This window comes from Simplicispira sedimenti, from assembly GCF_022760965.1.
Taxonomy (GTDB): Bacteria; Pseudomonadota; Gammaproteobacteria; order Burkholderiales; family Burkholderiaceae_C; genus Simplicispira; species Simplicispira sedimenti.
Genome location: NZ_JAKVIJ010000009.1, coordinates 1 through 56,951, shown reverse-complemented (window position 1 = coordinate 56,951; position 56,951 = coordinate 1). Strand labels below are relative to the sequence as shown.

48 protein-coding genes are annotated in these 56,951 nt (G+C 66.8%); 9 read left to right on the top strand and 39 right to left on the bottom strand.

The features are described 5' to 3' along the window. Window positions 1-63: 63 nt before the first annotated feature. Window positions 64-996, top strand: a complete 933-nt coding sequence (gene ctlX, locus MJ602_RS11075; protein WP_243020877.1) for a citrulline utilization hydrolase CtlX — start codon at window positions 64-66, stop codon at window positions 994-996. A 67-nt stretch (window positions 997-1,063) separates the two neighbouring features. On the opposite strand, the gene MJ602_RS11070 is transcribed toward ctlX, so the two are convergent. The 7 genes from MJ602_RS11070 to uvrA form a co-directional block, all read right to left on the bottom strand. After that, complete coding sequence (locus MJ602_RS11070; protein ID WP_243020876.1) at window positions 1,064-1,672, bottom strand: hypothetical protein; 609 nt, start codon at window positions 1,670-1,672, stop codon at window positions 1,064-1,066. Beyond that, on the bottom strand, window positions 1,669-2,304 hold the full coding sequence (locus tag MJ602_RS11065; RefSeq protein WP_243020875.1) for an SCO family protein: 636 nt from the start codon (window positions 2,302-2,304) through the stop codon (window positions 1,669-1,671). The genes MJ602_RS11070 and MJ602_RS11065 overlap by 4 nt, the downstream gene beginning before the upstream one ends. A gap of 4 nt (window positions 2,305-2,308) precedes the next feature. Continuing rightward, complete coding sequence (locus MJ602_RS11060; protein ID WP_243020874.1) at window positions 2,309-2,905, bottom strand: c-type cytochrome; 597 nt, start codon at window positions 2,903-2,905, stop codon at window positions 2,309-2,311. Window positions 2,906-2,913: 8 nt separating this feature from the next. After that, window positions 2,914-3,534 (bottom strand): cbb3-type cytochrome c oxidase subunit II, encoded by a 621-nt coding sequence (locus MJ602_RS11055; RefSeq protein WP_243020873.1) that lies wholly within the window; start codon window positions 3,532-3,534, stop codon window positions 2,914-2,916. Beyond that, on the bottom strand, window positions 3,524-5,182 hold the full coding sequence (locus MJ602_RS11050) for a cbb3-type cytochrome c oxidase subunit I (RefSeq protein ID WP_243020872.1): 1,659 nt from the start codon (window positions 5,180-5,182) through the stop codon (window positions 3,524-3,526). Before MJ602_RS11050 ends, MJ602_RS11055 begins: the two co-directional genes overlap by 11 nt. A gap of 257 nt (window positions 5,183-5,439) precedes the next feature. After that, entirely contained in the window at window positions 5,440-5,799 is a 360-nt protein-coding gene (locus tag MJ602_RS11045; protein WP_243020871.1) for a hypothetical protein, read from the bottom strand. Then, window positions 5,796-11,648 carry an excinuclease ABC subunit UvrA gene (uvrA, locus tag MJ602_RS11040; protein WP_243020870.1) on the bottom strand — a complete coding sequence of 1,951 codons (5,853 nt, stop codon included), beginning with the start codon at window positions 11,646-11,648 and terminating at the stop codon, window positions 5,796-5,798. Before uvrA ends, MJ602_RS11045 begins: the two co-directional genes overlap by 4 nt. Window positions 11,649-11,853: 205 nt before the next feature. Here uvrA and MJ602_RS11035 point away from each other — a divergent pair, with 205 nt between their 5' ends. Continuing rightward, window positions 11,854-13,719 (top strand): putative nucleotidyltransferase substrate binding domain-containing protein, encoded by a 1,866-nt coding sequence (locus MJ602_RS11035; protein ID WP_243020869.1) that lies wholly within the window; start codon window positions 11,854-11,856, stop codon window positions 13,717-13,719. Between the two features lie 187 nt (window positions 13,720-13,906). On the opposite strand, the gene MJ602_RS11030 is transcribed toward MJ602_RS11035, so the two are convergent. The 7 genes from MJ602_RS11030 to MJ602_RS11000 all read right to left on the bottom strand — a co-directional run bounded on the left by MJ602_RS11030 (window position 13,907) and on the right by MJ602_RS11000 (window position 22,169). After that, the gene (locus MJ602_RS11030) at window positions 13,907-16,093 is read right to left on the bottom strand and encodes a 3'-5' exonuclease (RefSeq protein WP_243020868.1); all 2,187 of its coding nucleotides are present in this window, start codon (window positions 16,091-16,093) and stop codon (window positions 13,907-13,909) included. Further along, window positions 16,090-16,467 carry a response regulator transcription factor gene (locus MJ602_RS11025; RefSeq protein ID WP_162015262.1) on the bottom strand — a complete coding sequence of 126 codons (378 nt, stop codon included), beginning with the start codon at window positions 16,465-16,467 and terminating at the stop codon, window positions 16,090-16,092. Before MJ602_RS11025 ends, MJ602_RS11030 begins: the two co-directional genes overlap by 4 nt. Then, a complete protein-coding gene (locus tag MJ602_RS11020) occupies window positions 16,464-19,202 on the bottom strand; it encodes a sensor histidine kinase (RefSeq protein WP_243020867.1) in 2,739 nt (912 codons plus the stop codon). Before MJ602_RS11020 ends, MJ602_RS11025 begins: the two co-directional genes overlap by 4 nt. Before the next feature lie 2 nt (window positions 19,203-19,204). Continuing rightward, entirely contained in the window at window positions 19,205-19,480 is a 276-nt protein-coding gene (locus MJ602_RS11015) for a hypothetical protein (RefSeq protein ID WP_243020866.1), read from the bottom strand. Window positions 19,481-19,569: 89 nt separating this feature from the next. After that, window positions 19,570-19,935, bottom strand: coding sequence for a hypothetical protein (locus MJ602_RS11010; protein WP_243020865.1), 366 nt, complete (start codon window positions 19,933-19,935; stop codon window positions 19,570-19,572). A gap of 156 nt (window positions 19,936-20,091) precedes the next feature. After that, on the bottom strand, window positions 20,092-21,897 hold the full coding sequence (locus MJ602_RS11005) for a sodium:solute symporter family protein (RefSeq protein ID WP_243020864.1): 1,806 nt from the start codon (window positions 21,895-21,897) through the stop codon (window positions 20,092-20,094). A gap of 11 nt (window positions 21,898-21,908) precedes the next feature. Beyond that, the gene (locus MJ602_RS11000) at window positions 21,909-22,169 is read right to left on the bottom strand and encodes a DUF4212 domain-containing protein (protein WP_162015258.1); all 261 of its coding nucleotides are present in this window, start codon (window positions 22,167-22,169) and stop codon (window positions 21,909-21,911) included. Between the two features lie 276 nt (window positions 22,170-22,445). Between MJ602_RS11000 and MJ602_RS10995 the strand changes: the two genes are divergently transcribed. Continuing rightward, a complete protein-coding gene (locus MJ602_RS10995; protein ID WP_162015257.1) occupies window positions 22,446-22,994 on the top strand; it encodes a hypothetical protein in 549 nt (182 codons plus the stop codon). Window positions 22,995-23,078: 84 nt separating this feature from the next. Here the strand turns inward: MJ602_RS10995 and MJ602_RS10990 are convergent, their stop codons facing one another. Continuing rightward, on the bottom strand, window positions 23,079-24,740 hold the full coding sequence (locus MJ602_RS10990) for an MFS transporter (RefSeq protein ID WP_243020863.1): 1,662 nt from the start codon (window positions 24,738-24,740) through the stop codon (window positions 23,079-23,081). Window positions 24,741-25,009: 269 nt separating this feature from the next. On the opposite strand from MJ602_RS10990, the gene MJ602_RS10985 reads away from it, so the two are divergent. Beyond that, the gene (locus tag MJ602_RS10985) at window positions 25,010-25,318 is read left to right on the top strand and encodes a DUF485 domain-containing protein (protein ID WP_162015256.1); all 309 of its coding nucleotides are present in this window, start codon (window positions 25,010-25,012) and stop codon (window positions 25,316-25,318) included. Then, a complete protein-coding gene (locus MJ602_RS10980; RefSeq protein WP_243020862.1) occupies window positions 25,315-27,051 on the top strand; it encodes a cation acetate symporter in 1,737 nt (578 codons plus the stop codon). Before MJ602_RS10985 ends, MJ602_RS10980 begins: the two co-directional genes overlap by 4 nt. A gap of 90 nt (window positions 27,052-27,141) precedes the next feature. Here MJ602_RS10980 and MJ602_RS10975 read toward each other — a convergent pair whose 3' ends face one another. The 12 genes from MJ602_RS10975 to MJ602_RS10920 are packed head-to-tail and all read right to left on the bottom strand — an operon-like array spanning window position 27,142 to window position 38,693. Continuing rightward, on the bottom strand, window positions 27,142-27,759 hold the full coding sequence (locus MJ602_RS10975; RefSeq protein ID WP_162018001.1) for a 3'-5' exonuclease: 618 nt from the start codon (window positions 27,757-27,759) through the stop codon (window positions 27,142-27,144). Between the two features lie 14 nt (window positions 27,760-27,773). Then, window positions 27,774-29,594 (bottom strand): putative nucleotidyltransferase substrate binding domain-containing protein, encoded by a 1,821-nt coding sequence (locus MJ602_RS10970; RefSeq protein ID WP_243020958.1) that lies wholly within the window; start codon window positions 29,592-29,594, stop codon window positions 27,774-27,776. Between the two features lie 36 nt (window positions 29,595-29,630). Next, window positions 29,631-30,272, bottom strand: coding sequence for a 2-hydroxychromene-2-carboxylate isomerase (locus MJ602_RS10965; protein ID WP_243020861.1), 642 nt, complete (start codon window positions 30,270-30,272; stop codon window positions 29,631-29,633). A 35-nt stretch (window positions 30,273-30,307) separates the two neighbouring features. Next, on the bottom strand, window positions 30,308-30,559 hold the full coding sequence (locus MJ602_RS10960) for a DUF1289 domain-containing protein (RefSeq protein WP_243020860.1): 252 nt from the start codon (window positions 30,557-30,559) through the stop codon (window positions 30,308-30,310). Then, complete coding sequence (locus MJ602_RS10955; protein ID WP_243020859.1) at window positions 30,556-31,068, bottom strand: YbaK/EbsC family protein; 513 nt, start codon at window positions 31,066-31,068, stop codon at window positions 30,556-30,558. Before MJ602_RS10955 ends, MJ602_RS10960 begins: the two co-directional genes overlap by 4 nt. A gap of 50 nt (window positions 31,069-31,118) precedes the next feature. Then, window positions 31,119-32,024: a hydroxymethylglutaryl-CoA lyase gene (locus MJ602_RS10950; RefSeq protein ID WP_243020858.1), complete on the bottom strand. Its 906-nt coding sequence runs from the start codon at window positions 32,022-32,024 to the stop codon at window positions 31,119-31,121. 27 nt (window positions 32,025-32,051) lie between these two features. Further along, window positions 32,052-32,972 carry a 2-hydroxyacid dehydrogenase gene (locus tag MJ602_RS10945; protein WP_243020857.1) on the bottom strand — a complete coding sequence of 307 codons (921 nt, stop codon included), beginning with the start codon at window positions 32,970-32,972 and terminating at the stop codon, window positions 32,052-32,054. Window positions 32,973-33,009: 37 nt separating this feature from the next. Next, a complete protein-coding gene (locus MJ602_RS10940) occupies window positions 33,010-35,016 on the bottom strand; it encodes an acetyl/propionyl/methylcrotonyl-CoA carboxylase subunit alpha (RefSeq protein ID WP_243020856.1) in 2,007 nt (668 codons plus the stop codon). Next, window positions 35,017-35,736, bottom strand: coding sequence for a DUF4126 domain-containing protein (locus MJ602_RS10935; protein WP_243020855.1), 720 nt, complete (start codon window positions 35,734-35,736; stop codon window positions 35,017-35,019). A 26-nt stretch (window positions 35,737-35,762) separates the two neighbouring features. Next, window positions 35,763-36,548: an enoyl-CoA hydratase/isomerase family protein gene (locus tag MJ602_RS10930; protein ID WP_243020854.1), complete on the bottom strand. Its 786-nt coding sequence runs from the start codon at window positions 36,546-36,548 to the stop codon at window positions 35,763-35,765. Beyond that, entirely contained in the window at window positions 36,545-37,054 is a 510-nt protein-coding gene (locus tag MJ602_RS10925; RefSeq protein ID WP_243020853.1) for a DinB family protein, read from the bottom strand. The genes MJ602_RS10930 and MJ602_RS10925 overlap by 4 nt, the downstream gene beginning before the upstream one ends. Before the next feature lie 31 nt (window positions 37,055-37,085). Continuing rightward, complete coding sequence (locus MJ602_RS10920; RefSeq protein ID WP_243020852.1) at window positions 37,086-38,693, bottom strand: carboxyl transferase domain-containing protein; 1,608 nt, start codon at window positions 38,691-38,693, stop codon at window positions 37,086-37,088. Window positions 38,694-39,081: 388 nt separating this feature from the next. On the opposite strand from MJ602_RS10920, the gene MJ602_RS10915 reads away from it, so the two are divergent. After that, a complete protein-coding gene (locus MJ602_RS10915; RefSeq protein ID WP_162017999.1) occupies window positions 39,082-40,077 on the top strand; it encodes an AraC family transcriptional regulator in 996 nt (331 codons plus the stop codon). 47 nt (window positions 40,078-40,124) lie between these two features. Here MJ602_RS10915 and MJ602_RS10910 read toward each other — a convergent pair whose 3' ends face one another. Further along, window positions 40,125-40,535 carry a YchJ family protein gene (locus MJ602_RS10910; protein ID WP_243020851.1) on the bottom strand — a complete coding sequence of 137 codons (411 nt, stop codon included), beginning with the start codon at window positions 40,533-40,535 and terminating at the stop codon, window positions 40,125-40,127. A 160-nt stretch (window positions 40,536-40,695) separates the two neighbouring features. Between MJ602_RS10910 and MJ602_RS10905 the strand changes: the two genes are divergently transcribed. Continuing rightward, window positions 40,696-43,887: an EAL domain-containing protein gene (locus MJ602_RS10905; protein ID WP_243020850.1), complete on the top strand. Its 3,192-nt coding sequence runs from the start codon at window positions 40,696-40,698 to the stop codon at window positions 43,885-43,887. A 174-nt stretch (window positions 43,888-44,061) separates the two neighbouring features. Further along, window positions 44,062-45,840, top strand: coding sequence for a methyl-accepting chemotaxis protein (locus MJ602_RS16750; protein WP_341474755.1), 1,779 nt, complete (start codon window positions 44,062-44,064; stop codon window positions 45,838-45,840). Window positions 45,841-45,876: 36 nt separating this feature from the next. Here the strand turns inward: MJ602_RS16750 and MJ602_RS10890 are convergent, their stop codons facing one another. Together MJ602_RS10890 and MJ602_RS10885 are read right to left on the bottom strand one after the other, a co-directional pair. Further along, window positions 45,877-46,539 carry an HAD family hydrolase gene (locus tag MJ602_RS10890; RefSeq protein WP_243020849.1) on the bottom strand — a complete coding sequence of 221 codons (663 nt, stop codon included), beginning with the start codon at window positions 46,537-46,539 and terminating at the stop codon, window positions 45,877-45,879. A 53-nt stretch (window positions 46,540-46,592) separates the two neighbouring features. Continuing rightward, window positions 46,593-47,015 carry a YchJ family protein gene (locus MJ602_RS10885; RefSeq protein ID WP_162015240.1) on the bottom strand — a complete coding sequence of 141 codons (423 nt, stop codon included), beginning with the start codon at window positions 47,013-47,015 and terminating at the stop codon, window positions 46,593-46,595. 63 nt (window positions 47,016-47,078) lie between these two features. Between MJ602_RS10885 and MJ602_RS10880 the strand changes: the two genes are divergently transcribed. After that, on the top strand, window positions 47,079-47,549 hold the full coding sequence (locus MJ602_RS10880) for a DUF421 domain-containing protein (protein WP_162015239.1): 471 nt from the start codon (window positions 47,079-47,081) through the stop codon (window positions 47,547-47,549). 21 nt (window positions 47,550-47,570) lie between these two features. Here MJ602_RS10880 and ppk2 read toward each other — a convergent pair whose 3' ends face one another. The 9 genes from ppk2 to MJ602_RS10835 form a co-directional block, all read right to left on the bottom strand. Continuing rightward, a complete protein-coding gene (ppk2, locus tag MJ602_RS10875) occupies window positions 47,571-48,776 on the bottom strand; it encodes a polyphosphate kinase 2 (protein WP_243020848.1) in 1,206 nt (401 codons plus the stop codon). 227 nt (window positions 48,777-49,003) lie between these two features. After that, window positions 49,004-50,134 (bottom strand): acyl-CoA dehydrogenase family protein, encoded by a 1,131-nt coding sequence (locus tag MJ602_RS10870; protein WP_243020847.1) that lies wholly within the window; start codon window positions 50,132-50,134, stop codon window positions 49,004-49,006. 28 nt (window positions 50,135-50,162) lie between these two features. Then, the gene (locus MJ602_RS10865) at window positions 50,163-50,831 is read right to left on the bottom strand and encodes an SDR family oxidoreductase (RefSeq protein WP_243020846.1); all 669 of its coding nucleotides are present in this window, start codon (window positions 50,829-50,831) and stop codon (window positions 50,163-50,165) included. A 67-nt stretch (window positions 50,832-50,898) separates the two neighbouring features. Next, window positions 50,899-52,089, bottom strand: coding sequence for an acetyl-CoA C-acyltransferase (locus MJ602_RS10860; RefSeq protein WP_243020845.1), 1,191 nt, complete (start codon window positions 52,087-52,089; stop codon window positions 50,899-50,901). A 36-nt stretch (window positions 52,090-52,125) separates the two neighbouring features. Then, window positions 52,126-53,937, bottom strand: coding sequence for a bifunctional isocitrate dehydrogenase kinase/phosphatase (gene aceK, locus MJ602_RS10855; RefSeq protein ID WP_243020844.1), 1,812 nt, complete (start codon window positions 53,935-53,937; stop codon window positions 52,126-52,128). Window positions 53,938-53,981: 44 nt separating this feature from the next. Then, window positions 53,982-54,641 (bottom strand): carbonate dehydratase, encoded by a 660-nt coding sequence (gene can, locus MJ602_RS10850; RefSeq protein ID WP_243020843.1) that lies wholly within the window; start codon window positions 54,639-54,641, stop codon window positions 53,982-53,984. Window positions 54,642-54,685: 44 nt separating this feature from the next. Further along, window positions 54,686-55,876, bottom strand: a complete 1,191-nt coding sequence (locus MJ602_RS10845) for an isovaleryl-CoA dehydrogenase (protein ID WP_243020842.1) — start codon at window positions 55,874-55,876, stop codon at window positions 54,686-54,688. Window positions 55,877-55,913: 37 nt separating this feature from the next. Beyond that, window positions 55,914-56,375, bottom strand: coding sequence for a PaaI family thioesterase (locus tag MJ602_RS10840; RefSeq protein ID WP_243020841.1), 462 nt, complete (start codon window positions 56,373-56,375; stop codon window positions 55,914-55,916). A 35-nt stretch (window positions 56,376-56,410) separates the two neighbouring features. Beyond that, window positions 56,411-56,809: a MerR family transcriptional regulator gene (locus tag MJ602_RS10835; protein WP_162015230.1), complete on the bottom strand. Its 399-nt coding sequence runs from the start codon at window positions 56,807-56,809 to the stop codon at window positions 56,411-56,413. Window positions 56,810-56,951 lie beyond the last annotated feature (142 nt).

The following is a 56,951-nucleotide window of genomic DNA, read 5'->3' as shown; positions in this document are numbered from 1 at the left end:
TGGCTGTTCGCACAATGCCTGCACCGCCCTCCGTGGGCACCCCTCCCCCACCACCGCAAGACCATGCCCCCGCCCTCTCTCCAAGCCCCCGCCGCCGTCGCCATGGTGCGCCCGCACCACTTCCACCCCAACCCCGAGACCGCCGCCGACAACGCCTTCCAGCGCCCAGCCACGGCCGCCAGCGTGGCCGCGCAGGCCCATGCCGAGGTGACCGAGGCCGCCGCCCGGCTCGAAGCCGCCGGGGTGCGCGTGCACCTGTTCGACAGCCATGACCCCGAAACGCCCGACGCCGTGTTCCCGAACAACTGGTTCTCCACCCACGCGGGCGGCCATGTGGCGCTCTACCCCATGTACGCCGCCAACCGGCGGCGCGAGCGGCGCAGCGACATCATCGAGATGCTCAAGGCCCGCTACCGCGTGCAGGACGTGATCGACTACTCGGGCCTGGAACACGACGGCATGGCCCTCGAAGGCACGGGCGCCATGGTGCTGGACCACATCGGCCGCATCGCCTACACCGCGCAATCGCACCGCGCCGACCCGGTGGCGCTGGAGCGCTTCTGCACGCATTTCAACTTCGAGCCCATGGCCTTCGCCACCGCCGACGCGCAGGGCCGGCCCTGCTACCACACCAACGTGATGCTCTGCGTGGGCACCGACTTCGCGCTCGGGGGCTTTGACCTCATCGCCGACCCGCAGCGCCGCGAGGCCGTGCGCGCGCGGCTGCGCGAGAGCGGGCGCGACGTCATCGAACTCGACGCGCACCAGATCGGCGAATTCGCTGGCAACGCGCTGGAGCTCACGGGGCATGGCGGCCGGCGGCTGCTGGCGCTGTCCGAGCGGGCCGCTGCCTGCCTCACGGCCGCGCAGAAGGCCGTGATCGAACGCAGCGCCACGCTGCTGCCGCTGCGCGTGCCCACCATCGAACTGGCGGGCGGCTCGGTGCGCTGCATGCTGGCGGGCATCCACCTGGCGCCGCGCCCGGACAGCGCATGACAATTTGAATGAAATCGGCCTCCAGCGCCCATCCAGCAAGCGCAGGCAGCTCCTGAAAACAGAGCAATCAGGCATTGTCCGGCGCCAGCAGCGTGCCTTCGCGCCGCGCCATCACCCACCCCACCTGCGCCAGCCAGCCCAGCGCCAGCAGCACGGCCAGGGCAATGAGCCACTGGCCCAGGCGGGCCTGGTCATCGAGCAGGTAGGCGTTGCACAGGCGCAGCGGCGCATCGATGTAGAGCTGGCCCACCACGGCGGTCATGGGCAGCATGTTGCCGAGGAAGAAGCCCTGCACCACCAGCCCCGCCGCGCGCCACGACAGGCGCAGCGCCGCGCCCGCCAGCACCAGCGCGGCACCCTTGGCGGCCTCGATGGTGCCGTCGCGCAGCGCGAGGTCGAGCACGCGCGGCACCATCAGCACGGCCAGCACACAGGCCACGAGCACCAGCCCGGCGATGCCGTGGGCGTTCCAGCGCGCCACGGCGCCACGCGCACGCGGCGGCAGCGCGGCCGCCAGCAGCGCGCCCGCCGCCATCAGCAGCGGGAACTGCAGCACCATGTGGCGCCACATGCTGGCCTCCAGCGCATGGCGGAGCGCGGGCCAGGCCAGCAGCGCGCACAGGGCCAGCCCCAGGATGGCCTGGGTGCGCGGGTTGCAGTGGGGCCCGCGCGTCATGGCGCGCTCCGCGCGAGGTGGCGCGCGTAGTCCAGCGCGAGTTGCTGCTCGGCGACGTCGAACACGCGCACCATGCGGCCGCGCGCGTCGAACACCAGCAGCGCGGCGTTATGCTCGTAGTCGCCCCGGCCGTCGGGCACCACCACCACGCCCAGGCGGCGCAGCAGGGCCTGCTCCTGCGCCGCGTCGGGCACGCGCACGAAGCGCCACAGGGCCGGGTCGGCCCGCAGGCCCTGGGCGTAGGCGCGCAGCGCGGCCGGGCGGTCGTGCGCGCCATCGAAGCTGATCGACAGCAGGCGCACGTTCGCGGAATGGCCAGCCTCGGCATCGGCCCGCAGCGCGGCCTGCAACTGCTGGAAGCTGCTGCCCAGCGACAGGCAGACGCTCTGGCAGCGCGTGTAGATGAAGTCGGCGATGGTCACGCCGCCGCCCTGCGCCAGCAGCGCAGGCAGGTCGGGCGCGGCCACTCCGGGGCCATCGACTGCCACGCGCGGCGCGTCCACGGGCTGCAGCGCCACTTCCAGGCGGCGCGCGCCCTCGTCGGTCCAGACCTGAAAGCCGTGCGTGAGCCAGCTTGCCGCTGCGTAGCCGCACAGCGCCAGCAGCAGGCTCAGAACGGCGGTGCGCAGCATGGCCTTAGCGCGCCAGGGCTTGGAGCGCAGCGCCGCCCTCGAACGGCGTGCTGCGGTCGTTGGCCTTGCGCTCCTGTGCGATCAGGTCGGGCGCCACGGCGGCGGCCTGGTTGCCCCATGCGCTGCGGATGTAGCTGGCCACGGCGGCCAGCTCGGCATCGCCCAGTTGGCGGAAGCTGGGCATGGCGCCCTCATAGCTTTTCCCGGCCACCGTGATCGGGCCGGTCACGCCATGCAGCAGGATGTTGGCCAGCACGCGCGGCTCGCCCGTGACCCATTCCGAGCCCGCCAGCGGCGGAAACACGCCCGGCAGGCCCTGGCCCGTGGCCTGGTGGCAGGCCGCGCACTGCGCGGCGAACAGCGCCTTGCCATCCACGGCCGCGCCCGCGGCGGCCGGTGCGGGGCCGGACAGGTCGGCCACGGTGCGGCGGTCGCCCAGGCTGGAGTTTCCGAACGGATCGGACAGGAAGATGTAGCCCACGCCGAACAGCACCATGGCCAGCGTGATGGCGGCAGCCATCAGCGGCACGGGGCGGATGCGTTCCTCGGGGTCGGCGTTCTCGCGCTCCTGCGCGCGGTGCGAATTGTCTTGGTCGAGCATGGGCGTCCTCAGGAAGCAGAACCGGCGGCCGGGCCGGCGGCGCTGCGCGGCGGGGGCGGCAGCACGGGGTAGGTGTGGTCCAGGCCCTGCAGGTACTTCACCAGGTCCAGCGCCTCGGGCCGCGCCACCACCACGCCCTGTGAAGGGCCGTGGCCCGGCGGCAGCTTGACGACCTCGTCGCCCGGTTCGGCGGCGGTCTTGGTCTCGAACAGGTAGGGGTAGGCCGGCATGATGGACCCCGGCACATAGGCGCGCGGCTGGTACAGGTGGCCCAGGTGCCAGTCCTTGCTGGGCTGGCGCGCGCCGATGTTGAACAGGTCGGGCCCGGTGCGCATGCTGCCCAGCAGGTGCGGCTTGTCGTACACGTAGTCGCCCGGCACCGAGGCGCGGCCCCAGCCGCGCTCATGGTCGGGGCCGAGGTTGCGGTCGCGCGGCTGCTGCGTGTGGCAGTACACGCAGCCGTTGGCGATGTAGACCTCGCGCCCGCGCAGTTGCGCGCTGGTGTACGGCTTGAGGCCTTCGGGCGGCGCGATGTCGCGCACCTCCATGTAGGGCAGCACCACCAGCGCGGCCGTGGCCACGGCCAGTGACACCATGGCGCCTGCGGCCAGTTTGACTTCATTTTCCATGAGCGATCTCCAGTGCCTGGGGGGATGCCGGGGCGAACAGGGCCGCGCCCGTGCGCTGCGGGCCAAAGCGCAGCGCCATGGCCAGGAAGTGGCCGGCGAAGACGAGGTGGCTGGCCACCATGAGCGCGCCGCCCACGCTGCGCCACTGCAGGTAGGGGATGGTGAGCGTGACCGACTCCATGAAGGGCCGCGAGGCATCGAGCATGGCCAGGCCCTGCAGCCAGCCGCCGATGGAGAGGCCCACGAAATAGATCAGGATGCCGACGGCCGCGAGCCAGAACTGCAGCGAGATGAGGCGCGGGTACGGCCACTCCCAGTGCAGCACGCGCGGCAGCATGAAGTAGATGGCGCCGAACAGCACCATGGTGACGAAAGCATAGGCCCCCAGGTGCGCATGTGCCACCGTGAAGTGCGTGAAGTGCGCCACCTGGTTGACGCTGCGCAGCGCCTCCAGCGAGCCCTGCACCGACGAGAGCATGTACATCAGCCCGCCGAACATCATGAAGCGCAGCGTGGGCGAGTGCAGCGCCAGGTGCATGCGCCCTTGCATGGTGCCCGCCATGTTGATGGTGAAGGCCGCCACGGGGATGATCATCATCATGCTCTGCACGATGGACAGCGTGCTCAGCCAGCCCGGAATCGGCCCGCCGATCAGATGGTGCCCGCCCACCTGGCCGTAGAAGAAGGCCAGCGTCCAGAAGCCCAGGATGGACAGGTTGTACGAGCGCACCGGCCGGCCGATGATCTTGGGCAGGAAGTAGTAGATCGCCCCCACGCTGATGGGCGTGAACCACAGGCCCAGCACGTTGTGGCCGTACCACCAGTTGGTGGTGGCCTGCTGTACGCCGGTGTGCACGCCGGGCAGCTTGGCCACGAGGAACAGCAGCGTGATCCACAAGAGCGCCGCCACGAGGTACCAGACGCTGACGTACAACGACTCCACCTGGCGGTTGACCAGCGTGTACAGCACCGGCCCGATGATGCAGACGAAGCCCACGACGATGAACAGGCCGATCTGCCACGGTATCTCCAGGTACTCCATGCCGTCGTTCCAGCCCGCGCCGATGGCGCCGATAGCGCTGGCGATGGCGATGTTGATGAACGCGCCGCCCAGCATCACCCAGGGCGCGCCGAACAGCCGCGTGCGCAGCAGGCGCGGCAGCAGCCAGACGATGAGACCCAGCGCGGCGTTGGTGATCCAGCCGTAGAGCACCGCCGTGAGGTGCATGGTGCGCACGCGGCCGAAGGTCTGCCAAGCCTCGCCCACCAGCCAGTCGGGCATGTGCAGCTTGAGCGAGGCCGTGAGCCCCGCCACCGAGCCCAGCACCAGCCAGAGGATGGCGAAGGCGATGAACATGAACACGGGGAAGGCGCTGGAGCGGTCGGCCTCGATGCGCTGCGCCAGCTCGCGCGGGTCGGCGGCGTGGGCAGCATCGCCCGGCTCGGCGGCCGCCGCCTGCAGGTGCGCGCGGCCGGCCTCGTGCAGCGCGGGGTCGTCGGCCTGGCCGATCTCGCCGCGCGCGAAGATGACCGACGCCGCCCGGGGGTTCTCGACCAGCAGCCCCTTGCGCATCGACCAGATGAAGACAAACAGCCCCATGATCGACAGCAGGAAGGCGCCCAGCAGGCTCAGGATGGCACTGTCCATCGGTGGGTTTCCTTTCTTGTTTTCCGGCACGCGCGAGACGCGCCATCTTTTTTGATGCAGTGCAAATGACCGCACAGCGATCCGTGCTAAGCACGGCTGCGGCGGATTCTAAAATTCATCGCAAATGTATGTTTTTTTTCTCTGCGCAAGCCCCTGCCAGGGGTGGTGTTACCAAGGGTATTTGAAGCCAAAATGGGCTCTGGCGCCCGTCCGCAAAGCGCAGTCAGCTATATTTTCGATAGCGAACAAAGACTGGTTCAGGCCGGCGGCAGCGCCTGCAGGCGCGCATCGCAGCCCACGCCCGCGGCAATCCAGCGCCGCGCCAGCGCCTTCTGCCAGCGCACGACCCAGGGCCGCGTCCAGCCTGTCACCGCGCCCGGGTCGGCCACCATGCCGCAGAGGTAGCGCCCGTCCGCCGCGCTCCAGCGCAGCGCCACGCAGGCGCCCGTGCGGCGGCGCGAGACCAGCATGCCCAGCGGGCACGGCTCGGCCAGGCAGCACAAGCCGCAGCCGTTGCAGGGCGCGCCCTCAAGGGGCTTGGGCGGGGCCTCCGGGTGCCAGTGCACCACCTGCCAGCCGGGAGGCAGGGGTGCCTTCGGCGCGCCGGGCTCTGTCATCGCGCCAGCACCGGCGCCAGCGCCACCCCGGTGTGCGTGCCCAGGCGCACCACCTCCTCGGGCGGGGCGGCGGCGACGATGCGGCCGCCGCCCGCGCCGCCCTCCGGGCCGAGGTCGATGATCCAGTCGGCCTCGGCGATGACGTCGAGGTCGTGCTCGATGACGACCACGCTGTGCCCGCCGTCCACCAGGCGGTGCAGCACGCGGATGAGCTTGTGCACGTCGGACATGTGCAGGCCCACGGTGGGCTCGTCGAGCACGTAGAGCGTGTGCGGCGCCCTCTGGCCGCGCCGGCCCACCTCGTCGCGCACCTTGGTCAGCTCGGTCACGAGCTTGATGCGCTGCGCCTCGCCGCCGCTCAGCGTGGGGCTGGGCTGGCCCAGCGTGAGGTAGCCCAGGCCCACGTCCTTGAGCAGTTGCAGCGGGTGGGCGATGCTGGGCATGCTGGCGAAGAAGTCAACGGCCTCGTCCACCTCCATCTGCAGCACGTCGCCAATGCTCTTGCCGCGCCAGGTGACGGCCAGCGTCTCGGGGTTGAAGCGCGCGCCGTGGCAGGCCTCGCAGGGCACCTTCACATCGGGCAGGAAGGCCATGCCGATGGTGCGCACGCCCTGCCCTTCGCACACGGGGCAGCGGCCCTCGCCGGTGTTGAAGCTGAAACGCCCGGCCGCGTAGCCGCGCGCCTTGGCCTCCAGCGTTTCGGCGAACAGCTTGCGCACGGTGTCCCAGAAGCCGATGTAGGTGGCCGGGCAAGAGCGCGGCGTCTTGCCGATGGGCGTCTGGTCCACTTCGAGCACGCGGTCGATGGTTTCGAAGTCCTGCAGGCCGGTGCAGCCGATGAGCGCGGGCGCGTTGCCCGCGTCCATGGCGTCGCGCCCTGCCTTGGTACTGCGCTGCTGCACCCAGGCGGCCACGTTGGTGAGCAGCACGTCGCGCGCCAGCGTGGACTTGCCCGAGCCGCTCACGCCCGTGACCGCCACCAGCCGCTGCAGCGGCACGCGCGCGGTGACGTTTTGCAGGTTGTGCAGCTGCGCGCCGTGCACGGTGAGCCAGCGCAGGGGTTCATCTTTTGAAGAATTTTGGCCTGTAGCGCTCGTGGATACAGCGCCATCAGCTACCGTTTCCATAGCATCCTGCGCCATGGCACGGCGCGCCTGCAGCGGGTGGCGCATGGCGTGCAGCAGGTAGCGGCCGGTCTGCGAATCCTCGGCCCCGGTCAGATCGGCCACGCCGCCCTGCGCCACCAGGCGCCCGCCGCGCTTGCCCGCGCTGGGGCCGATGTCGATGAGGTGGTCGGCCGCGCGGATGGTGTCCTCGTCGTGCTCCACCACCACCAGGGTGTTGCCCTTGCCGCTGAGCTGGCGCAGCGCGCGCAGCAAAATTTGGTTGTCGCGCGCGTGCAGGCCGATGGTGGGCTCGTCGAGCACGTAGCACACGCCCTGCAGGTTGCTGCCGAGCTGCGCCGCCAGGCGGATGCGCTGCGCCTCGCCGCCCGACAGCGTGGGCGCGCCCCGGTCGAGCGTGAGGTAGCCCAGGCCCACTTCTTCGAGGAATTCGAGCCGGCTGCGGATCTCGGGGATCAGGTCGCGCGCGATCTCGGCCTCACGCCCGTGCAGCGCCACGGTGTCCACCCACGCGCGGATGTCGCTGACCGACAGGCGCGCGATGTCGGTGATGGACCAGCCCGCGTGGCCCGTGGCCGCGTTGGCGCCAAAGCGCACGGCGCGCGCCGTAGCGTTGAGGCGCGTTCCCTGGCAGCTGGGGCAGGCGGTGTCCTGCAGGTCTTCCACCTCGGGCTCGGCGAAGGTCTGTTCGCGGCCCTTCTGGTCGTCGGCGAGCACCGAGTCGTCGAACACCTTGCGCTGCTCCTTGGTCAGCTTCACGCCCGTGCCCACGCAGTCGGGGCACCAGCCGTGCTTGCTGTTGTAGGAGAACAGGCGCGGGTCCAGCTCGGCATAACTGGTGCTGCACACCGGGCAGGCGCGCTTGGCCGAGAACACCTGCAGCCGCCCGATGCCCGCCGTGGACTGGCCCGCCGCCAGCGCCTCGCGCAGGCCATCGAGGTGGCTCAGCACATGCACCACGCCCTTGCCATGTGTGAGCGCCTGGGCCAGGCCCTCGCGCAGTGCCGCTTCGTTCTCGGGCGCCACATCCAGGCTCAGCACGGGCAGCTCAATGGTGTGCTCCTTGAAGCGGTCGATGCGCGGGAAGCCCGAGGTGGGCAGGAAGTCGCCGTCCACGCGCAGGTGCGTGAAGCCGCGCGGACGCGCCCAGTCGGCCAGCTCGGTATAGACGCCCTTGCGCGCCACCACCAGCGGCGCCAGCAGGCCGATGTGCTGGCCCCGGAACTCGGTGAGCAGCTGCGCAGCGATGCGCTCGGGTGTCTGCGGCTGCACGGCGGCGCCGTCTTTCGTGCAGTGCTGCACGCCGAGCTTGACGTAGAGCAGCCGCAAAAAGTGCCAGACCTCGGTGGTGGTGCCCACCGTGCTCTTGCGCCCGCCGCGCGAAAGGCGCTGCTCGATCGCCACCGTGGGCGGAATGCCGTACACGGCGTCCACCTCGGGCCGCCCGGCGGGCTGCACGATGCTGCGCGCGTAGGCGTTGAGCGATTCGAGGTAGCGGCGCTGGCCTTCGTTGAACAAAATGTCGAACGCCAGCGTGGACTTGCCCGAGCCGCTGACGCCGGTGATGACGTTGAACTGGCCGCGCGGAATGTCCACGCTCAGGCCCTTGAGGTTGTGCTCGCGGGCGTTGACGATTTCTATGGTGTTTTTGGCCTCTGGCGCCCGTTCAGATTGCGCGAGGCGCTCCTGATTCAATAGCACCGGCAGCGCTTCGCTGGCACCGATGGCGCCGTCGTAGGCGCGCAGCGCGGCGCCGGTGTGCGACTGCGGGTGGGCGCGTAAGTCCTGCGGCGAGCCCTCGGCCACCAGCTGCCCGCCCGCGTTGCCGCCTTCGGGGCCCAGGTCGATGATCCAGTCGGCGGCGCCGATCACGTCGAGGTTGTGCTCGATGACGATGAGCGAGTGCCCCGCCTCAAGCAGGCGCACGAAGGCGCGCATGAGCTTGGCAATGTCGTCAAAGTGCAGGCCGGTGGTCGGCTCGTCGAACAGGAACAGCGTGCCCTTACGCGCCAGCGGCTGGCGCGACTTGCTTTGCGTGCGCGCCGCCTCGGCCAGAAAGCCCGCCAGCTTGAGGCGCTGGGCCTCGCCGCCGCTGAGCGTGGGCACGGGCTGGCCGAGCTTGACGTAGTCCAGCCCCACCTCGGCAATGGGCCGCAGCGCGCGCAGCACGTCGCGGTCCTGGGCGAAGCAGGCCATGGCTTCGCTCACGGTCAGCTCCAGCACGTCGGCCACGCTGAGCGCTCGCCCGCCGCGCTCCAGGGTGATTTCCAGGATCTCGGGGCGGTAGCGCTTGCCGTCGCAGTCGGGGCAGCGCAGGTACACGTCGCTGAGGAACTGCATCTCCACATGCTCGAAGCCCGAGCCGCCGCAGGTGGGGCAGCGCCCGTCGCCGCTGTTGAAGCTGAACTTGGCCTGCGTGTAGCCGCGCTGCGCGGCCTGGGGCATGGCGGCAAAGAGTTCACGCAGGCTGTCCCACGCGCCCACGTAGCTCACGGGGTTGGAACGCGCGGTCTTGCCGATGGGGGTCTGGTCCACAAACACCACGTCGGAAAGGTGGTCGGCGCCCAGCAGCCGGTCGTGGCGGCCGGGGGTTTCGGTGGCCTTGCCAAAGTGGCGCAAGAGCGCGGGGGCCAGCACGTCCTGCACCAGCGTGGACTTGCCCGAGCCGCTGACGCCGGTGACGCAGACCAGGCGCTGCAGGGGGAATTCAATGTTCAGGTTCTGTAGGTTGTGCTCGCTCGCCCCTTCGAGGATGAGGCGCGGCGTGGCGTCGCCCACGGCGCGCGGCACGCCCAGGGCAATGCGCTTGCGCCCGCCGAGGTACTGGCCGGTCAGGGTGTCGGCGCTGCGCAGCGCGTCGGGCGTGCCGTCGAACACGATGTGGCCGCCACGCTCGCCCGGGCCGGGGCCGAAGTCGAGCACGCGGTCCGCCGCCAGCATGACCGCCGGGTCGTGCTCCACCACCACCAGGGTGTTGCCCGCATCGCGCAGGCGCAGCATGGCCTGGGTGATGCGGTCCATGTCGCGCGGGTGCAGGCCGATGCTGGGCTCATCGAGCACGAACAGCGTGTTGACCAGGGAGGTGCCCAGCGCCGTGGTGAGGTTGATGCGCTGCACCTCACCGCCGCTCAGGGTGCGGCTTTGCCGGTCCAGCGTGAGGTAGCCAATGCCCACGTCGCAGAGGTACTGCAATCGGGTGCAGATTTCGTCCAGCAGCAGGCGCAGGGCCTGGGCTTCGGCGGACGGGGCGCCGGGTTTTTCTATGCCAAATGGGCCTCCAGCGCCCGTATCTGTTGCGCTAGCAGCTATCAATTCAGTAGCATCTGACGCGCGCTGCGCCTCGGCCATGCGGTCGAAGAAGCGGCGCAGGCGCGCAATGGGCAGCAGCATCAGGTCGTGCAGGCACAGGCCGGGCAAGGCTTCGAGCTGGGCGCGGCTCCAGGGCAGGCCCTGGGGCAGGAAGCGCTGGGCCGGGTCGAGCACGGCGTCAGCGTCCTGCTTGCTGCCGATGCGCCAGAGCAGGCTGTCGGTCTTGAGGCGCGCGCCCGCGCACACCGGGCAGGGCGTGTAGCTGCGGTACTTGGACAGCAGCACGCGGATGTGCATCTTGTAGGCCTTGGTCTCCAGGTACTCGAAGAAGCGCTTGATGCCGTACCACTGCTGGTTCCACTTGCCGTTCCAATGCGGGGAGCCGCCAATGACCCACTCCTTCTGCTCGGGCGTGAGGCGGTACCAGGGTGTGTCGCGCGGAATGCCGGCGGCCTCGGCGTGGCGCATGAGGTCGTCCTGGCATTCCTGCCAGGCGGGCGTCTGGATGGCCTTGATGGCGCCGGTGCGCAGGGTCTTCTTCTCGTCGGGGATGACCAGGCCGTAGTCCACGCCGATCACGCGGCCAAAGCCGCGGCAGGTGTCGCAGGCCCCGGCAGCGGAGTTGAACGAGAACATGGAGGGCAGCGGCTCGCTGTAGCGCAGGTCGCTTTCGGGGCAGTGCAGGCCGGTGGAGAACTTCCACACCTCGGGCTCGCCCTGCTCCACCAGCCGGTACACGTTCATGCGCCCGCCGCCGCGCTTGAGCGCCAGCTCGATGGCCTCGACCACGCGCGTTTTTTCCGCATTGCCCAGGCGAAAACGGTCGGCCACCACGTCCAGCAGCTTGACCCCCGAAGCCTCGCGCTCGGCCTGCACCTTGGTGAAGCCGCTGGCCGACAGCCACTGCTCCAGTTGCTCGGCGCTGGTGTTGGCGGGCAGTTCGACCGGGAAGGTCACCACCAGGCGGGGGTCGTCGGCTTGCGCCCGTGCGCGCAGCTCGGCGTAGATGGTCTCGGGCGTGTCGTGGCGCACGGGCAGCGCGGTGGCGCGGTCGTACAACACGGCCAGGCGCGCGAACAGGAGCTTGAGGTGGTCGTTCAGCTCCGTCATCGTGCCCACGGTGGAGCGCGAGCTGCGCACCGGGTTGGTCTGGTCGATGGCAATCGCCGGGGGCACGCCCTCCACCTTGTCCACGGCGGGCTTGTCCATGCGGTCGAGGAACTGGCGCGCGTAGGCGCTGAAGGTCTCGACGTAGCGGCGCTGGCCCTCGGCGTAGAGCGTGTCGAACACCAGGCTGGACTTGCCCGAGCCGCTGGGGCCGGTGACCACCGTGAGTTCGCCGGTGCGCAAATCCACATCCAGGTTTTGAAGGTTGTGCTGGCGTGCGCCGCGGATGCGGATGGTTCCCTGGGTCATGGTGGGCTTTGTGGTCGGTGAGGCGAAACATTCTAGAAACAGCGCGTGGCGAACGCCTGCCATGGCGCCCATTGACCCTATGGCGCGTCGGTCCGGCAGGAGCACCCCAGCATGGCACACACCGCTCCATCTGGTATCAACCCTGCCCCCGCCGAGCACACGAGGCTGCAAAATGGGCGTTTTCTCCCCTTGGTTCCACCCCGCCATGAACCCCGAGACCCAAGCCACCACCTCCGTGCTGCCTGCGCTGACAAACCACCGCGTCTGGAATCAACTCGACCCAGCCGCCCTGGCCCAAATGGCACCGCAGTGGCAGTTGGAAACCGCAGAGGTGGGCACTCCCTTGCTGCCACAAGGACGGCTGCACAGCCGCACAGGACTGATCCTGAGCGGCGCGGTGGACCTGCACGACCCCGACCTGGACATGGCCGTTCACCTGCAAGCGGGCGAAATGTTCGGCTTTGGCGCCACCCCGGCACAGCACCTCACGACCTGGCAGGCGACTGCGGCCACGGACTGCTGCATTGCCTGGCTGGCGCCCGAAACCCTGTCGGCGCTGTGCCGGGATCACAGCGCACTGGCGTACTTCTTTCCCTCGCTCCCCGGCACGAGCCAGGCTGGCAACGCCACACATGCACCCGACTCGGGCGTGCACCTCAATTTGCTGGGCACGCCGGTGCGTACGCTCATCAAGCGCGAACCCATCACCCTGCCGCCGGGCACCTCCATCCAAGCAGCAGCGCGAAAGATGAGCGACCTGCGCGTGTCCTCGGTGCTGCTGGTGGAGCAAGACCACCTCTTCGGCCTGGTAACCGACCGCGACCTGCGCAACCGCGTGGTGGCGCAGGGGCTGGACATTGCCCGCCCCGTCTCCGACATTGCCACGCTGGCGCCGCTGACCATGCAGGCCCAGAGCCCCGCCTTCGAGGCACTGCTGTTGATGGCGCGACACAACATCCACCACATGCCGGTGCTCGACGGCACACGCATCGCGGGCATGATCACGGCCACCGATCTGGCCGAACAGCACAGCACCTCGCCCGTGTACCTGGCGGGCGACATCTACAAGCAACCCAGCCTGCAGGGTCTGGTGCAGGCCAGCAGCCGGGTGCGCCAGTTGCAGCAGCACCTGGCGGCGGCCGATGCCAGTGCCTACAGTACCGGGCACATCATCACCACCATCACCGACGCGGTGACCACCCGGCTCATTCTGCTGGCCGAGGCCGAACTGGGCCCGCCGCCGGTGGACTATGTCTGGGTGGCCGCAGGCTCGCAGGCGCGCAGCGAGCAGACCGCGCGCACCGACCAGGACAACTGCCTGGTGCTGGACGACCGCTACGACGAGGCGCGCCATGGCGAGTACTTCCGCGCCTTCAGCCGCTTTGTCTGCGACGGGCTCGACGCCTGCGGCTACGTGCACTGCCCCGGCGAGATGATGGCCATGACCGACAAATGGCGCCAGCCGCGCCAGCGCTGGTCAGAGTACTTCCGCCAATGGGTGGACAAGCCCGAGCCCATGGCGTTGATGCTGACCTGCGTGTTCTTCGACCTGCGCGCCGTGCACGGCAAGCTCGAATTGCTGGACAGTCTGCGCCAGGAGGTGCTGGCACGCACGCGCGGGCACAGCCTGTTCCTGGCGCACATGGTGGGCAACGCCCTCAAGCACCGGCCCCCGCTGGGTCTGTTTGGCACCATCTCGCGCATCCGTGGCGGCGACAACGCGGGCACCGTCGATCTCAAGCACAGCGGCATCGTGCCCATCGTGGACCTGGCGCGGGTGTACGCCCTGGCCGGTGGCGTGGCCGCCGTGAATACGCACGACCGGCTGGAGCAGGTGGCCCACACAGGCGAAGTGAGCGAACAAAGCGCGCGCGATCTGCGCGACGCGCTGGAATTTCTCTCCAAGCTGCGCATAGACCACCAGGCCCGCCAGATGACACAAGGCCTCAAGCCCGACAACTTCCTGGCGCTGGAAGAACTCTCCAACTTCGAGCGCAGCCACCTCAAGGATGCCTTCTCGGTGGTGCAGACGCTGCAGGGCGTCCTTTCACAGCGCTACGGCAGGCGCTGACCCCACACATGCCAGCCTCCCCCAGCACGTCGATAGGGCCTCCAGGCCAGGGCCGCCGTGCAAGGGCCTCCCCGCCGCACTGGCGGCATCCCCATGCCCGCAGCGCACCGCGCTGCGACAGCGGGGGGGGGAAGGCGCCGCAGACACCCAAGCAGCACAGAAGCTGCGCCTCATGGGAAATTTGGGCTCAATACTTGATTCGTGCGTAGTAACTCTTCTGCGCCGCCTCGCGCGCCTGGCGCAGGGTGTGGATGCCCTGTTCCTGGAGCAGCGGAATCAGCCGCAGCCAGATCTCCGCCGTCACCAGGGCATCGCCCAGCGCCGTGTGGCGGCCCAGCACCGTCACGTTGAAACGCTCGGCAATGGCTTCGAGCCGATGCGACTCCTGCTGCGGATGCACCACCGCCGAGAGCAGCAGCGTGTCCAGCACCGGCTGGTGGAAGGCCACCCCCGAAGCCTCTTCCTGCAGTTGCAGAAACCGCATGTCGAAGGCCGCGTTGTGCGCCACCAGCACCGTGTCCTGCGCATAGGCGTGGAACAGCGGCAGCACCTGCGCAATGCCAGGCTTGCCCACCACCATGTCGTCTGTGATGCCGTGGATGGGGATGGACGCCGCCGGAATGCGCCGCCCCGGATCGACCAGTTGGTCAAAACACTCCTGGCGCAGCAGCTTGCCGTTGACGATGCGGGCCGCGCCGATCTGGATGATGGCATCGCCATCGGCCGGGTTCAGGCCGGTGGTTTCGGTGTCGAACACGGTGTAGGTCAGTTCGCTCAGCGGGCGGTCGTCCAGCGCACTGCCCTGGTCGGCCATCTTGAACAGGTCGAAGTCGTAATACTCCGGGCGGCTGAATTCGCTCTCACCCAGCGGCGCATCGACCACGCCCTGCACACTGGCCAGCGGCAGCATGAAGCGGAAGAACGCCTGGTGGCGCGCACGCTCACGCTCGAACCACATCTCGCCGCCGTGGCGCTCGACCACGTCGCGCACCGTCAGCGGACTGCGCTCGCTGCCAAAGCGCATGGCGTCCATCTCCCAGCTCATCACCGTTTCGTTGCTCATGGCCTGGCCGCTCCAGACCAGGTCGAGCTGCGCATGGGTCGCGGTGCCTTGCAGGCGCAACTGCAGAAACCGTACCTCGAACTCATCGACCAGGCGGTGGGCCAGGTAGGTCAGCGCAAGCAGCAAGGTGTAGCTGTCCACCTTGAGCCAGAGGCTGGTGTCGATGGTGTCCAGCGTGACCGGCCGGTCGCAATGCTGCGCAATGCGGCGCTGGGCCGCCGTCACCAGGTCGGCGCCCAGCATGTCTTCCATGGGCCAGCGGGTCTTGAGGCGTTGCGTGGCACGGTGGGCCAGGTCATTGACGCGCCGCCCCATGGCGCCCACCTCATCCCGCACCACGCCCAGAAAGCGCTCGCGCATGGCAGGCTCCAGGTCGGCATAGCCCAGCATGTCCACCGCCGCCTGGATGTTGGCCAACGACGACCGGCTGCCCTCGGTCAGGCCGTGCATAAGCTGGTCGCGCTCGGCTTCTTCCTGCACGCTGGCGGTCACATCGTCCAGCATCAACACCAGCCCACTCACGGCCTGCAAGCCCTCTTGCGTTTCGCCATCGCCGGGCGGCGCCGACTCGCGCACCGGAGCCACCTGCACGCGCAGCAGGTGCCCGCCCTGCGTGGTGGTGACAAACTGTGCCGAAGGCGTGGCCACTCCGCGCCCCAGCGCCTGGTGGATGCGCTCGAGCGCATGCGCCACCAGTTGCTGGTCCAGCACGGCATAGATGGAGCGCCCAATGCCGATCAGCTCGGCCCCGGCGGCGGCTCCCGCGCCCTGCGAAAGCTGGCGGAACTGCTGGCGCGCACGCTGGTTGTAGAGCAGGATGCGCCCTTCGCGGTTGCACACCACCACGCTCTGGTTTAGCTCGGCCATCAGTGCGGCCAGGCGGTTCTTCTCCTGCTGTACGCGCAGGCTGGCCTGGGCCACCTGCTCGGCCACATCGCCGCGCAACTGGTCGCGCTGGGCGGCCAGCTCGTTCACGGCACGGGCCATGGCCTGCATTTCGGCGGTGCCCCGAGGGGTGAGCTGCTGCGGCGTGGTGGCCGTCACCACCACCCGGATTTTCTCGATCAGACGGTGCGGGTCGCCCACGTAACGGCGGTGCAGCATGTGCAGCGTGACCGCCACCAGAAACAGGCCCAACATCCAGCCCATGGCCACCAGAACGGTGCGCGGCGCCAGCACATCGCCCACCGCCAGGCGCTCCTGCGCATCCAACGTGGACCAGACGATCACGGACATCAGCACCAGCCACAGCGCCATCACCAGGCCCGCAGCGGCGATGGCCAGCACCAGCCGGGGGTCGATCTTTCTCATGCGGATGTCTCCCCAAGCAGTTCGGCCACCTTCTGCACCAGCTCGCGCGTGGAGAAGGGCTTGGTCATGTAGGCATTGGCGCCCAGGGCCATGCCCTTGGCCACGTCGGTCTCGCGGCCCTTGGCCGTGAGCATGAGGATTTTGGTGCCCTGCAAGGCCTCGTCGGCGCGTACGGCCTGACACACCTCGAAACCGGTCTTGTGCGGCATCATCACGTCGAGCAGCACCAGCGCGGGCTGCTCGCGTGCAATGGTGTCCAGTGCCTCCTGCCCGTCGCGCGCCACCAGCACGGTGTAGCCCTCGCGCTGCAGCAGGTATTCAAGCGAGATGACGATGTTGGGTTCATCGTCGGCAATCAGTATTTTTGTCGTCATGGGGTCTTGTCTCCAATAGGTTCTGTAGGCAGTGGCAACCAGAAGCAGAAGCAGGCACCCGGCTGCGCGCTGGGCTCCAGCCACAGCCGCCCGCCAAAATGTTCCGCAATATGGCGACTGATCGGCAGGCCCAGGCCTGTTCCGTGCGCCACCTGGACACCCAGGTCGGTCTGGTGAAAGCGGTCAAAAATCATGGCTTCATGGCCCGGCTGCACGCCCGGGCCGTTGTCCTGCACGCACACCGTGACGCCTTGCGCATCGGACGTCAGCCGCACCTGCACCTGCCCGCCGGGCGAGGGCACAAACTTGGCCGCGTTGGACAGCAGGTTCAGCAGCACCTGCAGAATGCGGTCGGGGTCGGCCTGGAGCACGGGCGCCTCGCCGGGCAGCTGCACCTGCACCTGGGCCGCGCGCTCGCGGAACACTTCGGCCGTGGTCGCCACGGCGCGCTCCACCAGGGCACGCATGTCCACCGGCGCCACATGCCATTCGGCATGGCCCGATTCGATCTTGGCCATGTCCAGCACCTGGTTGACCAGGCGCGTCAGGCGCTCGGTTTCGGCCACGATGATGCCCACGAACTGCTGGCGCTGGGCCTGGGGCATGCTGGCGTCGTCCTGCATCAGTTCGGCCAGCGCGCGGATGGAGGTCAGCGGCGTGCGCAGTTCGTGCGTCACCGACGACATGAAGTCGTCCTTGAGCCGGTCCAGGCTCTGCAGTTGCTCGTTGGCGGCGCGCAGCTCGGCCGTGGCCTGTTCCAGCGAGCGCGACTTGCCCTCCAGCGCTCGCGAATAGGCGCGGATCTGCGAGGCCTCGTCCAGAATGCGCAGCACGTCTTCGGGCGAGAGCGTTTCTTCCTCGGCCACCGAGGCCACCAGCGCACGGGCCGAGGCGCTGCCCACGGCCCCGGCGAGCTGGGTTTCGACAAACTGCACCAGCCGGGCATCAGGCCGCAGGGCCTGGGCATTGCGCACGCCCACGCGCTGCGCGTAGCCGTCAAGCAGCGCCTGCGCCTTGGCGGCGCCCAGAAAGCGCTCGCACAGGCGCAGCAGGTCTTGCGTGTTGGCCCGCCCGCGCCAGAACACCGGGCTGGAGCCGGCCGTGCGCTCGAACACATCGACAAACAGCAGGGCCTGGCTGGCCTCGCGGCCCGAAGGGGCGCGCCACAGCGACACTCCGACATAAGCCCCCACATTGGCCAGCATGCTCCAGAACAATGAATGCGTGAGACCGTCGAACCCCTGCAGGCCGAGCAACTGCTCGGGTCGCAGCCAAGCCATGCCCCAAGGCCCGTGGGCGATGAAACCCATGTCAAGCCAGCCCGACTTGGCAATCGACGGCAGCATGAGGGTGTAGGCCCACATCAGAAAGCCTGCCAGCAGGCCTGCGAGCGCACCCAGGCGGGTTCCGCCCTTCCAGTACATGCCGCCCAGCACCACCGGAGCGAACTGCGCCACGGCGGCAAAGCTGATGAGCCCGATGCTGACCAGCGCATAGGCCTCGCCAGCCAGGTGAAAGTACACATAGCCCAGCACCAGCACGCCCAGGATGGCGGCCCGCCGGATGCCCAGCAGAAGGCGCGTGAAGTCTTGCCCGCCACTGCTGCGCAGGTGGCGCCAGCGCAGCAGCAGGGGCAGCACCAGCTCGTTGCTGACCATGGTGGAGACCGCCACGGTTTCCACGATGACCATGCCCGTGGCCGCGGACAGCCCGCCCACAAAAGCAAACAGCGCCAGCGCGTGCTGCCCGGCTGCCAGCGGCAGCGACAGCACGAAGTTTTCGGCATCGGCCTGCCCCGCACCGAAATACAGCAGGCCACCCAACGCAATGGGCAGCACGAACAGGTTGATGAGCAGCATGTAGAGCGGAAACACCCAGACCGCGCGGCGCAGGTGGTCTTCGCGCACGTTCTCCACCACCATCACCTGGAACTGGCGGGGCAGGAACACCACCGAGAACATCGACAGCAGCATCAGCCCGAACCACTGCGCCCAGGCAAACTGCCCACCCTGCTCCAGGCGCAGCAGCTGCTGCAGCTGCGGCACGGCCTGCGCCCGGGCGAACAGGTCGCCCAGGCCATCGAACAGGCCATACACCACAAAGAAGCCAACCATCAGGAAGGCCACCAGCTTGACCACCGATTCGAACGCGATGGCGGCCACCATGCCCTCGTGGCGCTCGGTGGTGTCGAGGTGACGCGCGCCGAACACCATGGCAAAGCCGGCCAGCACCAGGGCCACGTAAAAGGCGCTGTCGCGGCTCCAGTGCGCAGCCTCGGCCACGCCGCCGGGCACCGTCAGCAGGGCATAGCCCGCCGACACCGCCTTGAGCTGCAGCGCGATGTAGGGCACGATGCCCACCACCGCGATCAATGTCACCAGACCGGCCAGCAGCGGGCTCTTGCCATAGCGGCTGGCAATGAAGTCGGCAATGGAGGTGATGCGGTAGGCCTTGGCGATGCGGATCATCTTGCGCAGCACGATCCAGCCCAGCACCATGACCAGCGTCGGCCCCAGGTAGATCGGCAAGAACCACACCCCGCCCGAGGCAGCCCGCCCCACACTGCCGAAATACGTCCAGGCGGTGCAGTACACAGCCAGCGAGAGCGCGTAGGTCCAGGGGTTGGCGATGACCGAGCGCCCCGCTTGCGCACGGCGGTCGGCCCAGTACGCCACGGCAAACAGCAGCAGCAGATAAGCGAACGACGAGGCAATGACCAGTGCGGGCGAGAGCATGCCTACTCCTGCGGCGGTGCGGGCGGTGGGGGCACCACCCCCGCGCGGTCATCGGGGCGTTCTTCGCTGCGGTCGGCCAGGCGGTCTTCGGGCCACTCCATCAGCCAGGCCAGCATGGCAATCAGCCCGCCCCACAGCAGGAACAGGGCCAAGGGGAACAAAGGAATGCCCCACACGGTGGCATCACGGTCCCACAGGCCGAGCAGCGGAAAATTGAACAGCACCCAGCCGCCGGCAAACAGGGCAACCAGGCGTTGGGAGCCGAGTCCTTTGAGCACAGCGGTCTCCTGGCGGGAGGTCTGGACGCCCCCCTGCCCTCCATTGTGCGCCCGGCACTTACCTTGTTCTTACGTAGCGGGCGGCGCGATCAGGTTTTGGCCTTGGCCTTGGCCCGGGCAGCAGCGCCGTGTGCCTGGCGCGAGAGCGCGAAATCGAGGAAAAACTTGCACCAGATGGTGCTGCCCGCCATGGCGGTCCAGGTGTTGTAGTCGAGCTGGCCCAGCGCCACGCTGACGATCACCACCGACGCCACCACCCCCGCGATGAGGTTGATGATCATCGCGTAGGGAGCGTATTTCTCGGGGTCGGGCGGCGACTCGCCGCGCTTGATGGCCACCTCGGAAAAATCACGCTTGACCACGATGCGCCACGCCCGACGGAACCAGAAGAACGCCATCGGGAACAGCGCGAGATACAGAATCCAGGTCAATGCGACGCTGACATCAAAAACCATGCAGGGCTCCCAGCTTCGGGGGGCCGCGCGCCGCGCGCAAGCACCCCGGACATTTCAACTAAAAAGGCCCTGCCAGCGCAGCCGGCAGGGCCTCCATTGTCACTGCCGAGGCGCGCGAGCGCCACGGCACGGGGGCTCTACCCCCGGACAGACGCTTTAGTGGGCACCCGTCACCGTCTTGGAGCCGCGCGGGATACGCACAGCTTCCACCATGGCCTGGATGTGCTCTGGCGGCTCCTTGGTGACCTTGTCCACCAGGAAGGCGACAGCAAAGTTCACCAGGGCACCGACTGCACCGATGGCTTCCGGCGTGATGCCGAAGAAGCTGTTGGCGCCGCCGATCAGGCCCAGGTATTCCGTGCCCTTGATAAAGAACACGCCCTTGTGTGCGAACACATAGAACAGGGTGAAGAACAGGCCTGCCAGCATGCCGGCCATGGCGCCTTCCTTGTTCATCTTCTTGCTGAAAATACCCATCATGATGGCGGGGAACAGCGAGCTGGCAGCAATACCGAAGGCCAGTGCCACCGTACCGGCCGCAAAGCCCGGCGGGTTCAGGCCCAGGTAACCGGCCACCACGATGGCCACGGCCATCGACACCTTGCCCGCCAGCAGCTCATTCTTCTCGCTGATGCCGGGGTTGAACACGCCCTTCACCAGGTCGTGCGACACAGCGGACGAGATAGCCATCAGCAGACCTGCAGCCGTCGACAGAGCCGCAGCCAGACCACCGGCCGCCACCAGCGCGATCACCCAGTTGGGCAGCAGCGCGATTTCGGGGTTGGCCATCACGATGATGTCGGCATTCACCGTCAACTCGTTGCCCTTCCAGCCGGCAGCCTCTGCCTTGCCCTTGGCGGCTTCGTTCTTGGTCTTGTCGTTGTAGTACTGGATGCGGCCGTCGCCGTTCTTGTCTTCCCACTTCAGCAGGCCGGTCTTTTCCCAGCGCTTCATCCAGTCGGGACGCTGTTCGTTCACCAGGCTGGCTTCAGGTGCATACAGGTCGCCACCGGTCTTGACGGCGGTGTTGACGGTGGCATGCAGGTTCAGTTTGGCCATGGCCGCCACGGCAGGGGCCGTGGTGTACAGGATGGCGATGAAGATCAGGGCCCAGCCGGCCGAGCTGCGCGCGTCCTTGACCGAAGGCACGGTAAAGAATCGCATGATGACGTGCGGCAGACCGGCGGTACCGATCATCAGCGACATCGTGTACATGAACATGTTCAGCGTGCTGCCCGGCAGTTGCGTGGTGTACTTGCCAAAACCGAGGTCGGTAACCACGGAATCGAGCTTGGCCAGCAGAGTCATGTCGGTGCCGACATAGCTGCCACCCAGACCCAGTTGAGGGATCGCGTTGCCCGTGAGCTGCAGCGAGATGAACACGGCAGGCACGGTGTAGGCCAGGATCAGCACGATGTACTGCGCCACCTGGGTGTAGGTGATGCCCTTCATGCCGCCGAACACGGCGTAGGCGAACACGATGGCCATACCGACGTAAATGCCGGTGTCGCTGGACACACCCAGGAAGCGCGAGAACGCGATACCCACACCGGTCATCTGACCAATGATGTACGTGAGCGACGCCACCAGCAGGCACAGCACGGCAATGGTGCTGGCGCTCTTGGAGTAGAAGCGGTCACCAATGAACTGGGGCACCGTGAACTTGCCGAACTTGCGCAGGTACGGAGCCAGCAGCATGGCCAGCAGCACGTAGCCGCCGGTCCAGCCCATCAGGAACAGGCCACCGCCATACCCCATGTTGGCGATCAGGCCGGCCATGGAGATGAAGGAAGCCGCGCTCATCCAGTCGGCGGCCGTGGCCATGCCGTTGGTGATGGGGTGCACGCTGCCGCCGGCCGCGTAGAACTCGCTGGTGGAACCAGCGCGGGCCCACACTGCAATGCCGATGTAGAGCGCGAAGCTCAGACCGACAAAAACGTAGATAGTGGTTTGCAAATCCATGATGTCAGCCCTCAGTCTTCATGCACGTCGAACTGACGGTCAATGTCGCCCATCTTCTTGGCGTAATAAAAAATCAGCGCAATGAAGATGTAGATGGAGCCCTGGTGCGCAAACCAGAACCCTAGCGGATACCCGCCCAGCTTGATGTTGTTGAGCATGTCCGCAAACAGGATGCCCGCGCCGAACGACACCACAAACCAGATGATGAGAATCTTGGTCAGCAGGCCGAGCGTGGCTTTCCAGTAGGCGTGACTACCTTTGTCTTCCTTCATGAAAGTCCCCTCTTGTTGGAGTACAGATCACAGCGCCTGAGCACTGCCCCCGTGCACCCACAAGGCCAGCCCCGTGGATTGCGAGGTTGACTGTCGCGACGCTTCCTTACAGCGAACTGATGAAAAGTTCCAATCTGACGCTTGGATTACGACTCAAGGGAAAACACCGATCGTTCAGGCCTCAGTGAAAATCCCAATGGCAGAGCGCTGTGTTGCAGAAACACTCTCTTACCTGCCTCATCCTGAAGACGGCATCCCCGTCCCTGCTCCATCGCCATGCCTGATTCCATCCCCGTACTGCTTCGCTCCATCTACGCCAAGACGGCGCAGGGTCAGCAGGAAATCGCCTCGCGCTCCCTGGGTCTGTCGCCCATGGCGCGGCGCGTACTGGTGCTGGTGGATGGCAAGCGCAGCGGTCAGGAACTGAGCACCTTTGTGCCCGGCAATGAGGTCAGCCCACAGCTCACCGAACTGTTGGAGCGCGGCTGCATCGAGGCCGTGGGTACCGTCCCCGCACCCAAGCCCGCGCCCAGCCCTGCGGGTGCTGCAGCCAGCACCCATGCAGGCGACGATCTGGAGGCCCTGCCGCCGCCCGAATCGCGCAGCGCCAAGGAGGCGGACATGGCGCGTAATTTCATGATTAACACGGTCAACACCATCTTTGGGCAGCACAACCGCATTTCACTCGTCGAGTCGATCTACGGCAGCAAGACCACCGAAGAACTGCGCCATGTGTACATCGCCTGGGCCGAGGCCATGGAGTCCAACGCCGTAGGCAAGAGGCGCCTGCCCGAGTTGCGCGAAAAGCTGTTTGCCGTGCTCTGACCGTTCAGCCCAGTTCGGCCAAAGACCTCGGAAGGTTTGAATGAATCTGGCCTGCTCTGGCACGCCGGATTCATTCACACCGTCTCAATCCTCGGCATACATATCCACGCCACGCGTCTCACGCAGCCACAGCGCGCCGATGAACGCACCCACCCCGGCAATCAGCACCGGGTACCACAGGCCGCTGTACATGTTGCCCGTCTGCGCGACGATGGCAAATGCCATGGGCGGCAGCATGCCACCGAACCAGCCGTTGCCGATGTGGTACGGCAGGCTCATGGCCGTGTAGCGGATGCGGGTAGGAAACATTTCGGCCAGCGCCGCCGCAAGGGGGCCGTACACCATGGTGACCAGCAGCATGAGGTACCACAGGATGGCGACCACACGCAGCCGGTCAATGGCCTGCGGGTCGGCGTGGTCTGGGTAGCCCGCAACCTGCAAGGCCTGGGCCACGGCGCTGCGAAAGGTCCGCTCACGCTCGCGCGCCTGCATGCCGGTCATGCCGGTGGCAGGCTCCAGCACGATGCGCTGGGTGCCGATGCGCACCACAGCGGCTGCACTCTCGCCTTCGGCAGGCTCGGTGTGGTAGCTCACCGAATGCGCTGCCAGCACCTGCTTGGCCAGGTCGCAGGGGCTGGTGTAGCGCGTGGCTCCGGTGGGATTGAACTGGAAGGAGCAGCCCCAGGGAGACGCTTCAATGACCACCTGGTTGCGTGCCTGGGCCTGCGCCAGCGCAGGGTTGGCCGCCACGGTCAGCGCCTGAAAGGCCGGAAAGTACGTGGCCGCCGCCAGCACGCAGCCCAACAGGATGACCGGCTTGCGGCCCACGCGGTCGGACAGCGCACCAAACACAATGAACAGCGGCGTGCCCAGCAGCAGCGCCAGCGCCAGCAAGAGCTGTGCGGTGGCGGCTTCCACCTTGAGCTGCTGCGTCAGAAAGAACAGCGCATAGAACTGCCCGGTGTACCAGACCACGGCCTGCCCGGCCGTCAGGCCCAGCAGGGCCAGCAGGGCCAGGCGCAGGTTCTTCCATGTCCCGAAGGCCTCGCGCACGGGGGCGCGCGAGGCGCGCCCCCGTGCCTTCATGCGCTGGAAGGCCGGTGTCTCGGCCAGGGACAGGCGAATCCACACCGACACTGCCAACAGCGCGATGGACACCAGAAAGGGAATACGCCAGCCCCAGTCGGCAAATGCGTCTTCGCCCAGCAGCGCACGCACGCCCATGACGACCAGCAGCGCCATCAGCAGGCCCAGCGTGGCCGTAGTCTGGATCCAGGCGGTGTAGGCGCCGCGCCGGTGCTGGGGGGCATGTTCGGCCACATAGACGGCGGCCCCGCCATACTCGCCCCCCAGGGCCAGGCCCTGCAGCAGGCGCAGCCCTATGAGCAGGATGGGCGCCGCCACGCCGATGCTGGCATAGGCCGGCAGCAGCCCCACGGCAAAGGTGGCCAGGCCCATGACCAGCATGGTCACCAGAAAGGTGTACTTGCGCCCGATCATGTCACCCAGCCGCCCGAACAGCACGGCCCCCAAAGGGCGCACCAGAAAACCGGCGGCGAACGCCAGCAGCGCGAACAGAAAGGCCGAGCCCGCGTCGAGCGCGCTGAAAAACTGGCGCGCAATGATGGCCGCCAGGGCACCGTAGAGGTAAAAGTCGTACCACTCGAACACGGTACCCAGCGACGAGGCAATGACCACCCGCGTCTCCTCGGGCGTCATCGGCCCGTTGGAAGCCGGGGGGGCCATGGGTTGTCTCCAATTGCTTGCAAGCTGCTCTGTGGCAGCCTGCAAGCATTCTTGGAGGCCGTGCTGACCCCGTTCTGACGCCCAGCCAACAAGGGCTTGCTTGAAACTGACCCGGCACTGACAAAACCAGGCCCAGCGTGCCTTGCAGCAGTTTGTTGCACTGCAATTGCTGCACTGCGTAAGCGCTTGGTCAGTGCCCGTTTGCAGAATCCGCCCGCTTGCCGCGGACCTTCTGTCACGGCAGTGATCCCATCCAAGGAGACTGATTCATGAGCGACCCGGTGGTCCAGAAAATACAGAGCCATCCGAAGTACCTGGAACTGCGCACCAAGCGCAACCGTCTGGGCATCTTTCTGACCGTGCTGATGCTGGTGGCTTATTACGGCTATATCGCGCTGATTGCATTCGACAAGAAGTTTCTCGCCCAACCCATCGGCAGCGGCGTGACCACTCTGGGCATTCCCATCGGCATGGGCGTGATCCTGTTCACCATCGTCATCACCGGCATTTATGTGCGCCGTGCCAACGGCGAGTTCGATGCACTGACCAAGCAAATTCTCAAAGACGCATCGAAATGAACGCTCTCAAGAAACCAGCCCTTCAAGCGCTGCCACTGCTGGCCCTGCTGACCGCAGGGGCCGCCCATGCCGCCGGTGGCGATGTGGGCCAGGCGGCCAAACAGGCCACCAACTGGACGGCCATCATCATGTTCGGCATCTTCGTCGCCGGTACGCTGTGGATCACGAAGTGGGCCGCGGCCAAGACACGCTCTGCCGCCGATTTCTACACGGCTGGAGGCGGCATCACCGGCTTCCAGAACGGCCTGGCGATCGCGGGCGACTACATGTCCGCGGCTTCCTTCCTGGGCATCTCGGCGGCCGTGATGGCCACCGGCTACGACGGCCTGATCTACTCCATCGGCTTCCTCGTGGGCTGGCCCATCATCACCTTCCTGATGGCCGAGCGCCTGCGCAACCTGGGCAAGTTCACCTTCGCCGACGTGGCGGGCTACCGCTTCCAGCAGACGCCGATCCGCGCCTTCGCGGCCTCGGGCACGCTGGTGGTGGTGGCGTTCTACCTGATCGCGCAGATGGTCGGCGCAGGCCAGCTCATCAAGCTGCTGTTCGGCCTGGAATACTGGATGGCCGTGGTCATCGTGGGCGCGCTGATGATGGTCTATGTGCTGTTCGGCGGCATGACGGCCACCACCTGGGTGCAGATCATCAAGGCGGTGATGCTGCTGGCGGGCGTGAGCTTCATGGCCTTCATGGTGCTGGCACAGTACGGCTTCAGCCCCGAGGCGCTGTTCGCCAAGGGCGTGGAAGTGCGCACCAATATCGCCGCCAACACCGGCATGTCGGCTGAAGACGCCGCCAAGAAGGGGCTGTCCATCATGGGGCCCGGCGGCTTCATCAAGGACCCGATCTCGGCCATCTCGTTCGGCATGGCGCTGATGTTCGGCACCGCCGGCCTGCCGCACATCCTGATGCGCTTCTTCACCGTGCCCGATGCCAAAGAAGCCCGCAAGTCGGTGCTGTGGGCCACCACCTGGATCGGCTACTTCTACATCCTGATCTTCATCATCGGCTTCGGCGCCATCACCCTGGTGCTGACCAACCCCGAGATGGCGGATGTGGTCAAGGGTGTGATCCACGGCGGCGCGGGCACGGCCAACATGGCGGCCGTGCTGGTGGCCAAGTCGGTGGGCGGCAACATCTTCTACGGCTTCATCTCGGCCGTGGCGTTCGCCACCATCCTGGCCGTGGTGGCCGGCCTGACGCTCTCGGGCGCCTCGGCCGTGTCGCACGACCTGTATGCCACGGTGTTCAAGAAGGGCAAGGCCGACAGCGCGTCGGAGCTGAAGGTTTCGCGCATCACCACCCTGGCCCTGGGCGTGATCGCCGTGGTGCTGGGCATCGCCTTCGAGAAGCAGAACATCGCGTTCATGGTCTCGCTGGCCTTCGCCATCGCGGCCTCGGCCAACTTCCCGGTGCTGTTCATGTCGGTGCTGTGGAAAGACTGCACGACGCGCGGCGCGGTGATCGGCGGCTTCCTGGGCCTGATCTCCTCGGTGGGCCTGACCATCGTGTCGCCCTCGGTGTGGGAAGCCACGCTGGGCAACCCGGCCGGCTCGGCGCTGTTCCCCTACACCTCGCCGGCGCTGTTCTCCATGACCATCGGCTTCGTGGGCATCTGGCTCTTCTCGATCACCGACAAGAGTGCCAACGCCGCGCGCGAGCGTGCCGCATTCCCGGCGCAGCAGGTGCGTTCGGAAACGGGCCTGGGCGCCGCTGGGGCCTCTGGACATTGATGCCCCCCTGTGGCGCATGCGGCGCCCTCCCCCTCGCATCGTTGCGCGATGCGGTGGGGGGACAATCCACCGGGCCTGGCGCCCGGTTTTTTATTGGCTTTGCAACTGGCGCAGTTTGACAAAGGCCATGGCCGCCATGACGGCGTCGTTGAGGGCGTCGTGGGCTTCGCGCTGGGGTAGCGCCAGGTCGTCCATGAGCGTGGCAAAGCGCAGGTCGATGTGGGCGTTGTCGAACTGCTGGTAGGGCGGCAACTGCTTGAACTTGTACTCGTAGTACATGGCCGATACCTCCAAGCGCTGCTGTGGCAGGCCCATGCCCAGCAAGGGCCACACGGCGCGGTTGAGCATGGCCACATCGAACTCCAGGTAGTAGCCCACCAGCGGGCGGCTGCCGATGAAATGCAGCAGCTGGCGCATCGCCTCGTCCAGCGGCAGGCCCTGGGCCACATCACGGCTGCGCAGGCGGTGGATGCGCACGCTGTCCGCGGGCACCTCCTTGTCGGGCCGCACCAACAACTCCAGCCGCTGGCTGGTGAGGATGCGCTGGCCCACGATGCGCACGGCGCCGATGGCAATGATCTCGTCGGTGCGGCGGTTCAGGCCCGTGGTCTCGCAGTCGATGGCCACCCATTCGTTGGGCGGCGGCGGTTCGAGCAGGAAGGCAAACTCTGGCCGCGCCAGGTGGTAGCGCTGCCAGGTGCGGCGCATGCGTTCCAGCAGTGTCACAGCGCGTCCAACTTCAGCCGGTGGTGCAGCAGCGCCTTGAAACGTTTGACCACCGCGAGCGCGTCCTTGAGCAGATCGCGCTCCAGCGTGCTGAGCCGCTCGGGATCGACGTTGCCGGTGACCGGCCGGCCCGTGTCGATCTGGGCCAGCCCGGCCTGCAGGCGCAGTCCCATGAGGAAGTGCAGGCTTTGCACCAGCTCATCGCCCAGGGCGGCATCGAGCACGCCCGCCTCCACCAGTGCGGCAATCCGCTCGGCCGTGCCGGTGGCCGGCACGCGCCGCGCCAACGCCAGGCTGCGCACGCCATGCACGATGGGAAAGATGCCCGCCTTCTTGAGGCTGATGGCACGGCCTTCATCGCTCAGGCCGAACAGGCGGCTCCACCAGCCCGAGGCGCCGCCAAAGTTGTCGATGGCAGCGGCAAAGCGGGCCAGTACGGCGTCGTTGTCGATGGCCTGCTCCACCACACCTTCACGCACGGCATGGAGCAGCGCCGCATCGCCCGCCACGGCATGCGCATCCAGAAAGATGGCGAGCTGCATCAGGCTGTCGGCCTCGGGCGCCAGCAGCCATTGGCGCACACGCTGGCCAAAGCTGTGGACCGAGCCGCGCCAGTCGGGGTTGCTGACCATGATGCGGCCGGGGCACTCAGGGTAGCCAAAGCTCGCCAGCACCTCCGAAAACCGCTGGCAGATGGCGTCCAGCTCCGGCGGCGCGGCATAGCCATCGCGCAGCACCAGGCCGTTGTCCTGGTCGGTCTTGAGGAGTTGTTCACCGCGCCCCTCGCTGCCCATGACGAACAGGCAACTGTTCTCCACCAGGTCGGGGGGGGCCACCATGGACCAGGCGCGCTCGAACAGGTGGGCGTTGAGTTGCTGCACCAGCTTGGCCATCAGCCCGATGCGCGTGCCACCGCGCTGCAGCGCGGCGAGCAGCCGCGTGATCTGGGCCGCCGCCTGCGCCAGTGCGGGCAAATCCTGCGCGTGTTCGATCTGCGCCGTGATGACGTGCGAATGGTTGGCCAGAAAGCTGAACAGGTCCAGCGCCTCCAGCACCCCGCGTACGGCGCCAGTGTCCTCCAGCACCACCAGGCGGTGCACGCGCCTGCGCAGCAGCAGCACCATGGCGTCGCCCAGCGAGTCGGACTCGCGCACGGTGACGACGGGCGTGCTGGCCAGTGTGCCCACGGCCAACTGGTCCAGCGGGCGGCCATCGAGAATGGCGCGCTGCAAATCGGTGTTGGTGAAAATACCCAGGCCGCCGTCGGCCAGCCCGGTTACCAGCACATTCTTCACCCTCTGCTCCTGCAGCAGGCGCACGACGGTGATGATGTCGGTGTCCGCAGTCACCATGGGGGCCGGGCGCAGAAAGGCCTGCTCCACGCGCGCCATGGTGAGCGATTGCAGCTCATGCTGCCCTGCCCTGCGTGCCAGGGCACTGAGCTTCTGGCCCAGGTCGGAAAACAGCAAGGCGCCAAAGGTGGTGTTGCAGGCGATGAGCTCGTTCACCGCCTCGCGTGCCAGTTGGTAGGCCACCACTTCCTCGGTGGCCACAAAGCGGCTGTGCAGGCGGCCGGTCATCAGGCCACAGCCATCAAAGCTGTCCTCGGGCCCGTAGGTGGCCAAGACCTCTTCACCCTCGGTCTGGGTGACGTAGCCCTTGATGATGACGAACAGGTGGGTAGGAGCGCTGCCCGCATCGAGCACCACCGCGTCTTCGGGGAAGTAGGCGATGTCCACGCTGGCGCGCACCAGGCGCTGCTCGTCGGGGGTGAGGCAATCGAAGGGGGATGCGTTGAAAGGAAAGGCGCTGGGCATGAAGGATGGGGCGGCCGCCATGGCACGCCCCTGCATTCAAACCGGCAGGCCTTGCGCCACGCTTGCAGCGGACTCCCAGCCTTGGCCGAACCAGGCGTCGCCCTCCAGGTAGGCGCGCAGCATGGGCAGGCTGTCGTAGCCCCAGAAGACCTTGCCATCCACCTCCAGCGCCGGTACACCGAACACGCCGCGCGCCGTGGCGGCCTCGGTGTTGGCGCGCAGCAGCGCCTTGGCGCGGGCGCCATCCTCGTCGCCCGGCTTGCGCTGGGGCTCCAGTTCGGCAGCGAGCTGCGTAAGCCGCTCGGCATCGAGCGCATCCTGCCCGCCCTGCCAGACATGGCGGAACACCGTGCCGGTGACAAAGCGGTTGATGCTGCCGTCCTCGCTGCAGGCCAGCGCCAGGCGCAGCAGCGCCAGCGGATTGAACGGATGGCGCGCGGGCATCGCCAGCGGCACACCCAGCGAATGGCCCAGCCATAAGGCATGGCGGTAGGTCCAGTCGCGCTTGGGCGCAATGCCCGCCGGCCCCGGGTTGCCATGCTGCTTGAGCAACGCGCCCAGCAGTACCGGCCGGTACTCCACGCTGTGGCTCAGGCCCTCCAGCACATCTGGCAAACGCTCGAAGGCCAGCCAGGCGTACGGCGAAACGAAGTCCAGGTGAAAGACGATGTGCTTCATGGCAGCTCCTTGGTGGGGACGTCAGGGTGGGGGCTTCAGGGTGGAAAAGCCATCCCGGCGCGCTGCGCCAGCGCAGCCCAGATGGCCAGGCGCTCGGCGCTGTCGGCCTGGGCCCAGGCGCGGATCTCGGGAATGGTGCGAAAGCACCCCACGCAGTGGCTGCGGTCCTCGGACATGCGGCAGACCGAGATGCAGGGCGAGGGAATGACCTCGTCGGAATTGGGATCAAAATAGCCCGCTTCGCCCAACAGACGAGCGCGAGCAGCTATACCTTCGATAGCACTCATAGGGCAGCAGGCTCCTGCACCACATCGACCACGGGTGCGCCAGTGAGCCGCTCCAGGTCGGCGGGGTGGAGCGGAAACACGCCGTGCGGGTGCCCTGCGGCGGCCCAGACCACATCGAAGCGCAGCAGGTCGCGGTCGATCAGCGTGACCGGCGGCGTGGCATGCGCCACGGGCGAGACGCCGCCGATGGAAAAGCCGGTGCGATCCTTCACGAAACCGGCATCGGCACGACCGATCTTGCCCACATGGGCCTCGACCTTCTTCTCATCCACACGCCGGTCGCCCGAGGTGATAACGAGCACGGCCACATCATCGGCCTTGCGCCGGAAGATGATGCTCTTGGCAATCTGGCCAAGCTGCACACCGAGCTGGTCGGCCGCCTGCTGCGCAGTGCGCGCCGCATCATCGAGCATGCGTGGGCCGTGGGGGTGGCCGGCCGCCTGGAGCGCGGCGGCCACACGCTGCAGGCCGGGCGGCTGCGCATCAAGGGAAGGAATAGCTTCAGTCATGGTTCCCCGATGGTAGCGGCGGCGGCGCCTGCGCGCTGGTGCTCAGGCTTTCAGGCGCGCTTGTTCAGCAGGGCCACGGCCGTGCGCGAGTTGGGCTTGCGGCCCAGAAAATCGCTGATGTAGGCACCCGCATCGACAAGCTTGTCGAGGTCGATGCCGGTCTCGATACCCATGCCGCGCAGCATGAACACCAGGTCTTCGGTGGCCACGTTGCCCGTGGCGCCCTTGGCGTAAGGGCAGCCGCCCAGGCCGGCCACCGAGGCCTGATAGTTCCACACGCCCAGCTCCAGCGCGGCCAGCGTGTTCGACAGCGCCTGGCCGTAGGTATCGTGGAAATGGCCCGACACCGCGTCGATGCCATAGTGCTGCAGCGCCGCCTCGATGGCGCGCTGCACCGTGCGAGGCGTGCCCACGCCGATGGTGTCGGCCACGTCCACGCGCTGCACGCCGATGCCTTTCATCAACCCGGCCAGGTAGGCCACCTGCTGCGGCGCGACCTCGCCTTCGTAGGGGCAGCCCACGGTGCAGCTCATGGCGCCACGCACGCGGATGCCGGCCGCCAGCGCGGCCTCGACCACGGGCGCGAAGCGCTCGATGCTCTCGGCGATGCTGCAGTTGATGTTCTTGCGGCTGAAGGCCTCGCTGGCCGAACCGAACACCACGATCTCGTCGGGCCGCGTCTTCACCGCCGCCTCGTAGCCCTGCAGGTTGGGCGTCAGCACGGAATAGCGCACGCCGGCCTTGCGTTCGATGCCGGCCATGACCTCGGCGTTGTCGGCCATCTGCGGCACCCATTTGGGGCTGACGAAGCTGGTGACCTCGATCTCGTGCAGGCCGGCTTCCTGCAGGCGCTGCACCAGGCCGATCTTGACCTCGGCGGGCACGGGGGATTTTTCGTTCTGCAGACCGTCGCGCGGACCGACGTCGATGATCTGAACGCGGGAGGGGATGCTCATGGGGAAGTCCTTGTGAAAGAAGTGCTGTCAATAGCCGCGCACCGGGTCCACGACACCGGCGATGGCCTCGCCACGCTCCAGCGCAGCGATCTTGCCCACGATCTGGGCAATGCTCTCACCCAGCAGCGTGCGCGCCGAGGTGTGGGGCGTGAGGGAAATGCGCGGGTGGCTCCAGAACGGATGCCCCACGGGCAGCGGCTCGGTGCGGAACACGTCAAGCTGGGCGCCCGCGAGGTGACCGCTGTCGAGCAGCGCCAGCAGGTCGTCCTCGACCAGGTGCGCGCCGCGCGCGACGTTGATGAGGTAGCCGCCCGGCTGCAGGCGCGCCAGGGTGTCACGGTTCAGGATGTCCTGCGTCTCGGGCGTGAGCGGCAGCAGGTTCACGAGCACGCGGCTGGCGGCCAGGAAGTCATTGAAGCCGTCCTGCCCGCTGAAGGCGCGGGTGCCGTCAATGGCCTTGGGCGAGCGGCTCCAGCCGTTCACCGGAAACTCGAACTGCGCCAGCGCCTTCGCCACGCGCTCGCCGAGCACGCCCAGGCCCATCACGCCCACGGGCAGGTCCTGGCGCAGGCGCGGCTTGCGGTAAGCCCACTGGCCCGCGCGCATGCTGGCTTCGTACTGGTCGAATTCGCGGAAATGGCGGATGACGGCGTGGCACACGTATTCGGCCATCTGCACGGCCATGCCGGCATCGTCGAGCCGCACTACGCGCGCGCCCGGCGGCAGGCGGCGCTGCAGCAGCGCATCGACGCCTGCGCCGATGTTGAACAGAGCCTGGATGCCCTGCTGCTCGTCCAGGAACTGCTGGGGCGGCGCCCAGACCACGGCGTAATCGGCCACCGGAGCACCCGGTTGCCAGACGGTGATGTCGGCGCCGGGCAACGCGGCGGCCAGGCCCTGCAACCAGGGATCGGCCTTGGTATCGGTACAGCAAAAGGTGATTTTCATGGTCACCGAGCGTACCCCGCCCGCCGCAAAACGTCTGTCACTCAGCGGAAAGCTTGAGCAGTTCGGCGCCCTCGGCCACCTGATCGCCCGGCGCGTACAGCAGCTCCTGCACCACGCCGTCCACCGGCGCGGCGATGGTGTGCTCCATCTTCATGGCTTCCATCACGGCCAGGGCCTGGCCCTTGCTCACCTTGTCGCCGGCCTGCACGGCGAACGACACCACCTTGCCCGGCATGGGCGCGGTCAGGCGCCCCCCCTCGGACTGGTCCTCGCCCGCATGGGCCAGCAGATCGATGGCCACGATCTGCGTCGCGCCCCGGGGCATGAACACATGGTCGGTCTCGCCCATGGCATACACGGCGGCCCGGGTGCGCTCACCCGCATACTGCAGTTCGATGCCCCCGGCGACCGACTGAAACGCCAGCGGACCGGAAACAGCCTGCGCACCTTCACCGACCGTCAGCCGCAGTCCGCCATCGTGCAGGTAGGCCAGGCTGGCCTTGGCATGCGCGCCGTTGAAGTCGAACTCGAAACGGCGTTCCACCAGGCCGTGCGAGCGCCAGCCGTCGCGGCAGCTGAACGGGTCGGCACCTTCGGTGGCGCGCTCGCGCAGCAGCGTCTGGGCCACGGCGGCGGCCGCCGCCAGCGGCAGGCCCACGCGCTCCTGCTTGAACAGCACGGCCTCTTCGCGCGGGATCAGCGCAGTGTCGAGGTTGGCTTTAGCGAACGAGTCGGTGCGCGCCACCATGCGCAGGAACTGCACGTTGGTCGCCAGGCCGACGATGTGGGTCTGGGCCAGCGCTTCATCCAGCCGGGCCAGCGCCTGCTCGCGCGTGTCGCCGTGCACAATGAGCTTGGCCACCATGGAGTCATAGAACGGGCTGATGGCGTCGCCCTGGCGCACGCCGGAGTCCACGCGCACCGCGCCGCGCTCGAAGGCCACGCAGTCGGGCAGGCCGTACACGGCGAGCTGGCCGGTGGCGGGCAGGAAGTTGTTGTCGGGGTTCTCGGCGCAGATGCGCGCCTCGATGGCATGGCCGGTGATGCGCAGCTCGTCCTGCTGCAGCGGCAGCGGCTCGCCCGCGGCCACGCGCAACTGCCATTCCACCAGGTCCTGGCCGGTGATGGCCTCGGTGACCGGGTGCTCGACCTGCAGGCGCGTGTTCATCTCCATGAAGAAGAAGTTCATGCTGCCATCGGGACGCTGCTCGACGATGAACTCCACCGTGCCCGCGCCCACGTAGTGCACGGCACGCGCGGCGGCCACGGCGGCCAGGCCCATCTGGGCGCGCATCTCGGGCGTCATGCCGGGCGCGGGCGCTTCCTCCAGCACCTTCTGGTGGCGGCGCTGCACCGAGCAGTCGCGCTCGAACAGGTAGACATAGTTGCCATGCGTGTCGCCGAACACCTGGATCTCGATGTGGCGCGGGCGCTGCACGTATTTTTCGATCAGCACGGCGTCGTCGCCAAAGCTGTTGATCGCCTCGCGCTTGCACGACGCCAGCGCGGCCGCGAAGTCCTCGGCCTTGTCCACGGCGCGCATACCCTTGCCGCCACCGCCGGCGCTGGCCTTGATGAGCACGGGGTAGCCGATGCGGTCGGCCTCGGCCTGCAAGAGCGCGGCGTCCTGGTTGGCGCCGTGGTAGCCGGGCACCAGGGGCACGCCGGCTTTTTCCATGAGCTGCTTGGACTCGGCCTTCAGGCCCATGTCCTTGATGGCCGAGGGCGGCGGGCCGATGAAGACCAGGCCAGCGTCCTGGCAGGCCTGGGCGAATTCCTCGTTCTCGCTCAGGAAGCCGTAGCCGGGGTGGATGGCCTGCGCGCCCGTGGCCTGGGCGGCCTCGATGATGCGCTCCCAGCGCAGGTAGCTGTCCTTGGGGGCGCTGCCGCCGATGTGCACGGCCTCGTCGCACACGGCCACATGCTTGGCGCTGGCATCGGCATCGGAATACACGGCGACGGTCTTGACGCCCATGCGCTTCGCGGTCGCCGCGACACGGCACGCAATCTCGCCGCGGTTAGCAATCAGGATTTTGGTAAACATTTAGGCCACTCCAGGAGAACCAGAAAAAAACGAGGCAACGCGGCGCAGCACCGCGCGCAGGAATCGGAACAGCAGCACCAGCAACAGTGCCGACACGATGAGCATGAACGCCAGCGCCACGCCGAACCACAGCGGGTGCTGCGTGGCCAGCCAGACCACGGCCACCACCAGGCCGTCTTCGAGGAAGGACAGCCCCCAGTTGGAAAATGGCTCGGGCGAGGTATTGACCGCCGCGCGCGTGGTCATCTTGGTGGCCAGCGCCGTGGCCGAGAGCGAACCGCCCAGCAGGCCGGCCACCAGGGCCATGGTGGCGTTGTCGGCGCCGAACACCCCCGCCGCCAGCACCGCCCCCGCCGGGATGCGGATCACCGTGTGCAGCGCATCCCAGGCACTGTCGAGCCAGGGCACCTTGTCGGCGAAGAATTCGACCAGCAGCATGAAGCCGCTCACCGCCAGCACCGCCGGGTGCTGCAGCACCTGCAGGCCCGGCGGCAGCACCAGCCATCCGGTCGCACCCATCAGGCCGACGAGGAACACCACGGCATAGAGCCGGAACCCGCTGGCCCAGCCCAGCGCGGCCGCCAGCGCCAGCAGGCCCGGCATGTCGAGCTGGGCCGTGGCCCGTGCCGCGCCCTCGGCCACGTCCCGCGCGGTGCCCGCGTCCACATGCAGCCCCACGGTGTGGAGCCACTGGACGATGCGCAGCCAGAGCTGGTCCATGGTCGTTCAGGCGCATGCGTGCGAGCTCAGGCCTGCAACCACGCCGGTTTGCGCTTTTGCAGGAAGGACTGCACGCCCTCGCGGCCCTCTTCGCTCGCGCGGATGTCGGCGATGCCTTCGACGGTGGCGGCGATGAGCTGCGCGTCGATCTGCTGCTGCGCCACGTCCTGCACCAGCTGCTTGCAGGCGCGCACGGCGTTCGGGCTGGCGCTGACCAGGGCTTTGACGATGTCATCGACCTTGGCGTCAAGCTGGTCTGCGGCCACGACCTCGTGCACGAAGCCGATGCGCAGCGCCTCGGCCGCACCGAAGCGCTCGGCCGTGAGGAAGTAGCGGTGCGCGGCGCGCGCGCCCATGGCGCGGATGACGTAGGGGCTGATGGTGGCCGGGATCAGGCCGAGCTTGACCTCGCTGAGGCAGAAGCCCGCCGTGTCCACCGCCACGGCCATGTCGCAGGCCGCGACCAGGCCCATGCCGCCGGCGTACACGTCGCCCTGCACACGCGCCACGGTGGGCTTGGGGCAGGCGTAGATCACGCGCAGCATCTCGGCGAGCTTGCCCGCGTCCGCGATGTTCTCGGCGCGCGTGTAGTCGGCCATGCGGCGCATCCAATTGAGGTTGGCGCCGGCGCAGAAGGCCGGGCCCTCGGCGGCCAGCACCACGGCGCGCACGTCGGGGCGTGCGCCCACGTCGAGAAAGGCCGCAGCGATCTCGGCGATGACTTCGTCGCTGAAGGCGTTGCGCACCTCGGGCTGGGTCAGCGTGATGCGCGCGACCGGGCCCGACTGGGTGATGGAAAGGTTCTGGCTCATGGCGTATGCGGGTTTTGCAGGAAATAGACGAGATCGAGCTCCGGGCAGGGCTGGCCCAGCGCGGTGAGCGCCGCCGTGATCTGCCCGCGGTGGTGCGTGCCGTGGTTGAACACATGCGCGAGCGTGGCGGCGAAGGGCAGCGTGGCCGAGGTGCCGCGCATGGTGGTGTAGGACAGCACCCCATCCCAGCGCTGCGCGGGCCAGCCGGCGATCAGCGGCTCCCAGCGCGCCGCACCCTCGCGCAGGCGGCTGGCCAGGTGTGCGCGGTCGCTCTCGACCTCGGCGTCCAGCGCCACGCGCGGCGAGCTGCCCTCGGCAAAGCGCACGAACCACAGCAGGTGCTCGCCCACCAGCAGGTGGCTGAGCGTGCCGTGGATGCTGCGGAAGAACAGGCCCAGGTCGCGCCGGTAGTCCGCCTCGGGCAGCGCGTCCACGGCCCGGAGCAGGCGCTCGGTGGCCCACACGTTGTAGCGTGCGAGCTGGCCAAAGTGGGCGGCGGCGTCCATGGGGTGTTCCGTGCGTCGGCGTGCGTTCTTCTTACATGCGGAACACGCCGAACTTGGTGTCCTCGATGGGCGCGTTGCGCGTGGCCGAGAGGCCCAGCGCCAGCACGCGGCGCGTGTCGGCGGGGTCGATCACACCGTCGTCCCACAGGCGCGCGGTGGCGTAGTAGGGGTGGCCCTGCTCTTCGTACTGGCGGCGGATGGGGGCCTTGAAGGCTTCCTCTTCCTCCATGCTCCACTGGCCGCCCTTGGATTCGATGCCGTCGCGCTTGACGGTGGCCAGCACACTCGCGGCCTGCTCGCCGCCCATCACGGAGATGCGCGCGTTGGGCCACATCCAGAGGAAGCGCGGCGAGTAGGCGCGGCCGCACATGCCGTAGTTGCCGGCGCCGAAGCTGCCGCCGATGATGATGGTGAACTTGGGCACGGCCGCCGTGGCCACCGCCGTCACCAGCTTGGCGCCGTGGCGCGCGATGCCTTCGTTCTCGTACTTGCGGCCGACCATGAAGCCGGTGATGTTCTGCAGGAACACCAGCGGGATCTTGCGCTGGCAGCACAGCTCGATGAAGTGCGCGCCCTTCTGCGCGCTCTCGCTGAACAGGATGCCGTTGTTGGCGATGATGCCGACCTGCATGCCCTCGACGCGCGCGAAGCCGCACACCAGGGTGCTGCCGAAGCGCGCCTTGAATTCGTCGAACTCGCTGCCGTCGACGATGCGGGCGATGATCTCGCGCACGTCGAAGGGCTTGCGCGTGTCGGTGGGGATCACGCCGTACAGTTCTTCTGCTGCATATTTAGGAGCTACTGGCGCAGTATCGGCGGGCGATGCAGCCTTGTTTTTATTCAGATTGGCCACCGCATGGCGCGCCAGCTTGAGCGCGTGCAGGTCGTTCTGCGCCAGGTGGTCGGCCACGCCCGACAGGCGCGTGTGCACGTCGCCGCCGCCCAGGTCTTCGGCACTCACCACCTCGCCCGTGGCGGCCTTCACCAGCGGCGGGCCGCCCAGGAAGATGGTGCCCTGGTTCTTCACGATGATGGACTCGTCGCTCATCGCGGGCACGTAGGCGCCGCCGGCCGTGCAACTGCCCATGACCACGGCGATCTGGGCGATGCCCTGGGCGCTCATGTTGGCCTGGTTGAAGAAGATGCGGCCAAAGTGCTCGCGGTCCGGGAACACGTCGTCCTGGTTGGGCAGGTTGGCGCCGCCCGAGTCCACCAGGTAGATGCAGGGCAGGCGGTTCTGCGCCGCCACTTCCTGGGCGCGCAGGTGCTTCTTCACCGTCATGGGGTAGTAGGTGCCGCCCTTCACCGTGGCGTCGTTGCACACGATCATGCAGTCCACGCCGCTCACGCGGCCGATGCCGGCGATGATGCCCGCGCCCGGTGCGTCGTTGTTGTACATGTTCAGCGCGGCCAGCGGCGCCAACTCCAGGAACGGCGTGCCGGGGTCGAGCAGGTTCGCCACGCGCTCGCGCGGCAGCAGCTTGCCCCGTGCCACATGCTTGGCGCGCGCGGCCTCGCCGCCACCGGCAGCGACCTTGTCGATCTGGGCGTTCAGGTCATCGACCAGCACGCGCATGGCAGCGGCATTGGCTTGAAAGTCGGCCGAGCGGGCATTGAGTTGGGTCTGCAATACAGGCATGGTGTGGTTTCTCTGCAAGAGGAATGCGGCTGGCCTGGGGCGAATCGACATTCAAACACCCCCGTCGTTGCCCCGCCTGGCACGCCTGGCTAGGCACGAGGAGGACGCTGGTAGGTACCAGCAACCGACGAGCAACGACGCATGGCGGGCCAGGCGGGGTAACCCTTTGGCCAAAGCCCTGGCGACGGGAGTGTTTGAATATCGCTTCGCCCTAGCATGCCAGGGGTCGGGCTCAAGAATACGCCCAGTGGCCCGGCGTGGTTTGCCAGCGTGGTTGCAAATTCCGCCAGCATTGCGGCACACTCTGGGGGTGAATGCCTCTGCTGCCCATCCTTCGCCGCCCACACCCCTTCCCCCCGCCGCTCCTGCTGCGCCTGCCGTCACGCCCATGGCGTTTGTGCAGGCCATTCTGCGGGCCTGCGCACAGGCGGGCGTGAATGCGCTGCCGCTGCTGCAACAGGCACAAATCGCGCCACAGGAAGTGGAAAACCCTGCCACCCGCGTGACGGCCTGGCAGTTCGAGCGTCTTTCTGGGCTGGCCATGCAGGCACTGGACGACGAGGCACTGGGCTGGTTCAGCCGCCGCCTGCCCTGGGGCAGCTATGGGATGCTGGCGCGCGCCTCCATCAGCTCACCTACGCTGGGGGTGGCGCTCAAGCGCTGGTGTCGCCACCACGGCCTGCTGACGCAGGACATCTCGCTCACGCTGCAGGTGCAAGACGACAGCGCCATCGTGCGGCTGCAAGAGCACCGGCCCTTGGGGGCGTTTGCCGAGTTCTGTCCCGTTTCGGTGCTGCGCAACATCCACGGCCTGGCGTGCTGGTTCATCGATTCGCGCATCCCGCTGCAGGAATCCTTCTTCAGCTTTACTCGGCCCGCCCACCACGACGCCTACGCCGTGCTGTTCCCAGGGCCGGTACAGTTTGGTGCTGCTTGCAGCGGCCTGCGCTTTGACGCGCGCTACCTGCAACTGCCGCTGCAGCGCGACGAAGCCGCACTGCGCCAGATGCTGCAACGCGCCCTGCCGCTGACGGTGCTGCAGTACCGGCGCGACCGCCTGCTGGTGCAGCGCGTGCGCACCCTGCTCACGGCCGACCCCGCCGCCGGGCACAGCGCCGAGGCGCTGGCATTGCGCCTGCACCTGTCGCCGCGCACGCTGCACCGCCAGCTCAAGGACGAAGGCGCATCGTTGCAGGGCCTGAAGGACGAGGTGCGGCGCGAGCGCGCCATGGACCTGCTGCACCGGACCGAGCGCCCCATCAAGCAGGTAGCGTACGAGGCGGGCTTTGGCAATGACAAGAGCTTCATCCGTGCGTTCCGGCACTGGACGGGGCTCTCCCCTGCAGAGTTCCGGCGCCAGAGCCGCGCGCCAGGGTTGCTATGATTTTTATAGCTTATCGCGCCTGTCACACAAGCGTCAGAGGCCTATTTTCATAGTACGTCGCCATCCACATACCACCAGCAACCCTGCTCACGCACAAAGCGGCTGCGCTCGTGCTGGCGCACGGCCCGGCCCGCCACGCGAAAGCGTGCGACGAACTCCACCTCTGCATGGTCCGCATCGACACGATGATGGGCGCGCACCTCCAGCCCCAGCCATTTGGCGGCAGGGTCCAAATCCAGCCGTGCCGGGCATGTGCTGGCATGCCAGGTCGCCCGCAGGTAGTCCGCGCGCTCCAATACAAAGGCGCTGTAGCGCGAGCGCATCAGCGCTTCGGCTTCCGAAGCGGGGCGCTGCTGGTTCAGACAAGGGCTGCAGCAGTCGGCAAACCGGAGCGCACGGCCACGGGCATCGGTGCGTCCACAGGGACAGGGGGCGCTGGGCTGGAGTGACAGAGGCATGGCGACGATTGTGCCGCGCAGGGCTGGGGCGGTGCGCGGTCAGTGATTGTCAGGCACAAGCGCGCAAATACACCTACACTGAACCGGCAGTTGGGGTCACCCATCCAACTCCCGTTTTTGAAGCGATTCACACCGCATCTGAACCCTGCCCTCGTTCGCCATGAAAGCCCCCCTGCGCGCCCATCTTCTGCTGCTGGTGGTGGCCCTGGTCATTCCACTGGCCGGGTTGCTGGGCATGAGCGCCTGGCGCGATGCGCGGGACGCCGTGGCGCAGGCCCGGGCGCTGCACCGCCCGCTGTCCTCGCTGGTGGCAGCCGATGTGGGTCGCACGCTTCAGACCGCGCATCTGACACTGAAGCTCGTCGCCGGGCGCCCTGCAGTGCGGACCATGGATGCCAGGCAATGCGACCCCTTGCTGATGGACTTTCACCGGGCGACCAAGAAATTCTCCAACCTGGTGACCACCAATCTGCAAGGGGATGTCGTCTGCTCCGCCCTGGCGCTGCCGCAGGGCAAGGGCGTGAACGTAGGCACCACGCCCTGGTTCCAGCGGGCGCTGCGCGCCGAGCAGTTCAGCGTGGGCGACGCGCACACGGGGCCAATCTCCGGCCAATGGGTGACCGTGCTGAGCCTGCCGATCCGTAATGACGCGAACCAGATGGTCGGCCTGGTGCACCTGACGCTGGACCTTTTGGCGCTCAATCCCAACCTGCCCATCGAGGGCCTGCCCGATGATGTCCGCTACGGGGTCTTCGACACCCAAGGCACGCTGCTGTGGCGCAACCACGATGCCGAAAAAGCCATCGGCACACGCCCCAGTTGGGAAGTGGCCCGCAGAATCTCCGGACTGGACAAGGAGTTCGAGGCCGAGGGCCTGGATGGCATCAAGCGCTTTTACTACACCACCCCCATTCCGGAGGCGGGGTGGATTGCGTATTTCGGCCAGCCCAGCAGCGGTATCTATGCCCAGGCCAAACAGCGCGCCTGGGTCAGTGCCGTGCTGGCGCTGATGATCGTGCTCTGCCTGTGCCTGGTGGCCCTGGTGCTGGCGCGGCGCATCGAGCGCCCCATTCGTTCACTGTCCACCGCGATGCAACGCCTGCGTGCCGGAGACAACTCCGCCCGTGCCGAACCCTCGGGCCCTGCAGAGCTGAACCAGCTGGCCCAGGAGTTCAACCGCCTGCTGAGCGAGCGCGCCGAGGCCGAGGCCACACTGCAGACCCAGCACCACGCGCTGCAGGAAGCCAAGGAGCGCGCCGACCAGGCCATGCAGATCACCCAGATGGGCCTGTGGACCTGGGACATCCGTACCGGCACGCTGTACGCCGACGCCATGCTGGCACGCCTGTTCGGATACGAGCCCGAAGATCTGCGGGCCACCCCCATTCAGCAGTGGCGCGAGCGCACCGAACCACAGGACCTGCCCACCCTCGATGACCGCTTGCGCGCCTGCCTCAAAGGCGAGCGCCCGCAGCTCCAGATCGACCAGCGCATACGCCACCGACAGGGCCACTGGCTCTGGGGCCAGTGGCGCGGCCGGGTGACGGAACGCGACGCCCACGGCAAGGCCCTGGTGATGATGGGCTCGTTCATCGACGTGACCGAACGCATGAAAGAGCGCGAGCAGCTGCAACTGGCAGCCAGCGTGTTCACCTATGCGCGCGAGGGCATCACCATCACCGACACGCGCGGCACCATCATCGACGTGAACGACACCTTCACGCGCATCACTGGCTACACGCGCGAAGAGGCCGTGGGCAACAACCCGCGCATGCTGCAATCGGGCCGCCAGGGGCCGGAGTTCTATGCCGCCATGTGGCAAAGCCTGCTCACCCATGGCCACTGGACCGGCGAGGTGTGGAACCGGCGCAAGAGCGGTGAGCTGTTTGCCGAAATCATCACCATCAGCGCCGTGCGCAACGACAAGGGTGAAACGCAGCATTACGTGGCGCTGTTCACCGACATCACCGCACTCAAGGAGAACGAGCGCAAGCTGGAGCATGTGGCGCATTACGACGCCCTCACCGGCCTGCCCAACCGCGTGCTGCTGGCCGACCGGCTGCAGCAGTCCATGCTGCGCTGTCAGCGCAAGGGCCTGTCGCTGGCGGTGGCATTCTTGGATCTGGATGGGTTCAAGGCCATCAACGACCGCCACAGCCACGACCTGGGCGACAAGCTGCTGGTGGCGCTGGCGCACCGGCTCAAGGCAGCGCTGCGCGAAGGCGACACGCTCTCGCGCATCGGCGGCGACGAGTTCGTGGCCGTGCTGGTGGACCTGGAGCAGCCCCAGGACTGCGAGCCCGTGCTCTCACGCATGCTGCACGCCGCCGCCGACCCGGTGCAGGTGGACGAGCACCTGCTGCAGGTCTCGGCCAGCATAGGCGTCACCATCTACCCCACCGACGGTGTGGAGCCCGACCTGCTCATCCGCCACGCCGACCAGGCCATGTACCAGGCCAAGCAGGCAGGCAAGAACCGCTTCCACCTGTTCGACGTGGAGCACGACAAGGCCGTCAAAACCCAGCGTGAAGAAGTGGCCCGCATTCGCCAAGGGCTGCAGGACGGCGAATTCGTGCTGTACTACCAGCCCAAGGTCAACATGCGCACGGGCGCGGTCATTGGCGCCGAGGCACTGATCCGCTGGCAGCACCCCGAGCGCGGGTTGCTGCCCCCGGCCGCCTTTTTGCCCACGATAGAGAACCACCCCATTTGCATCGACGTAGGGGAGTGGGTGATTGCCAGCGCACTGCGCCAGATGGCCGACTGGAAGGCCCAGGGCCTGGATCTGCCGGTCAGCGTGAACATCGACGCCATGCAATTGCAGAAAGAGGGCTTCAGCCTGCGCCTGTCGCAACTGCTGGACCAGCAGCCCCAGGTGCCCCCGCGCTGGCTGTGCCTGGAGATCCTGGAGACCAACGCGCTGGACGACATTGCGCTGGTGTCCGACATCATGCGCCGCTGCCAGGCCCTGGGCGTGCGCTTTGCGCTGGACGACTTTGGCACCGGCTATTCCTCGCTCACCTACCTCAAGCGCCTGGGTGCCGAGGAGATCAAGATCGACCAGAGCTTCGTGCGCGACATGCTGGTGGATCCGGACGATCTGGCCATCGTGCAAGGCGTGATCGGGCTGGCCCAGGCCTTCCACCGCGATGTGATCGCAGAAGGCGTGGAAACCGCAGAGCACGGCGCCCGCCTGCTGCCCCTGGGCTGCCACCTGGCCCAGGGCTATGGCATTGCCCGCCCCATGCCGGCACAGCAAATGCCCCATTGGGCGCAGGGCTGGCAACCGGACGCAAGCTGGCAACACGCACACCATTCGACCACCGACACTCTGGCCCAGTTGCCCGCGTGACACACAGGGGCTTACCCCTAAATGTAATAATTCGTAAACAGATTGCCGCCTTTGCAGCAATCTGCCAGCTGGCCTACACTGGGCCAAGACACGTGATGCAAGCTCCTCGCAAGACCTTGCAGATCATCCCCCCTGACCCCGTGGGTATCTGAATCTTGTCTATGGAGAAGAACCGTGATTGATCTTTCTTCCTGGCGCGTGCGCACGCGCCTGACCGTGGGCTTTGGCGCGGTGTGCGCACTGCTGGTGTTGTCGGTCGTCATGGGGCTGATCGCCATGGGGCGCATGCAGGCGGGCATGGTCTCCATCGCGCATGACCACTGGCCCAAAATTGCCACGGCCGCCAACCTGACCACCCAGACCGACATCATTGCCATTGCCTTGCGCAACATGATGCTCAACCCCGACGCCGCCGATCGGGAACGCCAGCAGCAGGTGATTGCCAAGGCCCGCAAGGACACGGAAGACAACCTTCAAACCCTCGACCGCCTGCTGACCACGGCCCCCGACCGCGAAATGCTGCGCAAGGTGCAGGAGCTGCGCAGCCGCTACTTTGTAGGCCTGGAAGAGCTGCGCCCACTGATACTGGCCGATCAGAACAACGAAGCGCGCGAATACCTTGCCGCGCGCCTGCGTCCCGTGCTGGGCGAGTACAAAACCGCAATCGGCGCGTTGGTGGAGTCCGAAAAGAACGCCATCAATGACAACGCCAAAGATGCTGCGGTGACCTATGCCGGCACGCGCAACCTCCTTCTGGGGCTGGGCGTCGTGGCGCTGCTGCTCTCCGCATGCCTGGGCTGGCTCATCACCCGCAGCCTGGTACGCGAGCTGGGCGGCGAACCCCAGGTGGCCGCAAAGATGGCACGTGCCGTGGCCGAGGGCGACTTCACCCAAGCCATCACCGTGCGGTCTGGCGACCAGACCAGCCTGATGGCCCAGTTGGCCACCATGAAGGACGGCCTGGCCAGCGTGGTGGCACAAGTGCGCCGCAGCTCCGAGAGCGTGGCCATGGCCAGTTCCGAAATCGCCCAGGGCAACCAGGATCTGTCAGCACGCACCGAGAGCCAGGCCAGCGCGCTGGAAGAAACCGCAGCCTCCATGGAGCAATTGGGCGCCACCGTGCGCCAGAACGCCGACACCGCTCGCCAGGCCAACCAGTTGGCGCGCACCGCCTCCGACGTGGCCGAGCGCGGTGGTGAGGTGGTGGGTCAGGTGGTGCAAACCATGAAGGGCATCAACGAGAGCTCGCAGCGCATCTCCGACATCATCCAGGTGATCGACGGCATCGCCTTCCAGACCAACATCCTGGCGCTGAATGCGGCGGTCGAGGCCGCGCGCGCAGGTGAGCAGGGCCGTGGCTTTGCTGTGGTGGCCAGCGAGGTGCGCTCCCTGGCCGGGCGCAGTGCCGAGGCGGCCAAGGAAATCAAGCAACTCATCAGCGCCAGCGTGGAGCGCGTGGAGCAAGGCAGCGCCATGGTGGACCAGGCGGGCGAGACCATGGCCGAGGTGGTGCAAAGCATCCGCCGGGTGACCGATCTGATGGGCGAGATCAACGCCGCCAGTTCCGAGCAGGCCAGCGGTGTGGCCCAGGTGGGCGAGGCGGTGACGCAGATGGACCAAGCCACGCAGCAGAACGCCGCATTGGTAGAAGAGATGGCCGCCGCCGCAGGCAGCCTCAGCACCCAGGCCCAGGAGCTGGTGCACGCGGTGGCGGTGTTCAAGCTCGATGCCAGCCTCGCAGGCACCGGGGGCTACAGCGCCCCTGCGCCAAGGCCTGCGCCACGGCCTGCCGCGCCTGCTCCGGCGCCAGCCCGCGTGGCGGCAACGCCCCGCGCCAGTGCTGCCGCCAAGCCCACCTCCCCCGCCAAGGCCGCCCTGCAAGCGCCCGCAGCCAAGCCTGCGGCACGCCCTGCTGCGGCCCCTTCGAACAACGACGACTGGGAATCCTTCTGACGCGTGGGGCTGCCCGCCCTGCGGGGGATGCCTGAATCAGCCCAGCAGCGCAGGCAGCTCGCTCAGGTGCACCATGACGTGCACCGCCCCGGCGCCGCGCAGGGCCTCGGGCGAGCCGTGGCCCACGGCGGAGGGACTGAAGCCCACCACCGTGGCGCCTGCGGCCACGCCTGCGGTCACGCCGGTCACCGTATCCTCCACCACCAGGCAGCGCTGCGGCGGCACGCCCAGCGCTGCGGCGGCCGCCAAGTACACGTCCGGGGCAGGCTTGGTGGCGGGCATTTCGTGGCCGCTGAACACGCGGCCGGCAAAGTACGGCGCCAGGCCGACTTTTTCGAGCTGCATTTCGACCTTGTAGCGATCCGCCCCCGAGGCGCAGGCAATGCGCCCGGCCAGGCGCGCATGCACTGCGGCCACAGCGTCCAGCGCACCGTCGATGGCTTGCAGCTCGGCTTCCAGGCGCACATTGCGGCGCTGGTAGAACTCTGCCATCCAGGCATCGGTCAGCGGCTTGCCAGTGTGCGCCTGGATGCGCGCGGCCTCGCTGCGCACCGTCTTGCCGATGAACAGGCGCATGCACTCGTCGGGCGCCAGCGCCCAGCCGGCCTCATTGAGCATGGTGCACAGCACGCCGTTGGTGATGGCCTCGCTGTCCACCAGCACCCCGTCGCAGTCAAACAGTATTGCTTCAAATTTCATAGCTGATAGCGCTTATTACACGGGCGTTAAAGCCCTATTTCATTCAACTTTTTCTACCGGATGTCGCCATCGACGTAATACCAGCGCCCGGCTTCGCGCACGAATCGGCTGCGTTCGTGCAGGCGCACTGCGCGCCCGCCGACGCGGTAGCGCGCGACGAACTCGACCTCGGCATGCTCGGGCCCGGTAGGGCGGTGCCCGCGCACGTCCAGCCCGAGCCAGCGCGCGCCGGCATCGAAGTCGAGCGTGGCCGGGCGGGTGCTGGCATGCCAGGTGGCCCGCAGGTAGTCGGCCCGCTCGCGCACGAAGGCGGTGTAGCGCGAGCGCATGAGGCTCTCGGCGTCGGGGGCAGGCGCGTCGGCCCAGTGGTCGATGTAGCGGCCGCAGCAGTCGGCATAGGCCAGCGGGTGTGCCTTGCGCGCGCTGGGCGGCGTGGCCACGCGTCCGCAGGGGCATGGGGATGTGTCCAAGGTCATGCGCCAAGGTTAACGCGAACGCACCGTCCCGCCCTACACTGGCCGGATCGGAAGGAGAAGCGCATGCTGGAAATGTCTGTGCCGTGGTGGGAGTTCGTGCTGCGGGGCGTGGTGGTCTACGCCTTTCTGCTGGTGTTTCTGCGCGTGACGGGGCGGCGCAAGATCGGCCAGTACGAGCCGTTCGACCTGGTGCTGCTGCTGATCCTGTCGAACGCCGTGCAGAACGCGATGAACGCAGGAGACAACTCGCTCGCGGGCGGCCTGCTTTCGGCCGCCACGCTGATCCTGTGCCACAGCCTGATCGCGCGCCTGACCTACCATGTGCCGCGCATCGCGCGCTGGGTCGATGGCAGGCCTCGCGTACTGGTCCACGACGGCAAGGTGGACGACGCCGTGATGCGCAGCGAGGCACTCACCGCCGATGACGTGGCCGCCGCGCTGCGCGCCGGCGGTTGCCTGCACGCGCACGAGGTGGAACGCGCCACCATCGAAACCAACGGCCAGATCACCGTGGTGCTCAAGCGGCGCGGCTGATCACCGCGGCGAGCGGACATTTCAGAGGATGGCCCCCGACTTCTCGCCACGCTCATACACCACATGGGCCCGGCCCACGATCAACGGATCGAGCTTGCCGATGGAATCGACAGCCTTGTTGGCATAGGGCAGCTTGTGCAGCACGTAGCGCATGGCATTGAGGCGAGCGCGCTTTTTACAGTCGCTTTTGATCACCGTCCAAGGCGCGTCGGCCGTGTCGGTCTCGAAGAACATGGCTTCCTTGGCACTGGTGTAGTCATCCCATTTGTCCAGCGAGGCCAGGTCCACCGGGCTGAGCTTCCACTGCTTGAGCGGGTGCACCTCGCGCTCCTTGAAGCGGCGACGCTGCTCCGCGCGGCTGACGGAGAACCAGAACTTGATGAGGTGCACCCCACTGCGTACCAGGTGGCGCTCGAAGTCGGGTGCCTGGCGCATGAACTCCTGGTACTCGGCATTGGAGCAAAAGCCCATGACACGCTCGACGCCTGCGCGGTTGTACCAACTGCGGTCGAACAGCACGATCTCGCCGGCCGTGGGCAGATGCTGCACGTAGCGCTGAAAATACCACTGGCCGCGCTCGACCTCGCTGGGCTTTTCCAGCGCCACGACGCGCGCGCCCCGTGGGTTGAGGTGCTCCATGAAGCGCTTGATCGCACCACCTTTGCCGGCTGCATCGCGCCCCTCGAACAGGATCACCACGCGCTGCCCTGTCTCCTTGACCCAGGCCTGGAGCTTGAGCAACTCCACCTGGAGCTGGTACTTCTGCGCTTCGTAGGTGCTGCGGCGCATCAAGTGCCGGTAGGGATAGCCGCCATCACGCCAACCATTCGCCAGCTCGTCATCGGGATGGCCCTTGCTCACGGACCCGGACTCAAGGCCCGGCCCGGCGAGCAATGCCTGGCGCAGCGCTTCACGGTCGTCCCGCGAAGCGCCCTCAATCAATGCACGCAGGGCGGCAGCACGCTGCTGCGCCGACAGATCGCCCTGGGCCAACAGGTCCTGCACAGCGGCCAACTGGCTGCCCTGCGCCGCCTGCACGGCCTCGCGCTGCACATGGCGTGCCACGGCAGCCTGCTTGAGCGCAGGGGCGGTATCGCCCCGGCGCGCATTGCGCGGGCGCTCTGCCTGGGGAGTGGTAGGCGCTGCGCGGCGCCGACGGACGGGTGCAGGAGTGCTGGGCTCTTTGGCCGACGGGGCCACGGTGGGGAGGATGTCTTTGGCGCTCATGGATCCATTCTGTCACCGCGGCAGAGGAGGCACCAGTGCGGCCCAGGCCCCTGCTCAACTATCCACACAGCAAGCAGCCACTGGCGCAGCCCAGAGGCCAGCGGTCACCGCGCAAGGGCCGCCAGTGCTCCGTGCCCAGGCGCTGGTGGCGAACCCCTTTCCCGGATCGCACAGCGAGGCGAGATGGGGGAAGGCACGAAGCGCCTCAGGAGGTTACCCCCTTCTCCTCACGCCAGCGCCCGCTGGATGATGATCTTCTGCACGTCGCTCGTGCCTTCGTAGATCTGGCACACGCGCACGTCGCGGTAGATGCGCTCCACCGGAAAGTCGTTGACCACGCCGTAGCCGCCCAGCGTCTGGATGGCGGCGCTGCACACGCGCTCGGCCATCTCGCTGGCAAACAGCTTGGCCATGGCGGCTTCTTTCAGGCAAGGCTTGCCCGCATCGCGCAGCGCGGCGGCGTGCCAGATGAGCTGGCGCGCGGCCTCGATCTGCGTGGCGCAGTCGGCCAGGCGGAAACCCACGGCCTGGTGGTTGAAGATGGCGGTGCCGAAGCTCTCTCGCTCTTTCGAATACGCCAGCGCCGCGTCGAAAGCGCTGCGTGCCATGCCCACGCTTTGCGCGGCAATGCCAATGCGCCCGCCTTCGAGCGCACCCAGCGCGATCTTGTAGCCCTCGCCTTCGGCGCCAATCAGGTTCTCGGCCGGGATGCGGCAGTTGTCAAAGTTGATCTGCGCGGTGTCGCTGCTGTGCTGGCCCAGTTTGTCTTCAAGGCGCGCTACCACGTAGCCGGGGTTGCTGGTGGGCACGAGGAAGGCGCTCATGCCCTTTTTGCCCGCGCCCTTGTCGGTGACGGCGATGACGATGGCGACATGGCCGTTCTTGCCGCTGGTGATGAACTGCTTGACGCCATTTATGACGTATTCGTCCCCCTGCTTGGTAGCCGTGGTGCGCAATGCGGAGGCGTCAGACCCCACATGCGGCTCGGTCAGGCAGAACGCGCCCAGCATTTCGCCGCGCGCCAGGGGCGTGAGCCAGTCGCGCTTTTGCTGCGCGTTGCCGTAGCGCATGAGGATGGCGTTGACGGGGCAGTTGGTCACGCTGATGGCGGTGCTGGTGCCGCCATCACCTGCGGCAATCTCTTCCAATACCAGTGCCAGCGTCACGTAATCCAGGTTGGCACCGCCAAACTCTTCGGGCACGCAGATGCCGTAGGCGCCCAGCGCGGCCAAACCCTGGTGGGCCTCCTTGGGGAAGTGGTGTTCCTTGTCCCAGCGCGCGGCATGGGGCCAGAGCTCGGTCTGCGCAAAGTCGCGCACTGCGTCGCGGATCATTTCCTGGTCTTGGGTCAGCAGCATGGGGTCTCCGTGATGTGTTCTGTGGGGCTCACCAGTGGGCGGCGCGCTGGCCGTCGTAGTGCAGGAGCCGGCCTTTGTCGGCGTGCGTGAGGTGGGCGAGCGTGCGGCGCATGCCGTGCACGCTGGCCTCCACGCTGAGCGGCGCGTTCTCGCCGCCCATGTCGGTGCGTACCCAGCCGGGGTCGATGGTGACCAGCGTGGCGCGCGGGTAGTCGTGCTGGGCCGCCGCCACGGCCATGTTGAGCGCGGCCTTGCTGGTGCGGTAGAGCCAGGCGCTGCTCTCGCCCACGCTGCCGATCTGCGACATGGACGAGGACAGGAAGGCAAACACGCCGCCCGCGGCCTCCACCAGGGGCGCCACTTGCGGAATCGCCTGCATGGCGCCGAGCACGTTGGCGTGCATCACCGCGTCAAAGTCGGTCTGCGTGGGCGGCGTGCATGCGCCGGGGCGGCGCATCACCCCGGCCACGTAGAGCGCGACGTCGATCTCCTCGCCGTCGAGCTGCCAGGCCAGGCCGCTGACGCTGGCAGGGTTCGCCACGTCCACGGTCAGGGCCTGGGCGCCGAGCGCCTGCACGCGCGCGCGGCCCGCCTCGTCGCGCACGGTGGCGATGACGCGGCAGCCCTCGGCGGCGTACTGGCGCACCAGCTCCAGGCCGATGCCGCGCGAGGCGCCGATCACCAGGACAGTGGGCATGAATAGGTATCAAAATGGCCGCTAGCGCCCTATTCATGAGCGCCAGCAGCTATCAATTCAATAGCAATCAGACCAGTTCGATGGCCATGGCGGTGGCTTCGCCGCCACCGATGCACAGCGTAGCGAGGCCCTTCTTCTTGCCGCGCGCCTGCAGGGCATGCAGCAGCGTGACCAGGATGCGCGCGCCGCTGGCGCCGATGGGGTGGCCCAGCGCGCAGGCGCCGCCGTTGACGTTGACCTTCTCGTGCGGCACTTTCAGGTCGGCCATCAGCGCCATGGGCACGACGGCGAAGGCTTCGTTGATTTCCCACAGGTCCACGTCGTCCACCTTCCAGCCGGCTTTCTTCAGCGCCTTCTCGGTCGCGCCCACGGGGGCGGTGGTGAACCACTCGGGCTCTTGCGCGTGGGTGGCGTGCGCGACGATCCTGGCCAGGGGCTTGCAGCCCAGCTCCAGGGCGGTGGACTGGCGCATCAGCACCAGGGCGGCGGCGCCGTCGTTGATGCTGGAGCTGGCGGCGGCGGTGATAGTGCCGTCTTTCTTGAACGCGGGCTTGAGCGTGGGGATCTTGTCCAGACGGATCTTCAGCGGGCCTTCGTCCTGCGCCACCGTGACCTCGCCCTTGCGGGTGCTGAAGGTGACGGGGGTGATCTCGGCCTTGAACGCGCCCGAATTGATCGCGTCTTGTGCGCGCTGCACGCTGGCCATGGCGAAGGCGTCCTGCTGCTCGCGCGTGAACTGGTACTTGGCGGCGCAGTCCTCGCCAAAGGTGCCCATGGAGCGGCCGGCCTCGTAGGCGTCTTCCAGGCCGTCGAGCATCATGTGGTCAAAAACCTTGTCGTGGCCCATGCGGTAGCCGCCGCGGCCCTTCTTGAGCAGGTAGGGGGCGTTGGTCATGCTCTCCATGCCGCCCGCGACCATTACGTCGCGGCTGCCCGCCACGAGCTGGTCGTGCGCCAGGATGGTGGCTTCCATGCCCGCGCCGCACATCTTGGACAGGGTCACGGCACCGGTGCTGCGCGGCAGGCCGCCCTTGAAGCCGGCCTGGCGCGCGGGCGCCTGGCCCTGGCCCGCCATCAGGCAGTTGCCGAACAGCACTTCGTCCACCTTCTCGGGCGCAACGCCCGCGCGCTCGACGGCGGCCTTGATGGCAGCGCCGCCCAGGTCGTGCGCGGCGAGGTCGGAAAAGTCGCCCTGGAACCCGCCCATGGGGGTGCGGGCCGCGCCGACGATGACGATGGGGTCTTGGGATGCGGACATGGAAGATCTCCTAGGTGAAATGTGGGAAAAACGGAATCAGATGCCCTCGGATTCGTGGGCATGAGTAAAGCGGCGGCTGACGTCGTAGGGGAACACGTCGTACACATGGCCCGCGAGAATGCGCTCCTTGTGTGTCTGCCAGAACTCCACATCCAGCAGATCGGCGTGGTGCCTCATGAACACTTCACGCACGGCGTTGTTGCCCAACAGGAAGGGGCCGAAGGTCTCGGGGAAGACGTCGTACTTGCCCACCGAGTACCAGATCTCGCCGCTCATCTCGTCTTCCTCGTTGCGCGGCGCAGGCACGCGGCGGAAGTTGCAGTCGGTGATGTATTCGATCTCGTCGTAGTCGTAGAAAACGACCTTGCCGTTGCGTGTGACGCCAAAGTTCTTCCAGAGCATGTCGCCGGGGAAGATGTTGGCGGCCACCAGGTCCTTGATGGCGTTGCCGTATTCGATGACGCTGCGCTCCATCTGCTGCTGCGCACGCGCATCAGACAGGCCTGTGTCGAAGGCTTCTTGTAGGTAGATGTTGAGCGGAATCATGCGCCGCTCGATGTAGAGGTGCTTGATGATGACCTCTTGCTGGCCGTCGCCGTCACGGTCGCTGATCTCCAACTGGCTGGGTGCGAACTTCTGGATCTCGGCAATCAGCTCGTCATCAAAGCGCACGCGCGGAAAGGCCACTTCGCTGTATTCCAGCGTGTCGGCCATGCGGCCCACCCGGTCGTGGTGCTTGACGAGCTGGTACTTGTCCTTGATTTGCTCGCGCGTGGTGTCCTTCTGCGGCGGGTAGTAGTCCTTGATGAGCTTGAACACGAAGGGAAAGCTCGGCAGGTCGAACACGAGCATGACCATGCCCTTGATACCGGGCGCGATGCGGAACTTGTCGGTGGAGTGCTTCAGGTGGTAGAGGAAGTCGCGGTAGAACAGCGTCTTGCCCTGCTTGGCCAGGCCCAGGGCGTTGTAGATTTCCGCGCGCGGCTTGCGCGGCATGAGACTGCGCAGAAACTGGACGTAGGCGCTGGGAATCTCCATGTCCACCATGAAGTAAGCCCGTGCAAAGGAGAACAGCATCTGCATGTCGTCCTCGCCAAACAGGGCTGCATCGATGTAAAGACGCCCGTGCTCGTCGTGCAGTATAGGCAGGGCAAACGGCACTTCGTTGAAGCCGTTGATGATCTTGCCCACCACATAGGCGCCCTTGTTGCGGAAGAACAGGCTGGAGAGCACCTGGATCTGGAAATTGGCCCGCAGGCGCACCTTGTCGAGCTTTCCCTGCATGGCGCCCAGCACATGGCGCAGATCACGCGGCAGATCGGAAAACTCGCGCTGCAGATCAAAGTGCTCGATGATCTTTTGCAGCGTCTCCAGCAAATTTTCGCGCTGCGGATAGTAGGCGCGGTAGGTCGGTCGGGCTGCGGGCTCTTCGTTCTCGATGTATTCGGTGCTGACCGCAGGACGCACAAAGATGAAGTTGTTGTGGAAGTGCGTGCGGTGCAGGATCTTGGTGGTGACCGAATTGAAAAAGGTCTCGGCCAACTCGGGCTGGTGGTGATCCACCAGCAGGCCGATGTAATGCAGCTTGACCTGGTGCCACACTTCCATGGGCTGCTGACCGGCCTTGAATTCCTTCTCCAGCCGCATCGTGCATTCCTTGACGCGCAGGTCGTAAAACTCGATGCGTTCGCGCTGGGCGCGCTGCTGACCATGCCAGTCTGCCGTTTCAAAACGATGCTTGGCGCGGGCAGATTCAGCGCGGAACAGGCGGTAGTGGCGGTTGAAGCCATCCATCATCGCCTTGGCGATGTCGTAGGCTTGGGGAGAATCAAGGCGTTGGGGGAACATGGGGAATAGCGTCCTGTAAATACCGTTCGGGCGTCCCCCCGACTTTAGCGCCGCGCGGCGATCACGCCTTCCACCGCCGCCCGGTACAGCGATTCCATGCCCTGGTTACCGTTGAGCGAGATGTGCAGGTTGTGGATCAACCCATCCTTGAGGCCGTAGCACCACCCGTGCAGTTGCACCCGCTGTTCGCGTGCCCAGGCATCTTGAATCACCGTGGTCTGTGCGACATTCATCACCTGCTCAATGACGTTGAGTTCACACAAAACGTCGTGCCGCTGGGCAGGGTCTGTCGCGGAGATCAGTTCCCGGTGGCGATCGCGCACATCTTTCACGTGCCGGATCCAGTTGTCGGCAAGCCCTACCCGAATGTCCTGCAAAGCCGCCAGAACACCGCCGCAGCCATAGTGCCCCACCACCATCAGGTGCTCGACATGGAGCTGGTCCACGGCGTACTGAATGGTGGAGAGGCAGTTCAAATCCGTGGGCACCACCACGTTGGCGACGTTGCGGTGAACGAACACCTCGCCAGGTTCCAAGCCCGTGATCTGGTTGGCAGGAACGCGGCTGTCTGAGCAACCCACCCACATGAACCTGGGGTTTTGCTGTTCCAGCAGGCGAGTGAAGAACCCCGGCCTTTCGCGCTGCATTTGTGCAGCCCAGGCACGGTTGTGAACAAAGAGTTCCTCAATGGTGGTGGTGCTCATGACGCGCTCTTTCGGGGACGGGTGCAATGCGGAAGGCCGTGCGCTCAACAGGTTTCCGAGAACAACTCGCGGCCGATCAGCATGCGACGGATCTCGCTGGTCCCTGCACCGATTTCATAGAGCTTGGCATCGCGCCACAAACGACCCAGCGGGTACTCGTTGATATAGCCGTTGCCGCCATAAATCTGGATGCCCTCTCCGGCCATCCAGGTGGCCCTTTCGGCACACCACAGAATGACCGAGGCGCAGTCCTTGCGCACCTGGCGCACATGCTCGGAACCCAGCATGTCCAGGTTCTTGCCAATGGTGTAGCAGAAGGCCCTGCCTGCCTGCAGCACGGTGTACATGTCCGCCACCTTGCCCTGGATGAGCTGGAACTCACCAATGCTCTGACCAAACTGCTTGCGATCGTGGATGTAAGGCACCACGTTGTCCATCACGGCCTGCATGATGCCGATGGGACCCGCTGCCAGCACGGCGCGCTCATAGTCCAGACCGCTCATCAACACCTTGGCGCCGTTGTTCAGGCCGCCCAGGATGTTCTCGGCCGGCACCTCGACGTTCTCGAAGACCAGCTCGCCGGTGTGGCTGCCGCGCATACCCAGCTTGTCCAGCTTTTGCGCAATGGAGAAGCCCTTCATGCCCTTTTCAATCAGGAATGCCGTGACACCGCGCGCACCCATCTCCGGCTCGGTCTTGGCATACACCACCAGGGTGTCTGCATCTGGACCGTTGGTAATCCACATCTTGTTGCCGTTGAGCAGGTAGTAGCCGCCCTTGTCCTCGGCCTTGAGCTTCATGCTGATGACGTCCGAGCCTGCGCCGGGCTCGCTCATGGCCAGTGCGCCGACATGCTCTCCGCTGATCAGTTTCGGGAGGTACTTTTGTTTTTGTGCCGCGCTGCCGTTGCGCTTGATTTGATTCACGCACAGGTTGGAGTGCGCGCCGTAGCTCAAACCGACCGAAGCCGATGCACGGGAAATTTCCTCCATCGCCACCATATGGGCAACGTAGCCCATGTTGGCGCCACCGTACTCCTCCGGAACCGTGATCCCCAGCACTCCAAGATCGCCCATCTTGCGCCACAGGTCCATGGGGAACTGGTCGGTGCGATCGATCTCTGCAGCACGGGGTGCAATTTCGGCCTGGGCAAAATCACGCACTGCGTCGCGCAGCGCATCAATGTCCTCGCCGAGTTGAAAGTTGAGTCCTGGAAGATTGGCAATATTGCCCATGGCGTGCTCCTTGGTCTATTGGGGGTGAAAAGGGACATCAGCCCCGGATGTCTGTGCGACCCATCACCGTCATGAGTGTGCAGTTCATGGTGGCGATGAGCGTTTCTTTCTGATCTTGCAGCGCGTAGGCCCGCCCCTCACACACGGTGATGGTTCGGCCCGGCTTGAGTACGCGCCCCTCCATCCGGAAGCGCTCACCTTTGGCGGGGGCCAAGAGGTTGATCTTGAATTCGATGGTAAGCACCGCAGCATCTTCCGGCATAAGGGAAAACGCCGCGTAACCGCAGGCAGAGTCCAACGCCGTAGAGACAACTCCAGCGTGCAGGAATCCATGTTGCTGGGTCAAGCTGCGGTCCCAAGCCAGCCCAATGTCCACGGCTCCTGGCTCCAGCTTTTCCATCTTTGCACCCAGGGTTTGCATCACGCCTTGAAGTGCAAAACTGTCCTCCACCCGCTGCCGGTACAGTGAGTCTTTAGGAACCCAGACTGCCTCTTGCATGGCGCCCCCTGAATTTACGTTTACGTAAACGTCAATTATGCAGGAATTTTGGCCATCTTGGCGAGCAATGCCCTGGCCTCTTTCTCATGTTCTTTGACTTCGTCCAGATTGGACTGAAGGTCGGCCATCTGCTCTTCCAACTGGCGGCGATGTTGCTCCAGGACCGTCAGAAATTTTTGCAGCTGCACGCCCGTGTCTCGAGGGCTGTCGTACAGATCAATGATCTCTTTGGCTTCGGTCAGCGACAGCCCCAGGCGCTTGGCGCGCAAGGTCAGCTTGAGGCGCGTACGGTCGCGTGCGGTATAGCTACGCGTCCGTCCTCCCGGCCCCGTTCGCGCCGGAGACAGCAAACCGACATCCTCGTAAAAACGAATGGCCCGTGTGGTGAGATCAAATTCTTTGGCCAGATCCCGGATGCTGTAGGTGATCGCCATGGCGTGCTTCTGGTAACTGGGAGAGGTTGCAATCGGTCAATCGTATCCGATGAGTGGTATTGGATACGAATTGAGATTTCCAAGCAGAAGCGCCCCGCACTGTATTAGTGCGGGGCGCTGCTGGGCTGGAATAGGAGCCTGA

Coding starts and splice junctions, on each gene's coding strand:
- ctlX (WP_243020877.1), top strand. CDS start 64: ATGCCCCCGCCCTCTCTCCAAGCCCCCGCCGCCGTCGCCATGGTGCGC.
- MJ602_RS11070 (WP_243020876.1), bottom strand. CDS start 1,672: ATGACGCGCGGGCCCCACTGCAACCCGCGCACCCAGGCCATCCTGGGG.
- MJ602_RS11065 (WP_243020875.1), bottom strand. CDS start 2,304: ATGCTGCGCACCGCCGTTCTGAGCCTGCTGCTGGCGCTGTGCGGCTAC.
- MJ602_RS11060 (WP_243020874.1), bottom strand. CDS start 2,905: ATGCTCGACCAAGACAATTCGCACCGCGCGCAGGAGCGCGAGAACGCC.
- MJ602_RS11055 (WP_243020873.1), bottom strand. CDS start 3,534: ATGGAAAATGAAGTCAAACTGGCCGCAGGCGCCATGGTGTCACTGGCC.
- MJ602_RS11050 (WP_243020872.1), bottom strand. CDS start 5,182: ATGGACAGTGCCATCCTGAGCCTGCTGGGCGCCTTCCTGCTGTCGATC.
- MJ602_RS11045 (WP_243020871.1), bottom strand. CDS start 5,799: ATGACAGAGCCCGGCGCGCCGAAGGCACCCCTGCCTCCCGGCTGGCAG.
- uvrA (WP_243020870.1), bottom strand. CDS start 11,648: ATGACCCAGGGAACCATCCGCATCCGCGGCGCACGCCAGCACAACCTT.
- MJ602_RS11035 (WP_243020869.1), top strand. CDS start 11,854: ATGAACCCCGAGACCCAAGCCACCACCTCCGTGCTGCCTGCGCTGACA.
- MJ602_RS11030 (WP_243020868.1), bottom strand. CDS start 16,093: ATGAGAAAGATCGACCCCCGGCTGGTGCTGGCCATCGCCGCTGCGGGC.
- MJ602_RS11025 (WP_162015262.1), bottom strand. CDS start 16,467: ATGACGACAAAAATACTGATTGCCGACGATGAACCCAACATCGTCATC.
- MJ602_RS11020 (WP_243020867.1), bottom strand. CDS start 19,202: ATGCTCTCGCCCGCACTGGTCATTGCCTCGTCGTTCGCTTATCTGCTG.
- MJ602_RS11010 (WP_243020865.1), bottom strand. CDS start 19,935: ATGGTTTTTGATGTCAGCGTCGCATTGACCTGGATTCTGTATCTCGCG.
- MJ602_RS11005 (WP_243020864.1), bottom strand. CDS start 21,897: ATGGATTTGCAAACCACTATCTACGTTTTTGTCGGTCTGAGCTTCGCG.
- MJ602_RS11000 (WP_162015258.1), bottom strand. CDS start 22,169: ATGAAGGAAGACAAAGGTAGTCACGCCTACTGGAAAGCCACGCTCGGC.
- MJ602_RS10995 (WP_162015257.1), top strand. CDS start 22,446: ATGCCTGATTCCATCCCCGTACTGCTTCGCTCCATCTACGCCAAGACG.
- MJ602_RS10990 (WP_243020863.1), bottom strand. CDS start 24,740: ATGGCCCCCCCGGCTTCCAACGGGCCGATGACGCCCGAGGAGACGCGG.
- MJ602_RS10985 (WP_162015256.1), top strand. CDS start 25,010: ATGAGCGACCCGGTGGTCCAGAAAATACAGAGCCATCCGAAGTACCTG.
- MJ602_RS10980 (WP_243020862.1), top strand. CDS start 25,315: ATGAACGCTCTCAAGAAACCAGCCCTTCAAGCGCTGCCACTGCTGGCC.
- MJ602_RS10975 (WP_162018001.1), bottom strand. CDS start 27,759: ATGCGCCGCACCTGGCAGCGCTACCACCTGGCGCGGCCAGAGTTTGCC.
- MJ602_RS10970 (WP_243020958.1), bottom strand. CDS start 29,594: ATGCCCAGCGCCTTTCCTTTCAACGCATCCCCCTTCGATTGCCTCACC.
- MJ602_RS10965 (WP_243020861.1), bottom strand. CDS start 30,272: ATGAAGCACATCGTCTTTCACCTGGACTTCGTTTCGCCGTACGCCTGG.
- MJ602_RS10960 (WP_243020860.1), bottom strand. CDS start 30,559: ATGAGTGCTATCGAAGGTATAGCTGCTCGCGCTCGTCTGTTGGGCGAA.
- MJ602_RS10955 (WP_243020859.1), bottom strand. CDS start 31,068: ATGACTGAAGCTATTCCTTCCCTTGATGCGCAGCCGCCCGGCCTGCAG.
- MJ602_RS10950 (WP_243020858.1), bottom strand. CDS start 32,024: ATGAGCATCCCCTCCCGCGTTCAGATCATCGACGTCGGTCCGCGCGAC.
- MJ602_RS10945 (WP_243020857.1), bottom strand. CDS start 32,972: ATGAAAATCACCTTTTGCTGTACCGATACCAAGGCCGATCCCTGGTTG.
- MJ602_RS10940 (WP_243020856.1), bottom strand. CDS start 35,016: ATGTTTACCAAAATCCTGATTGCTAACCGCGGCGAGATTGCGTGCCGT.
- MJ602_RS10935 (WP_243020855.1), bottom strand. CDS start 35,736: ATGGACCAGCTCTGGCTGCGCATCGTCCAGTGGCTCCACACCGTGGGG.
- MJ602_RS10930 (WP_243020854.1), bottom strand. CDS start 36,548: ATGAGCCAGAACCTTTCCATCACCCAGTCGGGCCCGGTCGCGCGCATC.
- MJ602_RS10925 (WP_243020853.1), bottom strand. CDS start 37,054: ATGGACGCCGCCGCCCACTTTGGCCAGCTCGCACGCTACAACGTGTGG.
- MJ602_RS10920 (WP_243020852.1), bottom strand. CDS start 38,693: ATGCCTGTATTGCAGACCCAACTCAATGCCCGCTCGGCCGACTTTCAA.
- MJ602_RS10915 (WP_162017999.1), top strand. CDS start 39,082: ATGGCGTTTGTGCAGGCCATTCTGCGGGCCTGCGCACAGGCGGGCGTG.
- MJ602_RS10910 (WP_243020851.1), bottom strand. CDS start 40,535: ATGCCTCTGTCACTCCAGCCCAGCGCCCCCTGTCCCTGTGGACGCACC.
- MJ602_RS10905 (WP_243020850.1), top strand. CDS start 40,696: ATGAAAGCCCCCCTGCGCGCCCATCTTCTGCTGCTGGTGGTGGCCCTG.
- MJ602_RS10890 (WP_243020849.1), bottom strand. CDS start 46,539: ATGAAATTTGAAGCAATACTGTTTGACTGCGACGGGGTGCTGGTGGAC.
- MJ602_RS10885 (WP_162015240.1), bottom strand. CDS start 47,015: ATGACCTTGGACACATCCCCATGCCCCTGCGGACGCGTGGCCACGCCG.
- MJ602_RS10880 (WP_162015239.1), top strand. CDS start 47,079: ATGCTGGAAATGTCTGTGCCGTGGTGGGAGTTCGTGCTGCGGGGCGTG.
- ppk2 (WP_243020848.1), bottom strand. CDS start 48,776: ATGAGCGCCAAAGACATCCTCCCCACCGTGGCCCCGTCGGCCAAAGAG.
- MJ602_RS10870 (WP_243020847.1), bottom strand. CDS start 50,134: ATGCTGCTGACCCAAGACCAGGAAATGATCCGCGACGCAGTGCGCGAC.
- MJ602_RS10865 (WP_243020846.1), bottom strand. CDS start 50,831: ATGCCCACTGTCCTGGTGATCGGCGCCTCGCGCGGCATCGGCCTGGAG.
- MJ602_RS10860 (WP_243020845.1), bottom strand. CDS start 52,089: ATGTCCGCATCCCAAGACCCCATCGTCATCGTCGGCGCGGCCCGCACC.
- aceK (WP_243020844.1), bottom strand. CDS start 53,937: ATGTTCCCCCAACGCCTTGATTCTCCCCAAGCCTACGACATCGCCAAG.
- can (WP_243020843.1), bottom strand. CDS start 54,641: ATGAGCACCACCACCATTGAGGAACTCTTTGTTCACAACCGTGCCTGG.
- MJ602_RS10845 (WP_243020842.1), bottom strand. CDS start 55,876: ATGGGCAATATTGCCAATCTTCCAGGACTCAACTTTCAACTCGGCGAG.
- MJ602_RS10840 (WP_243020841.1), bottom strand. CDS start 56,375: ATGCAAGAGGCAGTCTGGGTTCCTAAAGACTCACTGTACCGGCAGCGG.
- MJ602_RS10835 (WP_162015230.1), bottom strand. CDS start 56,809: ATGGCGATCACCTACAGCATCCGGGATCTGGCCAAAGAATTTGATCTC.